Origin of the sequence: Pseudomonas sp. MF6747, from assembly GCF_963890955.1 — a bacterium.
GTDB lineage: Bacteria > Pseudomonadota > Gammaproteobacteria > Pseudomonadales > Pseudomonadaceae > Aquipseudomonas.
Window position 1 is genome coordinate 57,672 of sequence record NZ_CAWPSZ010000053.1, and the last position, 56,718, is coordinate 114,389.

At 61.4% G+C, this 56,718-nt stretch carries 51 protein-coding genes and 1 pseudogene (3 of these 52 only partly in view); 26 read left to right on the forward strand and 26 right to left on the reverse strand.

Going from position 1 to position 56,718, the window contains the following annotated elements:
* Positions 1-2 carry a 2-nt sliver of a LysR family transcriptional regulator gene (locus AACW30_RS30250; RefSeq protein ID WP_200624093.1) on the forward strand. The gene continues 973 nt to the left of window position 1, outside the view, so just 2 of its 975 coding nucleotides fall inside the window; its start codon lies beyond the left edge, outside the window; the stop codon is cut by the window's left edge — 2 of its three bases fall inside, at positions 1-2.
* Here the strand turns inward: AACW30_RS30250 and AACW30_RS30255 are convergent.
* From AACW30_RS30255 to AACW30_RS30265, 3 genes are all read right to left on the reverse strand, one after another.
* On the reverse strand, positions 1-126 hold the 5' portion of the coding sequence (locus AACW30_RS30255; protein WP_106575923.1) for a PA3496 family putative envelope integrity protein. The gene continues 69 nt to the left of window position 1, outside the view; only the first 126 of its 195 coding nucleotides appear in the window; it begins with the start codon at positions 124-126; its stop codon lies beyond the left edge, outside the window. The genes AACW30_RS30250 and AACW30_RS30255 overlap by 71 nt on opposite strands.
* A 221-nt stretch (positions 127-347) precedes the next feature.
* Entirely contained in the window at positions 348-1,214 is an 867-nt protein-coding gene (hexR, locus tag AACW30_RS30260) for a transcriptional regulator HexR (RefSeq protein ID WP_010168370.1), read from the reverse strand.
* A gap of 162 nt (positions 1,215-1,376) precedes the next feature.
* Positions 1,377-4,250, reverse strand: a complete 2,874-nt coding sequence (locus AACW30_RS30265; RefSeq protein WP_200624094.1) for a GGDEF domain-containing phosphodiesterase — start codon at positions 4,248-4,250, stop codon at positions 1,377-1,379.
* 279 nt (positions 4,251-4,529) lie between these two features.
* Between AACW30_RS30265 and uvrD the strand changes: the two genes are divergently transcribed.
* The 3 genes from uvrD to AACW30_RS30280 all read left to right on the forward strand — a co-directional run bounded on the left by uvrD (position 4,530) and on the right by AACW30_RS30280 (position 8,351).
* Positions 4,530-6,713 carry a DNA helicase II gene (gene uvrD, locus AACW30_RS30270; protein WP_106575925.1) on the forward strand — a complete coding sequence of 728 codons (2,184 nt, stop codon included), beginning with the start codon at positions 4,530-4,532 and terminating at the stop codon, positions 6,711-6,713.
* 225 nt (positions 6,714-6,938) lie between these two features.
* The gene (locus tag AACW30_RS30275; protein WP_106575926.1) at positions 6,939-7,808 is read left to right on the forward strand and encodes a Tim44 domain-containing protein; all 870 of its coding nucleotides are present in this window, start codon (positions 6,939-6,941) and stop codon (positions 7,806-7,808) included.
* A gap of 135 nt (positions 7,809-7,943) precedes the next feature.
* Positions 7,944-8,351: an SMI1/KNR4 family protein gene (locus tag AACW30_RS30280; protein WP_017135771.1), complete on the forward strand. Its 408-nt coding sequence runs from the start codon at positions 7,944-7,946 to the stop codon at positions 8,349-8,351.
* Positions 8,352-8,511: 160 nt separating this feature from the next.
* Here AACW30_RS30280 and AACW30_RS30285 read toward each other — a convergent pair whose 3' ends face one another.
* Positions 8,512-10,275, reverse strand: a complete 1,764-nt coding sequence (locus tag AACW30_RS30285; protein WP_200624095.1) for a cation:proton antiporter — start codon at positions 10,273-10,275, stop codon at positions 8,512-8,514.
* 292 nt (positions 10,276-10,567) lie between these two features.
* Between AACW30_RS30285 and AACW30_RS30290 the strand changes: the two genes are divergently transcribed.
* Positions 10,568-11,053 carry an acyl-CoA thioesterase gene (locus AACW30_RS30290; RefSeq protein ID WP_076013223.1) on the forward strand — a complete coding sequence of 162 codons (486 nt, stop codon included), beginning with the start codon at positions 10,568-10,570 and terminating at the stop codon, positions 11,051-11,053.
* Between the two features lie 130 nt (positions 11,054-11,183).
* On the opposite strand, the gene pdxY is transcribed toward AACW30_RS30290, so the two are convergent.
* Positions 11,184-12,056: a pyridoxal kinase PdxY gene (gene pdxY, locus AACW30_RS30295; RefSeq protein ID WP_106575928.1), complete on the reverse strand. Its 873-nt coding sequence runs from the start codon at positions 12,054-12,056 to the stop codon at positions 11,184-11,186.
* Between the two features lie 117 nt (positions 12,057-12,173).
* Here pdxY and AACW30_RS30300 point away from each other — a divergent pair, with 117 nt between their 5' ends.
* Positions 12,174-12,569 carry a DUF3301 domain-containing protein gene (locus AACW30_RS30300; RefSeq protein WP_145158305.1) on the forward strand — a complete coding sequence of 132 codons (396 nt, stop codon included), beginning with the start codon at positions 12,174-12,176 and terminating at the stop codon, positions 12,567-12,569.
* Here AACW30_RS30300 and AACW30_RS30305 read toward each other — a convergent pair.
* From AACW30_RS30305 to dksA, 4 genes are read right to left on the reverse strand one after another with little or no spacing between them, the layout of a single operon-like run.
* On the reverse strand, positions 12,563-13,525 hold the full coding sequence (locus AACW30_RS30305) for a CobW family GTP-binding protein (RefSeq protein WP_200624096.1): 963 nt from the start codon (positions 13,523-13,525) through the stop codon (positions 12,563-12,565). The genes AACW30_RS30300 and AACW30_RS30305 overlap by 7 nt on opposite strands.
* Positions 13,526-13,569: 44 nt before the next feature.
* Positions 13,570-14,214, reverse strand: a complete 645-nt coding sequence (locus AACW30_RS30310) for a DUF1826 domain-containing protein (protein WP_200624097.1) — start codon at positions 14,212-14,214, stop codon at positions 13,570-13,572.
* Positions 14,214-15,419 carry a zinc metallochaperone GTPase ZigA gene (gene zigA, locus AACW30_RS30315; RefSeq protein WP_169367880.1) on the reverse strand — a complete coding sequence of 402 codons (1,206 nt, stop codon included), beginning with the start codon at positions 15,417-15,419 and terminating at the stop codon, positions 14,214-14,216. The genes AACW30_RS30310 and zigA overlap by 1 nt, the downstream gene beginning before the upstream one ends.
* Before the next feature lie 27 nt (positions 15,420-15,446).
* A complete protein-coding gene (gene dksA, locus AACW30_RS30320) occupies positions 15,447-15,851 on the reverse strand; it encodes an RNA polymerase-binding protein DksA (RefSeq protein WP_119741174.1) in 405 nt (134 codons plus the stop codon).
* 127 nt (positions 15,852-15,978) lie between these two features.
* On the opposite strand from dksA, the gene AACW30_RS30325 reads away from it, so the two are divergent.
* Positions 15,979-16,347 (forward strand): glutamine synthetase, encoded by a 369-nt coding sequence (locus AACW30_RS30325; protein ID WP_200624098.1) that lies wholly within the window; start codon positions 15,979-15,981, stop codon positions 16,345-16,347.
* Here the strand turns inward: AACW30_RS30325 and AACW30_RS30330 are convergent.
* Positions 16,344-17,555, reverse strand: coding sequence for an N-acetylmuramoyl-L-alanine amidase (locus tag AACW30_RS30330; protein ID WP_200624099.1), 1,212 nt, complete (start codon positions 17,553-17,555; stop codon positions 16,344-16,346). The two genes, AACW30_RS30325 and AACW30_RS30330, sit on opposite strands and share 4 nt — an antisense overlap.
* A 128-nt stretch (positions 17,556-17,683) precedes the next feature.
* Here AACW30_RS30330 and folE2 point away from each other — a divergent pair, with 128 nt between their 5' ends.
* From folE2 to AACW30_RS30365, 7 genes are read left to right on the forward strand one after another with little or no spacing between them, the layout of a single operon-like run.
* Positions 17,684-18,580, forward strand: coding sequence for a GTP cyclohydrolase FolE2 (gene folE2, locus AACW30_RS30335; protein ID WP_200624100.1), 897 nt, complete (start codon positions 17,684-17,686; stop codon positions 18,578-18,580).
* On the forward strand, positions 18,577-19,245 hold the full coding sequence (locus tag AACW30_RS30340; RefSeq protein WP_106575937.1) for a metal ABC transporter ATP-binding protein: 669 nt from the start codon (positions 18,577-18,579) through the stop codon (positions 19,243-19,245). Before folE2 ends, AACW30_RS30340 begins: the two co-directional genes overlap by 4 nt.
* Positions 19,245-20,111, forward strand: coding sequence for a metal ABC transporter permease (locus tag AACW30_RS30345; RefSeq protein WP_200624101.1), 867 nt, complete (start codon positions 19,245-19,247; stop codon positions 20,109-20,111). The genes AACW30_RS30340 and AACW30_RS30345 overlap by 1 nt, the downstream gene beginning before the upstream one ends.
* 11 nt (positions 20,112-20,122) lie before the next feature.
* Positions 20,123-21,001, forward strand: a complete 879-nt coding sequence (locus AACW30_RS30350) for a metal ABC transporter substrate-binding protein (protein WP_200624102.1) — start codon at positions 20,123-20,125, stop codon at positions 20,999-21,001.
* A complete protein-coding gene (gene hisI / locus AACW30_RS30355) occupies positions 20,998-21,411 on the forward strand; it encodes a phosphoribosyl-AMP cyclohydrolase (protein ID WP_119741187.1) in 414 nt (137 codons plus the stop codon). The genes AACW30_RS30350 and hisI overlap by 4 nt, the downstream gene beginning before the upstream one ends.
* Positions 21,408-21,968: a gamma carbonic anhydrase family protein gene (locus AACW30_RS30360; RefSeq protein ID WP_017135756.1), complete on the forward strand. Its 561-nt coding sequence runs from the start codon at positions 21,408-21,410 to the stop codon at positions 21,966-21,968. The genes hisI and AACW30_RS30360 overlap by 4 nt, the downstream gene beginning before the upstream one ends.
* 3 nt (positions 21,969-21,971) lie before the next feature.
* Positions 21,972-23,309: a dihydroorotase gene (locus AACW30_RS30365; protein ID WP_106575941.1), complete on the forward strand. Its 1,338-nt coding sequence runs from the start codon at positions 21,972-21,974 to the stop codon at positions 23,307-23,309.
* Here the strand turns inward: AACW30_RS30365 and AACW30_RS30370 are convergent.
* Positions 23,306-23,827 (reverse strand): DUF3617 domain-containing protein, encoded by a 522-nt coding sequence (locus AACW30_RS30370; RefSeq protein ID WP_119741192.1) that lies wholly within the window; start codon positions 23,825-23,827, stop codon positions 23,306-23,308. The genes AACW30_RS30365 and AACW30_RS30370 overlap by 4 nt on opposite strands.
* 130 nt (positions 23,828-23,957) lie before the next feature.
* On the opposite strand from AACW30_RS30370, the gene cls reads away from it, so the two are divergent.
* Complete coding sequence (gene cls, locus AACW30_RS30375) at positions 23,958-25,397, forward strand: cardiolipin synthase (RefSeq protein WP_200624103.1); 1,440 nt, start codon at positions 23,958-23,960, stop codon at positions 25,395-25,397.
* A 138-nt stretch (positions 25,398-25,535) separates the two neighbouring features.
* On the opposite strand, the gene cfaB is transcribed toward cls, so the two are convergent.
* The 8 genes from cfaB to hflK (AACW30_RS30415) form a co-directional block, all read right to left on the reverse strand.
* Complete coding sequence (gene cfaB, locus AACW30_RS30380) at positions 25,536-26,720, reverse strand: C17 cyclopropane fatty acid synthase CfaB (RefSeq protein ID WP_106575943.1); 1,185 nt, start codon at positions 26,718-26,720, stop codon at positions 25,536-25,538.
* Between the two features lie 87 nt (positions 26,721-26,807).
* Positions 26,808-27,596 carry an HvfC/BufC N-terminal domain-containing protein gene (locus AACW30_RS30385; RefSeq protein ID WP_200624104.1) on the reverse strand — a complete coding sequence of 263 codons (789 nt, stop codon included), beginning with the start codon at positions 27,594-27,596 and terminating at the stop codon, positions 26,808-26,810.
* The gene (gene bufB / locus AACW30_RS30390; protein ID WP_106575945.1) at positions 27,587-28,432 is read right to left on the reverse strand and encodes an MNIO family bufferin maturase; all 846 of its coding nucleotides are present in this window, start codon (positions 28,430-28,432) and stop codon (positions 27,587-27,589) included. The genes AACW30_RS30385 and bufB overlap by 10 nt, the downstream gene beginning before the upstream one ends.
* Positions 28,433-28,498: 66 nt before the next feature.
* Positions 28,499-28,753, reverse strand: a complete 255-nt coding sequence (gene bufA2, locus AACW30_RS30395) for a BufA2 family periplasmic bufferin-type metallophore (protein ID WP_106575946.1) — start codon at positions 28,751-28,753, stop codon at positions 28,499-28,501.
* Positions 28,754-28,869: 116 nt separating this feature from the next.
* Positions 28,870-30,756, reverse strand: coding sequence for a cation-translocating P-type ATPase (locus AACW30_RS30400; protein ID WP_200624105.1), 1,887 nt, complete (start codon positions 30,754-30,756; stop codon positions 28,870-28,872).
* Positions 30,753-31,787, reverse strand: coding sequence for a protease modulator HflK (hflK, locus tag AACW30_RS30405; protein ID WP_200624106.1), 1,035 nt, complete (start codon positions 31,785-31,787; stop codon positions 30,753-30,755). Before hflK (AACW30_RS30405) ends, AACW30_RS30400 begins: the two co-directional genes overlap by 4 nt.
* Positions 31,784-32,773 (reverse strand): protease modulator HflC, encoded by a 990-nt coding sequence (gene hflC, locus AACW30_RS30410; RefSeq protein ID WP_106575949.1) that lies wholly within the window; start codon positions 32,771-32,773, stop codon positions 31,784-31,786. The genes hflK (AACW30_RS30405) and hflC overlap by 4 nt, the downstream gene beginning before the upstream one ends.
* Positions 32,774-32,785: 12 nt before the next feature.
* The gene (gene hflK, locus AACW30_RS30415; protein ID WP_200624107.1) at positions 32,786-34,711 is read right to left on the reverse strand and encodes a protease modulator HflK; all 1,926 of its coding nucleotides are present in this window, start codon (positions 34,709-34,711) and stop codon (positions 32,786-32,788) included.
* A gap of 302 nt (positions 34,712-35,013) precedes the next feature.
* On the opposite strand from hflK (AACW30_RS30415), the gene AACW30_RS30420 reads away from it, so the two are divergent.
* From AACW30_RS30420 to AACW30_RS30445, 6 genes are read left to right on the forward strand one after another with little or no spacing between them, the layout of a single operon-like run.
* Positions 35,014-35,631 (forward strand): CDP-alcohol phosphatidyltransferase family protein, encoded by a 618-nt coding sequence (locus tag AACW30_RS30420; RefSeq protein WP_145158369.1) that lies wholly within the window; start codon positions 35,014-35,016, stop codon positions 35,629-35,631.
* A 10-nt stretch (positions 35,632-35,641) separates the two neighbouring features.
* Positions 35,642-37,396, forward strand: a complete 1,755-nt coding sequence (locus tag AACW30_RS30425) for a bifunctional alpha/beta hydrolase/class I SAM-dependent methyltransferase (RefSeq protein WP_200624108.1) — start codon at positions 35,642-35,644, stop codon at positions 37,394-37,396.
* A 2-nt stretch (positions 37,397-37,398) separates the two neighbouring features.
* Positions 37,399-38,697, forward strand: coding sequence for a phosphatase PAP2/dual specificity phosphatase family protein (locus AACW30_RS30430; RefSeq protein WP_200624109.1), 1,299 nt, complete (start codon positions 37,399-37,401; stop codon positions 38,695-38,697).
* Positions 38,687-39,130 (forward strand): hypothetical protein, encoded by a 444-nt coding sequence (locus AACW30_RS30435; protein WP_169367890.1) that lies wholly within the window; start codon positions 38,687-38,689, stop codon positions 39,128-39,130. Before AACW30_RS30430 ends, AACW30_RS30435 begins: the two co-directional genes overlap by 11 nt.
* Before the next feature lie 9 nt (positions 39,131-39,139).
* Positions 39,140-39,760, forward strand: a complete 621-nt coding sequence (locus tag AACW30_RS30440) for a lysophospholipid acyltransferase family protein (RefSeq protein ID WP_119741220.1) — start codon at positions 39,140-39,142, stop codon at positions 39,758-39,760.
* Position 39,761: 1 nt separating this feature from the next.
* A complete protein-coding gene (locus tag AACW30_RS30445; RefSeq protein WP_106575956.1) occupies positions 39,762-40,694 on the forward strand; it encodes a phosphatidate cytidylyltransferase in 933 nt (310 codons plus the stop codon).
* A gap of 85 nt (positions 40,695-40,779) precedes the next feature.
* On the opposite strand, the gene AACW30_RS30450 is transcribed toward AACW30_RS30445, so the two are convergent.
* Positions 40,780-41,253, reverse strand: coding sequence for an Lrp/AsnC family transcriptional regulator (locus AACW30_RS30450; protein WP_025854407.1), 474 nt, complete (start codon positions 41,251-41,253; stop codon positions 40,780-40,782).
* Positions 41,254-41,389: 136 nt separating this feature from the next.
* On the opposite strand from AACW30_RS30450, the gene AACW30_RS30455 reads away from it, so the two are divergent.
* The 3 genes from AACW30_RS30455 (at position 41,390) to pbpC (ending at position 50,184) form a co-directional block, all read left to right on the forward strand.
* Complete coding sequence (locus AACW30_RS30455) at positions 41,390-42,019, forward strand: LysE family translocator (RefSeq protein WP_124418811.1); 630 nt, start codon at positions 41,390-41,392, stop codon at positions 42,017-42,019.
* A 79-nt stretch (positions 42,020-42,098) separates the two neighbouring features.
* Complete coding sequence (locus tag AACW30_RS30460; RefSeq protein ID WP_200624110.1) at positions 42,099-47,906, forward strand: MG2 domain-containing protein; 5,808 nt, start codon at positions 42,099-42,101, stop codon at positions 47,904-47,906.
* Positions 47,887-50,184 carry a penicillin-binding protein 1C gene (gene pbpC, locus AACW30_RS30465; protein WP_200624111.1) on the forward strand — a complete coding sequence of 766 codons (2,298 nt, stop codon included), beginning with the start codon at positions 47,887-47,889 and terminating at the stop codon, positions 50,182-50,184. The genes AACW30_RS30460 and pbpC overlap by 20 nt, the downstream gene beginning before the upstream one ends.
* A 153-nt stretch (positions 50,185-50,337) precedes the next feature.
* Here pbpC and AACW30_RS30470 read toward each other — a convergent pair whose 3' ends face one another.
* The 5 genes and pseudogenes from AACW30_RS30470 to AACW30_RS30490 form a co-directional block, all read right to left on the reverse strand.
* Positions 50,338-51,504 (reverse strand): hypothetical protein, encoded by a 1,167-nt coding sequence (locus AACW30_RS30470; protein WP_106575959.1) that lies wholly within the window; start codon positions 51,502-51,504, stop codon positions 50,338-50,340.
* Complete coding sequence (locus AACW30_RS30475) at positions 51,501-52,082, reverse strand: LemA family protein (RefSeq protein ID WP_106575960.1); 582 nt, start codon at positions 52,080-52,082, stop codon at positions 51,501-51,503. The genes AACW30_RS30470 and AACW30_RS30475 overlap by 4 nt, the downstream gene beginning before the upstream one ends.
* Before the next feature lie 99 nt (positions 52,083-52,181).
* Positions 52,182-52,634, reverse strand: a complete 453-nt coding sequence (locus tag AACW30_RS30480) for a class I adenylate-forming enzyme family protein (RefSeq protein WP_325167550.1) — start codon at positions 52,632-52,634, stop codon at positions 52,182-52,184.
* A gap of 27 nt (positions 52,635-52,661) precedes the next feature.
* Positions 52,662-53,806: pseudogene (locus AACW30_RS30485) on the reverse strand (class I adenylate-forming enzyme family protein); the annotation flags it as partial.
* 12 nt (positions 53,807-53,818) lie between these two features.
* The gene (locus AACW30_RS30490) at positions 53,819-54,196 is read right to left on the reverse strand and encodes a hypothetical protein (protein WP_200624112.1); all 378 of its coding nucleotides are present in this window, start codon (positions 54,194-54,196) and stop codon (positions 53,819-53,821) included.
* 602 nt (positions 54,197-54,798) lie between these two features.
* Here AACW30_RS30490 and AACW30_RS30495 point away from each other — a divergent pair.
* Entirely contained in the window at positions 54,799-55,158 is a 360-nt protein-coding gene (locus tag AACW30_RS30495; protein WP_200624113.1) for a hypothetical protein, read from the forward strand.
* A 481-nt stretch (positions 55,159-55,639) separates the two neighbouring features.
* On the opposite strand, the gene AACW30_RS30500 is transcribed toward AACW30_RS30495, so the two are convergent.
* A complete protein-coding gene (locus AACW30_RS30500) occupies positions 55,640-56,278 on the reverse strand; it encodes an antitoxin Xre/MbcA/ParS toxin-binding domain-containing protein (RefSeq protein WP_200624114.1) in 639 nt (212 codons plus the stop codon).
* Positions 56,279-56,505: 227 nt separating this feature from the next.
* Here AACW30_RS30500 and AACW30_RS30505 point away from each other — a divergent pair, with 227 nt between their 5' ends.
* A protein-coding gene (locus tag AACW30_RS30505; protein ID WP_200624115.1) for a 3'-5' exonuclease crosses the window boundary here: on the forward strand, positions 56,506-56,718 show its 5' end (the start). Its footprint extends 336 nt past the window's final position; 213 of the gene's 549 nt are visible here — the first part of the coding sequence; its start codon is at positions 56,506-56,508; the stop codon falls past the right edge of the window.

Below are 56,718 nucleotides of genomic sequence, written 5' to 3' on the forward strand. Positions count from 1 at the left end.
GATGCTCTGGAGCAATTGGCGCTCTTCGCAACGGTCTTCGATTGCGCGACGAAACGCCATGCGGCGCTGGTCTTCTTGCTGACGACGGGTTTTGACGGTGCTGCTGTCTTCGTATTGCCGGGCCATGTTGAGTCTCCCAATGCGAGTACGGGGAGTTCAGGATGGGCGCGGCGGATGACGGTTTGGCGGCGTGGGGGTTACAGGACGATGAATATTCCGAAATTGAAGGAGATTGCCTGTGGGAGCTGGCTTGCCTGCGATGCAGGCACCGCGGGTTTTCAGTTAAACCGAGGTGACGCTATCGCCGGCAAGCCAGCTCTCACATTTTGACGGGGTGCGACCTTGAATCAGTCGTCGAGGGCTTTGACCGATTTTGGCGAGAGACGCAGGCTGCGCAAGCTGCGCTTCACGCTCTTGAGGTGGTTGACCAGGCTCGGGCCGCGCGCCATGGCCACGCCCATCGCCAGCACGTCGATCACCACCAGGTGGGCGATGCGCGAGGTCAGCGGGGTGTAGATTTCGGTGTCTTCGTGCACGTCGATCGCCAGGTTTACCGTCGACAGCTCCGCCAATGGCGTCTGGCTTGGGCACAGCGTGATCAGCGTCGCGCCGCTTTCACGCACCAGGTTGGCGGTGATCAGCAGGTCTTTTGAGCGACCGGACTGGGAGATGCAGATCGCCACATCCGTGGGCTTCAGCGTGACCGCCGACATCGCCTGCATGTGCGGATCGCTGTAAGCCGCTGCAGTGAGCAGCAGGCGGAAGAATTTGTGCTGGGCGTCGGCAGCAACGGCGCCCGACGCACCGAAGCCGTAAAATTCGACGCGCTGGGCCTGGGACATTGCGGTCACGGCCTTCTGCAACTCCACTGGGTCGAGTTTTTCTCGCACTTCCATCAGGGTGTGCAAGGTGGTGTCGAAGATTTTCAGGCTGTAGTCGGCGACGGAGTCGTCTTCGTGAATCGCAAACTGCCCAAAGCTCGCACCCGCCGCCAGGCTCTGGGCCAGCTTGAGTTTCAAGTCCTGAAACCCGGAGCAACCAATGGCACGGCAAAAACGTACGATGGTCGGCTCACTGATGCCCACGCTGTGGGCCAGGTCGGCCATGGAACTGTGCATCACGGCCGCAGGGTCAAGCAGCACGTGATCGGCAACCTTGAGTTCCGATTTGCGTAACAGGTGGCGCGACTGGGCGATATGTTGCAACAGGTTCAAAGGGCAGGACTCTTGTTATTGGCAGGCGCCAGGGATGTAGCAAGCTTGTAGTTATACTACAAGAATTGCCGTTTTGCCCGTCCGATGCATCACTAAATCGCCCTGATGCCCTTTGAATCAGCGGGCAGCTGCCGTGTAGCCACATAGGCGGCCTGGCCGTCTTTAAGGAAAGTCTGCATTTTTCCGCAACAAATCTGCCAGCGCCTCGGCCTCCACCGGCCGACTGATCAGATAGCCCTGCACTTCGTCACAGCGCTCCCCTCGCAGGAAATCCAGCTGCTGCTGATCTTCCACACCTTCGGCCACCACCTTGAGCGCCAGCCCATGGGCCATGGCAATGATTGCACGCGTAATCGCGGCGTCCTCGCGGCCCTGGCCCAGGCCGCGGATGAACGTCTGATCGATTTTCACGTAATCCACGGGGATGCGCTTGAGGTAGCTGAGGGACGAGTAGCCGGTGCCAAAGTCGTCAATGGCCAGCTTCACGCCCAGGTCGCGCAGTTGCTGGAAGGTGGCAATGATGTGCTCGACGCTGTCGAGCAGTTGGCTCTCGGTCAGTTCCAATTCGAGGTATTGCGGGTCAAGGCCGGTTTCTTCGAGCACTTGGCGCACCAGGCTGACCAACTTGCCCTGGCGCAACTGGTGCACGGAAAGGTTCACCGACACCCGAATCGGCGCCAACCCCTGGCGCTGCCATTCGCACGCTTGCCAACAGGCCTGGCGCAAGACGAATTCGCCCAGCGGCACGATCAGGCCTGTTTCTTCGGCCAGGCCAATAAAGTCCCCCGGCGGCACCATGCCCCACTGCGGATGCTCCCAGCGAATCAGCGCCTCGGCGGCATTCAGCTTGCCGGTGGCCAGGCACAGTTTGGGCTGATAGAACACCGTGAGCTGGCGCTCGTCGATGGCCTTGCGCAAGTGGTTCTCCAGCTGCAAACGCTCAAGCGTGCTGGCTTGCAGGCTGTCGGTGTAGAACTGGAAGTTGTTGCCGCCCAAGTGCTTGGCATGTTGCATGGCCATGTTCGACTGACTGACCAACGCGGAAATTTCCCGCGCATTATCCGGCAACAGGCTGACACCCATTGAGGCACTGACCACCAACTCATGCCCGTCTACCGTCACCGGCACCCGCAGCTTCGCCAGGAGCCGCGTGGCCACTCGCGCCAGGCTCGACAGGTTGCCGTAGGCGTCGAACAGCACGGCGAACTCATCGCCGGACAGACGCGCAATGGTGTCAGCCTCGGGCAACGCGTTGATCAAACGACGGGCCATTTTCTGTAACAGCTGGTCGGCGACTTCATGGCCCAGGCTGTCGTTCAGCAGCTTGAAGCGGTCCAGGTTGATATGCAGCAACGCCAGGCTACGCCCGCCCTGACGCACACGCGCATGGGCTTCGCGCAGTCGCTCGCGGAACAGTGAACGGTTGGCCAGGCCCGTCAACTCGTCATAGTGCGTGAGGTAGCGCATGCGCTCTTCGGACTCACGCCGCGCCGACAGATCGGCGAAGAAGCCCACAATGTGGCTGACATTTCCGCGAACATCGCGCACCACGTTCAGCTGCAGCCATTGCGGGTACAGTTCGCCATTCTTGCGCGTTTCAACCAGTTCGCCCTGCCAGGTACCGTGGCTGAGCAGGGCCTGGCGAATCACCGGAAAGTGGCGACGCGCGTCACGGCTGCTGGGCAGTTCCACGACGTTGCGGCCGAGCATGTCGTCGATTTCAAAGCCGGTGACACGGCTGAAAGCCTGATTGACGGCGATCAGCGCATAGTTCGGGTCAAGAATCACGATGCCTTCGCTGGCCGCCTCGAACACGGTCGAGGCCAGCCGCTGCTGTTCTTCCAGGGCCTTGCCTGCGCTGATGTCGCGGCGGGTGCCGAGCATGCGCGTTACCCGCCCACTGGGGGAGCGCTCCACGGCGCGGCCGCGGTCTTCGATCCAGACCCAGTGACCGTCGCCGTGGCGCACGCGGTATTCAACCTGGTAATCCTCGGTGCGGCCTTTGAGATGCTCCACCAGTGCGCGCTTGAGCAGCGGCAAGTCGTCGGGGTGCAGGCGCGGCTTGAGGTGGCTGAGCATTGCTGTGACGTACTCGGGCTCCAGGCCGAACAACTCTTTGAGCTGAGTGTGATGGACTTCATCGGTCTGCAGGTTCCAGTCCCACAGCCCCAGTTCGCTGGCCTGCAGCGCCATGGCCAGGCGCGCTTCACTTTTGTTCAGGGCCAGGCTGGCGGCGTCCAGTTCCTGGTTGCGTTGCGCCACGCGGTCTTGCAGACCGATCTGGGCCTCGCGCAGGTCCTGTTCGACCTGGCGGCGCTGCTCGACTTCGCGCACCAATTCCTGATTCAACTGCTCGCTGCGCTGCTGCGCCTGCTGTAAATGCTCGATCAGCGCCTGGTTCTGAAAGCGTCGCAGCAGGCCACGCTGGGTCAGGCGGTTGACCTGCCACGCCACCAGGCTCAGAGAGCCCAGCAGGATCAGGCCAAGCACGCCCCAACCTTGCTGTTGCGCCGTGCCGTTCCAAAACAGATAAAGGATGGCCGGCACCAGACACGGCACGGCAAAGGACAGGAACGCAGGCAGGCTCACGGCATAGGCCACGCTGGCCGACAGCGTTGCCGCGCCGATCAGGCCGAACACCCAGGCCTGCTGCATGAAGCTGTCCGCCGGAACCAGCGCAATGGCGGCGGTGGCTAACGTCAGGCCACTGACCGCCGAGCCGAGCATGAACATGCGCCGCCAGATCGGCTGGGCCTGGCGGCTGGGCATGGCCGAATCGAACGCCGCCACTTGAATGACGCGCAAGGCCACCAGGGCGAGCAGCCAGACCAGCCACACGCTGTCCAACAGATATTGCTTGGGGTTCCACAGCAACCAGGCGCAGACCAGGCCGTTCACCAACATCAATAAAGTCGGCAGCAATGAACCTTGGTAGAGCAGGCGAGTGCGTTCGACCGCCATCTCGGTTGCGTAATATTTACGGATGACGTGCACAGGCGCCGCCGAGGGGCCGAACAGGTCGGGACTGAGAGTCATAGGCAGTGTTCTTATAATGGTGAGCCCGAAACGTGCACGGAGCATACACAAGCAAGCGCTTGGGCCAAACTGCTCCAAGTCATAAAAACCGCACGATAAACCGCCGCAAAACTCGGGGCCAGACAGCTTGAGCGAGATGCTACGCGGGCTGTGGCCTATGACCGACCGGTCATCAGCCCCGCCAGAATGTTTGTGCGGCTCGAAACACTCCTGAGGTTTTCGAGTGACCACCCGGCATTGGGATTTGCCCCACTCCCCCGGGCACCCTAGAATGCGCCGATGCGCGATGATCTCTCCCTTTTGCTGAACTCCCTCAACGATGCCCAACGCCAGGCCGTAGCAGCCCCCGTTGGCCGTCAGTTGGTCCTGGCCGGTGCTGGCTCCGGTAAAACCCGAGTGCTGGTGCACCGTATCGCCTGGTTGATCCAGGTTGAAAACGCGTCCCCGCATTCCATCCTGTCGGTGACCTTCACCAACAAGGCTGCTGCCGAGATGCGCCACCGCATCGAGCAGTTGATGGGCATCAGCCCGGCCGGCATGTGGGTAGGCACCTTCCACGGCCTGGCCCACCGCTTGTTGCGGGCGCATTGGCAGGAAGCGGGACTGAGCCAGACCTTTCAGATCCTCGACAGTGATGACCAGCAGCGCCTGGTCAAGCGCGTGATCCGTGAGCTGGGCCTGGACGAACAGCGCTGGCCCGCGCGCCAGGCGCAATGGTTTATCAACGGCCAGAAAGACGAAGGCCTGCGCCCGCAACATATTCAGGCCAGCGGCGATTTGTTCCTGGCCACCATGCGCAGCATTTATGAAGCCTACGAGGCCGCCTGCGTGCGTGCCGGCGTGATCGACTTCTCCGAGCTGCTGCTGCGCGCCCTCGACCTGTGGCGCGACAACCCAGGCTTGCTGGCGCATTACCAGAAACGCTTCCGGCATATCCTGGTGGACGAGTTTCAGGACACCAACGCCGTGCAGTACGCCTGGTTGCGCTTGCTGGCCAAAGGCGGCGACAGCCTGATGGTGGTGGGCGATGACGACCAGTCGATCTACGGCTGGCGTGGCGCGAAAATCGAGAACATCTACCAGTACTCCGACGACTTCCCGGACGCGATCACTATCCGTCTGGAGCAGAATTACCGCTCCACCGCCGGCATCCTCAAGGCTGCCAACGCACTGATCGCCAATAACACCGGGCGCATGGGCAAAGAGCTGTGGACCGACGGCGGCGAAGGCGAAGCAATCAACCTGTACGCCGCGTTCAATGAGCACGATGAAGCGCGTTACGTAGTGGAAACCATCGAAAGCGCGTTGAAAACCGGACTGGCGCGTAACGATATCGCCATCTTGTACCGCTCCAACGCCCAATCGCGGGTATTGGAAGAAGCCCTGCTGCGCGAACGTATTCCGTACCGCATCTATGGCGGCCAGCGCTTCTTCGAGCGTGCGGAAATCAAGAACGCCATGGCGTACCTGCGCTTGCTCGAGGGCCGTGGTAACGATGCGGCGCTGGAGCGGGTGATCAATGTTCCGGCGCGTGGCATCGGCGAGAAAACCGTCGAGGCCATCCGCGACCACGCGCGCCACGCCGATGTGTCGATGTGGGAAGCCATGCGCTTGCTGATCGCCAATAAGGGCCTGACCGGCCGCGCTGCCGGTGCCTTGGGAGTGTTCGTCGAGCTGATCGAGAACCTCGCCGCCAAATGCGCGGAAATGCCGCTGCATTTGATGACCCAGACCGTGATTGAGCAATCGGGCCTGATCGCCTATCACGAAGCGGAAAAAGGCGAGAAGGGCCAGGCGCGGGTAGAAAACCTTGAAGAACTGGTCAGCGCCGCCCGCGCGTTTGAAAACACTGATGAAGATGAAGAGCTGACGCCGCTTGCCGCCTTCCTCGGGCATGCGTCGCTGGAAGCCGGTGATACACAGGCCGATGAGCATGAAGACAGCATCCAGCTGATGACCTTGCACAGCGCCAAGGGCCTGGAATTCCCGTATGTGTTCCTGGTGGGCATGGAAGAAGGCCTGTTCCCGCACAAGATGAGCCTGGAAGAGCCTGGCCGCCTTGAGGAGGAACGCCGCCTGGCTTACGTGGGCATCACCCGTGCCATGCAGAACCTGGTGATGACCTACGCCGAAACTCGACGCCTGTACGGCAGCGAGACCTACAACAAGGTGTCGCGTTTCGTACGTGAAGTACCGAAGGGACTGATTCAGGAAGTGCGCCTGTCCAACAGTGTCAGCCGCCCGTTCGGCGGCGGCCAGCAGCAGAGCTCCAGCACCCTGTTTGCCGGTTCCGAGATTCCCGAAACCCAGTTCAGCCTTGGCCAGCAGGTCAGGCATTCGGTGTTCGGCGAAGGCGTGATCCTCAACTTCGAAGGCGCTGGCGCCCAGGCGCGGGTGCAGGTGAATTTCGCCGAAGGCAGCAAGTGGCTGATGATGGGCTACGCCAAGCTCGAAGCGATCTGAAACACTGCATGCTCCCTGTTAGGCGCCCGGCTGGCCGGGCGCCTGCAATGTGAAGAATCATGCCCCTCCCTTGTTTTTCGCCTGCTCGGGCCAATATCTGTAACTAGTCCTACAGACCCTTCGGAATTGGTCTTACGTAAAAGCCCGAAACATTATGCCGCTAGCCACTGTCACGACACCTGTGCAACATGGCGCGCGTGCAATCCACAAATGGGAATTCCCTTTATGAAACGGTTTCTTAGCATCGCCATGGCGTTGTGCATCGGCCTGACGATGAGCCTCGACGCCAACGCCAAGCGCTTCGGTGGCGGCAAAAGCATGGGCTCGGCACCGACTCACCAGACCAGCCAAATGGCTCCTTCCGCCGGTGCCGGCGGTGCTGCAGCAACCGCCGGTGCAGCCGGTGCTGCTGGCGCGGCTGCCAAGGCCGGCGGTGCTTCGCGCTGGTTAGGCCCTCTGGCCGGTATCGCCGCCGGTGGCCTGCTCGCATCCATGTTCATGGGCGGCGGCTTCCAGGGCATGCAGATCTTCGACATCCTGATCATGGCGGTTATCGCCTTCTTGATCTTCCGCTTCATCGCCGCCCGTCGCCGCAAGCAGCAGGAGCACATGGCTCCAGCCGGCGCGCCGATGCAGCGTGAAGTCTTCGAGCAAAAACCAACCACAGGTTCGATCTTTGGTGGTTCGCCAGCGCCTGCCACCGCTCGTCCGGTGATCAATGCACCGGCCTGGTTCAACGAAGAGCGTTTCGTCGAAGCGGCCCGCAGCCACTTCCAGTCCCTGCAACAGCACTGGGACGCCAACGAAATGGACAAGATCTCCGAGTTCGTGACCCCACAACTGCTGGAGTTCCTCAAGCGCGAACGTGCCGACCTGGGCGACGGTTTCCAGTCGACCTACATCGACGACCTGCGCGTACAACTGGAAGGTGTGGATGATCGCGCCGACAAGACCATCGCCACCCTGACCTTCAGCGGCGTGTCGAAGACCTCGCGTTTCGACCAGGGCGAAGTGTTCAGCGAAAGCTGGAACATGGAGCGCGCCCAGGGCGACAACCAGCCTTGGCTGGTCGCCGGTATCCGCCAGAACGGCTGATAACCGCACGCTTGAGCACTTGGTAATAAAAACCCCGGACATGTTCCGGGGTTTTCTATTTCGCGGTTGCACTTATAGCGAGCTACTGTATAAAACGCCCTATTAACCGCGCCAACTAGCAAGAGGATCCCGGCCGTGGAAGAAATCATCGAACAATTGCGTGAAGCCAACGAACCGGTCCCGGTTCCTCTGGAACTGCCTGACGAAGACCAAATTGTAGAAATCGAAGAGCAACTATTCATCGACATCCCGTTTGTCTTCCGCGAATTCCTGCTCACCGTCAGCGACGTGGTGTATGGCAGCCTGGAGCCGGTGACGGTTACCGACCCACAGTCCCACACCTACCTGCCGGACGTGGCCGCCAACGCGTGGGATGCCGGTGTTGACCGCAGCATGATCCCGATCTGCCAGGACGGCGACGACTACTACTGCGTCGAAGAAGACGGCACCGTGGTGCTGTGGTCCGGCGAAGAAGAACTGGTTACCGAAGAAACTTGGGAATCGGTGTGGCACTGGGCGCGGGACGTCTGGCTGGAAAGCTGATTCTGCAAAGCTTTTGTGGCGAGGGCGCTTGCTCCCGTTGGGCTGTGCAGTAGCCCCAACCAGGGTGATGCGTTTTCCAGATGGCGAGGTGACTGTTTTCAGGGCGGCTGCGCAGCCTAGCGCGAGCAGGCTCGCTCGCCACAAGAATGCGCCGCTCGGCTTAGTGCTCCGGCGTGTCCTTGTGGTTATCCAGGGTCTCCAGCAAGGCAACCTGCATCCGCGTATGCACGCGGATGAACCACCGCCACAGCACCGCCGCCACCGCTGCTGCCACCACGGCGATCAGCACCAGCAACTTGTTGGTTGGCAAGATACTGGCCGACAAGGCTGCCAGCAGCAGGAAAATCACCAGCAGCGACAGGATGGGGATCAATTCAGCGATCACTCGTCGTACACGCTGGGTATGCCTTCCGGCCATTTCCGGCTTGACGCTCATCTCTGCCAGCAACATCGACAGCGCCTTGAGCTTGCGATACGCCGCAATCAAAAACGGCAGCGACAACAACAACGCCCCGCCCCAGATCAACGCCTTTTGCCAGCTTGGATCACTGATACAGCCTTCCAGATACCCACCGATGCGCGCCGCAAAAAAGCCGCCGGCGAAGAAGATCGCCACCACCAATGCCAGGTTTACCCCCACTTGCAGGATGATCTTGCGAATCATCGACGCCAGCATTGCGCCCTCGCCCTGAGGCTGGATGCTGCGTAACCATTCGCCATACATACCGAACACCCGGCTCATGCGCTTGGGCATCACCGCCGCAATCTTCAACGATAACGGGTCGGCGCCGCGAATCAGGTATGGCGTGAGCAGCGTGGTAATCGCCGACACCGCCACGGCCACCGGGTAGAGGAAGTCGCTGGTTACCTGCAAGGTCATCCCCAATGCGGCGATAATGAAGGAAAACTCCCCAATCTGTGACAGCCCCATGCCCACCCGCAGTGAGGTGCGGCCGTCATTGCCGGCGATAAACGCCCCCAGGCCGCAGGACAACATTTTGCCCAGCACCACCGCCACGGTGATTACCGCGATGGGCCAAGCGTATTGCAGCAGGATTTGTGGGTCGATCATCAAGCCAATCGCGACAAAGAAGATCGCGCTGAACATGTCGCGGACCGGCTCGATCAGGCGTTCGATCTTAATCAACTGACGGGACTCGGCCATGATCGCGCCGATCAGGAACGCGCCCAGCACCATGCTGTATTCGAGCTTCACCACCAGCAGGCAGAAGCCGAAACACAGGCCGAGCACAGTGATCAGCAGCATCTCGTTACTGTCGAACCTGGCCACATAGGCCAGCAGGCGCGGCACCAGCAGTATGCCGATGACCAGCGCGACGATCATGAACAGCGAGAGTTTGCCGACGGTGGAAAACACCTCGCCGGAGCTGACCGTGCCGCTGACCGCGATGCTCGACAGCAAGGCAATGATGCCGATACCGAGGATGTCTTCCACGATCAGCACGCCGAAAATCAGCTGGGCAAAGCGCTGGTTTTTCATCTTCAGGTCGTTGAGTGCCTTGACGATGATGGTGGTCGAGGAGATCGCCAGGATGGCGCCGAGGAACAGCGAGTCCATGGTGTTCCAATCGAACCAGCGACCGATTTCGTAGCCAATCCAGATCATCAGGATGATTTCGAGGAATGCGGCGATAAACGCCGTGGCGCCGACCTTAAACAGCTTGCGCAGGCTGAACTCCAGGCCCAGGCAGAACATCAGGAAGATCACCCCCAGCTCGGCGAGGGTCTTGATGGTGTCTTCGTCGTGGATCAGGCCAAACGGTGGCGTGTGGGGGCCGATAATGAACCCGGCAACGATATACCCCAGCACCACCGGTTGCTTGAGGCGGTGAAACAGGATGGTGACAACCCCTGCCACCAGCATGATCACAGCCAGATCCTGGATAAAACTGATGGCGTGCATGGCGAGGGGCTCCTTGAGGGTACTGGCGCTTTTCCCACTTCCACCGGCACCTATGAACGGTCGCAATATGCGGAAGGAAAAGTCGGCCTTAATCGTAAGAAATGCCCTGAGACGGGCTTTTGAAGGTTAACACCGCGACTTCCGGCAGAAAGCCGGTGCAATATATGGAAACAGATCGGTGCAGGCGTGACGGCAAGCCGCCCACCGGCGTCCCGTTAGGGATGGCGCTGCAAAGATTTCAGCACCCGCAGAGGTGCCACCCCAACCGATGCCTACAACCCGTGAGTGTGCTATGGAACCCGGAAACGCCCAGCTGTCGATGACGGTACTGATGACCCCTGACATGGCCAACTTCTCAGGCAATGTTCACGGCGGCACCCTGCTCAAGTACCTCGACGAAGTGGCCTACGCCTGTGCGAGCCGTTATGCCGGTCGCTATGTAGTGACCTTGTCGGTGGACCAGGTGATTTTTCGCGAACCGATCCATGTCGGCGAGCTGGTGACCTTTCTCGCCTCGGTCAACTACACCGGCAACACGTCGATGGAAGTGGGCATCAAGGTGGTGACCGAGAACATCCGCGAGCGCTCGGTGCGCCATACCAACAGCTGCTTCTTCACCATGGTGGCCGTGGACGACCAGCGCAAACCCGCCGCCGTGCCGCCACTGCAGCCGCACAACAGCGAAGACAAGCGCAGGTTCGTGCAGGCGCAGCAGCGCCGGCAGATTCGCCAGGAGCTGGAAAAGCGCTATCAGGAAATCAAGGCAGACGGGCCGTAAGACCCCAGCTGTAAACCCGATCAACATGTGGGAACGGGCTTGCCCGCGATAGCGATCTGTCAGTAGTGCATGTACTGGCTGACCCACCGCTATCGCGGGCAAGCCCGCTGCCACATGGGGTTTTGTTGGGTTACAGACCGATCGGTGTGGCTTCGAAGCGCACGCGAGGATGGGCGATGCGGTCTTGGGCGCGGACCAGTTCCAGCTCGTAGCTGGCGCAGGCCTGGGTTTCCAGCAGCACTTCATGCACCGCAGCGGCCGTGAATTCGAAGGCTGCCAACAGGCTGTCACCGAGCAGCACCCGCGCCAGGAACAGCCCCGACGTCAGGTCGCCCACACCCACCGGCTGACGCGGGAACGCCAGCAGTGGCCGACGCAAGTGCCAGCTGCCATCGGCAGTCACCAACAGCATCTCAAAACCATCCGGCAGCTTGCCCGGATAATCCAGGTGCTTGACCAGCACGGCCTTGGGCCCGCGCGCCAGCAGCGCCTTGGCCATGCCCAGGCAATCGAACAGCGATTGCGGCTTGCGCCCGGCAAAGCTGTCCAGCTCCAGTTGGTTGGGGCAAAGGAAATCCGCCATCGCTGCCGCTTCGTCCAACAGGAAATCGCTGACTTCCTGGGGCACGATGCAACCCTTTTCCGGGTGGCCCATCACCGGGTCGCACAAGTACAAGGCCTTGGGGTTGATGGCCTTGATGCGCGCCACGCCCGTCAAAATCGCACGGCCCTGGGCCGCACTGCCGAGGTAGCCAGACAGCACGGCATCGCAGTTACCCAACTCGCCGATTGCGGCAATCCCTTCCACCAGCGCCGGAATTTGCTGCGGCGCCAACACTTCGCCCGCCCACTGTCCATACTGAGTGTGATTGGAGAACTGCACCGTGTTGAGCGGCCAGACATTCACCCCGACCCGCTGCATGGGGAACACGGCGGCGCTGTTTCCGGCGTGGCCAAAAACCACATGAGACTGGATCGCAAGCAGATGAGGTGTGCGTTTCATGCGGGAGATTTCCGTAAAGCCATTGAAATTCTGGCCGCGCAGTATGCGACTAAACACGGCCTGTACGACAGACCAGAGACACAGTTAAGCTGCTCTCACTTTGTTGGAGTTCATCGCATGCTGACCCTGGGAAACATCTTTGTGTTGATGCTGCTGGCGACCGGCGCCGCCTGGGTCTGGCACAACCACGGCCTGCGCGAGCGGGCGCTGGAGCGGGTCAAGCAGCATTGCGCCAAGCTCGATATCGAGCTGCTCGATGGCGCGGTGGCGTTGAAACGCATCGGTTTTGTGAGGGATGCCAAGGGCCGGCGGCGTCTGGCGCGCATCTATAACTTTGAGTTCACCGTAACCGGCGAAGCCCGCCATCCCGGGACGATCACTCAGTTTGGCGCTCACAGCGCGCAGATCGAACTGGCGCCCTACCCGTTCGAGATCAAAACGCCGCTGCCCAGCGCTGAAGTGATCGAGCTGAGCCAATGGCGCCAGGACCACGCCAGCAAGAACCGTCACTGACGGCAGGCGGCTAAAGCGTCCTGCAATGCAGCCACGTCCTGTGGCTGGCTGAAGATCAATTCAATACGTGAGTCACGGCGCCATTCGCTCGGTTGCCAGAGAAGTGCGCCGTTATCCACAGCGTTGGCGCTGAGCCATCCTTCAGGGCTGTGGATAACCAGTTTGGCGCGCCGCCACACCAGATTTGTCAGCCAGCCGTGCAGGCGCACGGTGTCGAAGCGCTGGCTAGGATGCCAGCGCCAGCCGATGCTCCAGCCGTCTTCTTGAGCCTGGCTGAGGCAGATTGGCAGCGTCGGATCGGTCCAGATCGCCGGTATCTGCGCCAAGCCTTGGGGCACTTCGACGTTATCCACAGCAGTGCGGCCTTTCGCATCCAAGCCGGGCAACAGGTCGAGCGGCACGTGCGCCTGGCGCGTCCAGTAAAGCGGGCAGTCGGGTAATTGCTGTTCAATGGCCTGGCGCTGCGCGGCATCCAGCGCCTCATCCTTGTTCAACACCAACAGCCCGGCACTGGCCAGCGTCTCGCGTTGCACATCAGGCAAGGGTTTACCCGCCGCCAGCGCCTGGGCATCCAGCACCAGCACGCACGGCTGAACGGCGAGCACCTGTTGCCACGGCGCCTGGCGCAGTTGTTTGAGTAGCTGCGCCGGATGGCCCAGCCCGGAGGGCTCGATAAACAGCCGATCAGGCTTGGCCTTACGCAGCAGGCGGCCCAGGCCTACCTGGAACGGTGCACCATTCACACAACACAGGCAGCCGCCTGCCACCTCGCCCAAAGCAATGCCGTCGTCATCCTGAGTGAGCAAGGCAGCGTCCAGACCGATCTGCCCGAACTCGTTGATCAACACGGCCCAGCGCTCGTTGGCCGGGCGTTGGGCGAGCAGGTGTTTGATCAGGCTGGTCTTGCCGGCGCCCAACGGCCCGGCAATCACGTGGGTGGGAATATTCTGCAGCATCAGTGGCATCATTCAGACCGTGTAGAGAGCTTGATCCTACCCGGTTATGCGAGCCAATCCAGCGTCAGGATCAACCGCCGCTCATCAGCCTTGAGTGCAGGCGAGCGATGAATCAAGCCGTGAGCTTCATTGCCATGCCATTGAGTGCCCTTGAGCATGGCGACTTCGCCACAGAGGATCTGCTCGATGCGCTCGGTGGGTTCCGCGTCCGACTGGGCCAGTTTGCGGCGGTCCATAACGCCTTCGCGCAACCATTGGCTACCAATGCCGGCGTAGGTGGTGATCAGTCGCACCGGCACATGGTCAACGTGAAAACGCGGGCACATGGCCTTGTCCAGCAGCCGCAAGCGCACGCCAATGCGCTTGGCGCCCAGCAAACAGGCAAACGCGCTGACCAACCAAGACACATCAGCAATAAAGCCCTCGTAGCCTTCAAGATCTCGGCAACTGGACGCCAAACCCTGCAAGTTCGGCACCGCTTCTTCAGCATTAAGCTCGATGACAAAGGAGTCGGCCAGCGGCTCGTTCAGCGCAACCAGCAAGGCTCCAAACTCAGCGATGTGCAGAGGCAACTGGCGTTGACAAACCGCCAGGTTCACCCCGTCTTCCAGGATGTCAGCCAGCGCCAGCGGCGTTTCACCGCACATTTGACGGGTCACGGGGCGCAATGGAATAACCGGGGCCAGCATCAGGCTACCTGCTCGAACCAAGGGCCAAAGGGATCAGCCAGCAGGCGCCAACCTTCGACGCCAGCGGCCATTTCTTCATCGGTGAGCAGGCAGGCGTCCAGTTCGGCGCGCATCTGGTTGAAGTCGATATTTTGCCCGATGAACACTAATTCCTGACGGCAATCACCGGTACTCAGCTGCCAGTTGGCCATGATCGCCGCTACGCTTTCTTCATCCTGCGGCCATTGGCTTTTCGGCACAAAACGCCACCAGCGCCCGGCAAAACCATGGCGCATCAGCCCGCCAGCCTGGGACCAACTGCCTGCATCCTGATGCTTGCTGGCCAGCCAGAAAAAGCCTTTGGAGCGCAGCAGTTTGCCGTTCACCCACGGGCGGTCGATAAAGTCGAAAAAACGCTGAGGATGAAACGGCCGGCGCGCGCGATAGGCCGTGGAGGCGATGCCGTACTCTTCGGTTTCCGGCACATGTTCACCGCGCAGTTCCTGTAACCAACCTGGCGCTTGGGCGGCGCGCTCGAAGTCGAAGCGACCGGTGTTGAGGATTTTGTTCAGCGGCACTTCGCCCATGACCATCGGGATAATTTCGGCCTGAGCGTTGAGGCGTTCGAGAATCGCCATCAGTTCCTCGCGCTCACGGCTGCTGATCAGGTCGATCTTGCTGATCAGGATTACGTCAGCGAATTCGATCTGCTCGATCAGCAGGTCGGTGATTGAGCGTTCGTCCTCCTCTCCCAGGGTTTCACCACGTGAGGCCAGGCTTTCGGCGGCCTGGTAGTCGAGCAGGAAATTCATGCCGTCGACCACGGTGACCATAGTGTCCAGACGCGCAATATCGGCCAGGCTTTGCTCGTTTTCGTCGCGGAAGGTGAAGGTTTCGGCCACGGGTAACGGTTCGGAAATGCCGGTGGATTCGATCAACAGGTAATCGAACCGACCTTCCTTGGCGAGTTTTCCGACTTCTTCCAGCAAGTCTTCACGCAAGGTGCAGCAGATGCAGCCGTTGCTCATCTCCACCAGTTTTTCTTCGGAGCGGTTGAGGGTGACGTCGCGCTGCACCTCGCTGCCGTCGATATTGATTTCGCTCATGTCGTTGACGATCACCGCCACCCGCAGGTTGTGGCGGTTGCGCAGGACGTAGTTGAGCAGCGTGCTTTTACCGGCGCCGAGAAAGCCGGACAACACGGTAACGGGGAGACGATTGGGCATCAGGTGTTCCTCATCAGGGTTGGCCGGTCAAATCGCCCGTTGATGGCGTTCGCGCAGCTCTTCACGTTCTTTGGCTTCGATACTCAGGGTCGCTGTGGGGCGCAGCAGCAGGCGTTTCAGGCCAATGGGGTCGCCGGTTTCACGGCACCAGCCGTATTCACCACGGGCCAGCAGTTCAAGAGCGTCGTCGATCTTGTCCAGCAGCTTTTTTTCGCGTTCCAGCAGGCGCAGTTGCCATTGGCGCTGTTCCTCGGCGCTGCCCACATCGGCGGGGTCGCTGTTGGTTTCCTGCTCACGCAGCACCAGGAACTCAGCGTCGATGCGTGCTTGCAGTTCAGAACGCTGGCCCAGCAGCAGCTCGCGGAAGAAACCTTGCTGGGCTTCATTCATGTAATCGTTGGGCGATAGGGCAAGAAGGTCTTGTTCAGTCATGGAGAACGGTTCACGGGTCAGGCTGTGTTTTCATGTTATAGTATAACAATGCAATTAAGCCAATCCCCCTTGCTCGTCACGACGAAGGGCGCAATGCTTGAGTCCGTTCCGGTCCCCGAGAAACTTTATGAAATACCTGGTGTGCGCCCTGTTGTTGGCAGTGGCAGGACCGGCCTGCGCACAAACGCCGAGCCTGTCGGCTACCTGCGTGCGCAGCGCCAACCTGCTGGCTTGCGTGGATCCGCTGGGGAATGCCTACAGCGTGGCGACTGCCGGCGGCACCACGTATTTGCGCGGTTTCGAGGTGATCGGCAAACGCTACTGGGCACAGACCAACAGCCGCTATGGGCAGTTGACGTTCTTTACCGGGTTGGCGTCCGACGGTGAGGCGTGGGTCGGCTACACGCGCCGCGTGGGCTGGACCACCATCAACCGGTTTTCCAGCTCAGGCGGCACCAGCGCGAAGTTCACGTGCAGCCGCATTACCGGCTGTTAGACCTGGCCGCTCTTCTGCTCCTGAACCCACGCCATGTAGCTGTTCATCGGTGGGTTCTTCTCGAAGTACTTTTTCAGGCCTTCGAAAAGCCCATCCGCCACCGCCTGTTGATGGCGCGCGGTGACCAGCCGCTGGGCGTCCTGGGTGTTGGAAATGAACCCGGTCTCGACCAGGATCGACGGCACATCCGGTGACTTGAGCACCGCAAACCCTGCCTGCTCCACGCGCTTCTGGTGCAGCGTGGTGATGTTTTGCAGGCTGCCCAACACCGAGCTGCCCAGCTGCAGGCTGGAGGCGATGGTGGCGTTCATCGACATGTCGAGAATCACCCCGGCCAGCATCGGGTCCTTGTCCTTGAGATTGAGCAAGGTGGTGGCGCCCAGCAGGTCTGCGCCATTTTCACGCTGCGCCATGAAGCGCGCCGTGGCGGAGGTGGCGCCGCCTTCAGACAACGCATACACCGACGCCCCGGAGGCCGTGAGCCGTGGCGCGGCGTCGGCGTGCACCGAGATAAACATATCCGCTTTGTGCTGACGGGCGATGTCCACGCGCTTGCGCAGCGGTACGAAGAAGTCGTCGTTGCGCACCAGTTTCACGTCAAAGCCCTTCTCACGCTTCAAGCGTTTGGCCAGCAATTGGGCGATGGACAGCACCACGTCCTTTTCGCGCTGGCCCTTGGAACCGATGGCGCCTGGGTCTTTGCCGCCGTGGCCGGGATCGACTACTACGATGATGTCGCGCTTGGGATGCGCCTTGTCCACCGGCGCCACCAGAGGCTGCGGCTGCGCGGCGATCTGGCGCGGCGCGTGGGTGGCGCCGGTCAGGTCGAGTACCAGGCGATGACCTTGGCCATCCTGCGGCGGCAACAAGAAGCTGTTGAGCTGCATCGGTGCGGCCAGGTCCAGCACGATGCGCGTATCGGCTTTACCAAAATGCCCGGAGCGGATCGAAGTGATTCCGCTGTTCTTCAAGGCCAACTGCGAGAAATCACCGCTGAGCCCGGCGCCGCTCAGGTCGATGATCACGCGTTCCGGTGAGGTCAGGGAAAAGGTCTTGTATTGCACCGGGCCGCTGAGGTCGAACACCAGCCGCAGTTTGTCGTCGGAGCGCCACAGGCGCGCATTACGAATCTGCGTGGCAAAAGCCCCCAATGGAAAGGTGAACAGCGGGCTGACCAGCAGCAGGTTGAGGAGCTGACGTCTGTGCATGACATATACCGCGAATAGAGGAGCGTCCCTGCTCGACATGACTGAAGAAAGGCTGGAGCAGAAAAATCATCGTCGACTCAATAGTTATAATATAACATGTCTTTTTATTTCCAACGATGGACCTGCTCATGAATGCGCTGACTCTGCCGGATATCGCCGCGCAGGCTTCACGCCAAGCCTTGCCGCTCGATTGGGTAGGCATGTGCGGCATCGCCTTGCCCATTCTTATAGACGGCCAACGCCTGACTGCCTCCGCCGATGCCGGCGTCAGCCTGGACGACGGCGAGTCCCGCGGCATTCATATGTCGCGCCTGTACATGGCCCTGGAAATGCTCGACCAGCAGCTTCTTACGCCTGCACTTCTGCGTAATGTACTGCAGCGCTTTCTACAGAGTCATGAAGGATTATCTAAGAACGCCTACCTACGAATTCACACGGATTTGCTGCTTAAACGCCCGGCGTTGGTCAGCCCATTGGCTGGCTGGAAAGGCTACCCGGTGTGCATTGAGGCACGTCTGGAAAATCAGATGTTCCACGTGGAACTAAAAATTGACGTTACTTATTCCTCGACCTGCCCCTGCTCCGCTGCGCTCGCCAGGCAATTGATTCAGCAGCAATTTCTTCAAGATTTCGCCGGCACGCCGCTGCAACACGAAGACGTACTCACCTGGCTCGGCAGCGTCAACGGCATCGTCGCCACGCCCCACAGCCAACGCAGCAGCGCCCAGCTCTCTATTGAGCTGGACGCCAATCAGTCCACCTTGCCGCTCACCGAACTGATCGATGACGTCGAAGCTGCGCTCGGCACCGCCGTGCAAACCGCGGTGAAACGTGCGGACGAACAAGCCTTCGCGCTGGCCAACGGGCAAAACCTGATGTTCTGTGAAGACGCCGCACGCCGCCTCAACCTCGCCTTGAAACGCTCGGATGCCGTCAAAGCCTTCCACCTGAAAGTGATCCACGCCGAAAGCCTGCACGCGCACGATGCCGTGGCTGAAAGCCGCTGGACGAGAGACTCTGCATGATCACCTGTAACGCTTTGCGCTGGGGTGCACCTGGGCAACCGCTCACCCCAGCGCTGGATTTGACCCTGGAAAAAGGCAGCCTCACCGGCATCATCGGCGCCAACGGCACCGGCAAAAGCAGCCTGCTCAAAGTGATCGCCGGCTTGCAAAAACCGCTGGCGGGCAAGGTCAGTGTGGAGGTTCCGCGCCGTGGTGGCCTGTCGTTCCTGCCGCAGCAGCAGCACTTGGATCGCCAGTTCCCCATCAGCTTGCAAGAGCTGGTCGCCGCCGGCTTCTGGGGCACCCAGCTCACGCCACCCCAACGCAACGAACGTCTGCAGGCAGTCCTGGAGGACTGGTGCCTCAGTGGGCTGGAACATCGCCCACTGATGGCCTTGTCCGGCGGCGAACTGCAACGCGCCCTGCTCGCCCGCATGAGCCTCGCCGAAGCGCCCGTGTTGTTGCTCGACGAACCCCATGCCGCCCTAGATGAAGACGGACAGGCGCTGTGCTGGAAACACATTCACGCCTGGCACGACCAAGGCCGCACGATCATCGTCGTCTGTCACGACCTGGCCTCCGTGCGCCACCACACCCAGCACGTGGTGCAGATCAAAAGCACCGGCTGCGTGTTCGGCCCCAGCAAAGAGCTGATCCGCCCGCAACCTCACATGCAGGTGGCCTGATGCATTTTGCCGCCCACCTGTGGATGCCTTTTTTCGACTTCGTGTTCATGCGCCGCGCACTCATCGGCGGGCTGGTGCTCGCCTGCAGCACGGCGCCGCTGGGTGTGTTTCTGATCCTGCGGCGCATGAGCCTGATCGGCGACGCCGTGGCTCACGGCATCCTGCCCGGCGCCGCGCTTGGCTTCTGGTTTGCCGGGCTGAGCCTGCCCGCGCTGACCATCGGCGGTCTTGGCGCCGGCCTGAGCATGGCCGGTTTATCCGCGTGGATCACCCGCCGCACGGGCCTGCGTGAAGACGCCAGCCTCGCCGCCATCTACCCGATCTCGCTCGCCGCCGGCGTGCTGATCCTCGGCATCGCAGGCAAACGCCTGGACCTGCTGCACCTGCTGTTCGGGTCCGCATTGGCCGTGGATGAAACCACCCTCACCGGGATGCTCTGGGTCTCCAGTTTCAGCCTGATCGCCATGGCGCTGATCTACAAACCGTTGCTACTCGACACCCTGGACCCACTGTTCCTGCAAACCGTCAGCCGCCTCGGCCCGCTCGCTCATGGGTTATTTCTGACCTTGGTGGTGCTGAACCTGGTGATCGGTTTCCAGGCCATCGGCGCGTTGATGGTGGTGGGGTTGATGATGTTGCCGGCGATTGCTTCACGGTTCTGGAGCCGGCGCCTGCCGGTGTTGATTGCAGTATCGGCGGTGCTGGGATGCCTGTCGGTGTGGTTCGGTTTGTTGCTGTCGTTCTACTACTCACTGCCCAGCGGCCCGGCCATCGTGCTGGTGGCAGGCGGCGGGTATTTGCTGTCCGTGGTCTTCGGTCCGGTGCACGGCTTGCTGCGCCGCCCGCCCTTGCTTACATCCCAATGAGGTGTTTCCCGATGCGCGCTTTACTCGTGATGTTCAGCCTTCTGCTGCCCTTGTCGATGGCTCAGGCCGCCGACAGACTTCAAGTGGTTACCAGCTTCAGTATTCTGGATGACATCACCCACCAGATCGGTGGCGATCACATCCAGATCAGCAACATGGTCGGCCCGGACGCCGACGCCCATACCTACGAACCCACGCCGGACGACGCCAAGGCGCTGCTCAAGGCCCGGGTCATCATCAAGAATGGCCTTGGTTTTGAACCCTGGCTGGACCGCCTGGTGACCAGCACCGAAACAAAAGCCACGGTCGTGACCGCCAGCAAAGGCGTGATCTCTCACACCATGGAAGAAGACGGTGAAACCATCCCCGACCCGCACGCCTGGCATAACCTGGCCAACGCCGAAATCTATGTGAACAACATCACCAAGGCGTTGATTGCCGCCGACCCGGCCAACAAAGCCGATTACCAGCGCAACAGCCAAACCTACCTGAAAGAAATCTACCGCTTGCTGGCCGAGGCCAAGACCAAGTTCGGCGCGCTGCCACCGGGCAACCGCCGCATCGTCACCTCGCATGACGCCTTCGGTTACCTGGGCCAGGCTTACGGCATTCAGTTCCTCGCGCCCCAGGGTCTGTCGACTGAACGCGAACCATCTGCCGCCGAGGTCGCTGCGCTGATCACCCAGATCCGCAAAGACAAGGTCAAAGCCGTGTTCATGGAAAACATCAAAGACTCACGCCTGCTCAAGCAGATTGCTGACGAAAGCGGCGCGCAGATCGGCGGCACGTTGTACTCCGACGCCCTCGCCGCCCAAGGCCCGGCCAGCACCTTCACCGGGCTGTTCGAATACAACCTCAACACCCTGTGCGCAGCCCTGAGCAAGCCATGACCCTGAGCATGCTCGACCTGGAAGAGGCTGCCATGGGCAGCCGCTTTCCACTCGACACCGTGCTCGACGCCGTGGCGTGGAACAGCGATGGCCTGATTGCCGCCGTCGCCCAGCAACACGGCAGCGGCGAGGTGTTGATGCTGGCCTGGATGAACCGCCAGGCCCTCACCGAAACCCTGGCCACCGGGCAAGTCTGCTATTGGTCGCGCTCGCGTGGGCAGCTGTGGCGCAAAGGTGAAAGCTCCGGCCACTGGCAACAACTGGTCGAGGCCCGGCTGGATTGCGACGGCGACGCAGTGCTGCTGATCGTCGACCAACAAGGCCCGGCCTGCCACACCGGCCGGCCCACCTGCTTCTACAACGCCATCGACGGCGCCTACGTTCATGTCATTACGGAGCCCTCCGCATGATCCGCAAGAACCCTTCCGGCGATCTGCCGGTGATTGCCGAATCGGCCTACGTGGATAAAACCGCGATCATCTGCGGCAAGGTCATCATCGGCGAGAACGTCTTCGTCGGCCCTTACGCCGTGATCCGCGCTGACGAAGTCGACGCCACCGGCGACATGGACCCGATCACCATCGGCGCCAATTCGAACATTCAGGATGGCGTGGTTATTCATTCCAAATCCGGCGCGGCGGTGACCATTGGAGAATTTACCTCCATCGCGCATCGCTCCATCGTCCATGGCCCCTGCACCGTCGGCGACCGCGTGTTTATCGGCTTCAACAGCGTGCTGTTCAACTGCGCCGTCGGCGATGGCTGCGTGGTGCGCCACAACTCGGTGGTCGACGGCCGCGACTTGCCCGCCGCGTTCTATGTGCCCTCCACCACCCGCATCGGCCCGAACACCGACCTGTCGCAATTCCCGCCGGTGAGTGTCAGCGCCTCGGAGTTTTCTGAAGACGTGGCGCGCACCAACGTCGACCTGGTGCGTGGTTACAAAGCCCTGCAAAACGAGTTCTGAACCATGAGCCGCCTGCTGATTCGCAATGCCCGTCTGGTGAATGAGGGCCGGGAGTTCGATGCCGACGTACTGGTCGCCAATGGCCGCATCGAGAAGATTGCCGCCAGCCTCGAAGGCTATAACGAGCCGGTGGAAATTGACGCCCAGGGTCAATGGCTGCTGCCAGGCATGATCGACGACCAGGTGCACTTTCGCGATCCGGGCGCGCCCGACAAAGGCAGTTTCTACAGCGAATCTCGCGCGGCGGTGGCCGGTGGAATCACCAGCTTCATGGACATGCCTAACACCCACCCAGCCACCCTGAACCTGGAAGCCCTGGCGGATAAGAAGCGCCGCGCCGCGTTGCACTCGGTGGCCAACTATGGCTTTCACTTTGGTGTGAGCAACGACAACCTGGACACCGTCGCCGCCCTCGATCCGCGTGAAGTGGCCGGGGTCAAAGTGTTCATGGGCGCCTCCACCGGCAATATGCTGGTGGACGACCCGCGGATTCTCGAGCGGCTGTTCGCCGAAGTACCGACCATCCTCCTCGCCCACTGCGAGCACACGCCGAGCATCCTCGCGAATGAACAGCGTCTGCGTGAACGCTTCGGCGAGCACATTCCCGCCGTCGCCCACCCCCTTATCCGGGATGCCGAAGCCTGTTTTCGCTCCTCGTCTTTTGCGGTGGAACTGGCCCGGCGACACGGCACGCGCCTGCACGTGCTGCACCTGACCAGCGCTCGCGAGTTGGCCCTGTTCGAAGACAAGCCGTTGGCCGAGAAGCGCATCACCGCCGAGGTCTGCCTGCACCATCTGCTGTTCGATGACCGCGACTATCACCGCCTCGGCCACCAGATCAAATGCAACCCGGCGATCAAGACCCGCGCCGACCGCGACGCGCTGCGCCTGGCCTTGCTGAGTCATCGTCTGGATGTGATCGGCAGTGATCATGCGCCGCATACCTGGGCGCAAAAACAGTTGGGCTATCGCCAAGCGCCGTCAGGCCTGCCACTGGTGCAGCACGCGCTGCCGGCGTTGTTGGAGCTGGTGATTGACGGGCATTTGCCACTGACCACACTGGTGGCAAAGACCAGTCACCGTGTGGCCGACCTGTTCGCTATCCCGGACCGAGGCTATCTACGCGAGGGCTATTGGGCCGATCTGGTGCTGATCAAACCTGAGCCCGAAGGCAAACCCGTCAGCAGCCAGCCGATTCTCGCGCGCTGCGGCTGGACGCCCTTCGCCGAGCGCAGCTTTCGCCACAGCGTCAGCACCACCCTGGTGTCCGGCCACCTGGCGTGGCACAACGGCCAGGTGGTCGACAGTTGCCAGGGGCTGCCCCTGCACTTCCTGCGTTAAGCGCGGGGTTTGACCGTGCCGCAATCGTTGCCCAGCCATTGGGCATGAGTGTCCAGGCTGCCCTTCTGCTGAACGCCGGTGGCATTGAATGTACCGTTGACGGTGGTGGTGAATTCCTGCTGGCTCTGGAAGGTTGCAACGCCAGTGCCCTGGGCTTTCGGGCAGCTGAAACGAAATTTCCACTGGTTGCCGGTTTTGTCGGTCACTTGCTGTTTGCAGCCCGATTGCGGGTCGGTCAGGGGAATGGAATCAGACGCGACCTGGGCAGGCGTCAGGCAAACCTGCACGCCCTTGCCGGCCATGGTGATGCCCTGTTTTTCGAGCATGGCGCGCTGTTCGGGCGTCATCTGTTGCTTGAGCTGACCGAGGATCAGCGACAGGTCGGGCAAGTCCTGGTTATCGACTTTCATATTGCTGGTGGTCAATTCCCACAAGCCCGGCGCCAGCATCTGCGCCTGAGCCGCCACGGGCAGCGTCAATCCAACAACCATGGCCAAACCAAGCAGACGAGCATTCATCGGGTAACTCCTGGGTAATGGTGGGCGTTAGACGCTGCAAAGGCGCCAGTGTTGCACGGCAAATAAAATAGCGACATTCGTCGTCGAACATGGTCTGTTAGGCACTTGATTGCCTGGAGTGATGTCGTTCATGGATTTTTTTGGCCCGCACCTGCTCGCCTACTTCATTGCCACGCTGCATTTTCTCGGGACGCTCGCCGCGATCCACGCGGTGCTGACTGTCAGGACCGCCCAAGGCTCGATCGCCTGGGCCTTGTCGCTGATGTTCATGCCTTACCTGACGCTGATTCCCTACCTCATCTTCGGCCGCAGCACCTTTGACGCGTACATCCAGGCGCGTCGCCAGGCCAACCAGGAAATGCACACCGCCATCACCGCGCTGAACTGGCGCCCGTGGGTCGAAGAAGCTTTGGCGGCGCGCAACTCCAGCGCCTATGCGTCTTTGCGCGCCATGCCCAAATTGGGCCGCATGCCGTGCCTGGCCAACAATGACGTGCGCTTGCTGATTAATGGCGATGCCACGTTCAGCGCGATTTTCGCGGCGATTCGCCAGGCTAAGACGGCGGTGCTGTTCCAGTTTTTTATCATTCATGACGACGATCTTGGCAGGCAGTTGCACGCCCTGCTGAAGGAAAAAGCTGCCGAAGGCGTGGATATTTACGTGCTCTACGACCGCATCGGTAGCCATGCCCTGCCCCACAGTTATGTGCAGTCGCTGCGCGACGCCGGGGTCAAAGTCAAAGCGTTCGCCACCCGCAGCGGCTGGCTCAATCGGTTCCAGGTCAACTTCCGCAACCACCGCAAAATCGTGGTGGTCGACGGCCTCACCGGGTTTGTCGGCGGGCATAACGTCGGCGACGAATACTTGGGCAAAAAGCCGCCACTGGCGCCGTGGCGCGACACCCATGTGCAGGTCACCGGCCCGGTGGTGGCGTGCCTGCAGGAGTCGTTTGCCGAAGACTGGTTCTGGGCCGCGCGCGAGCTGCCGCCGCTGATCCTGCCTGATACATACCCTGAAGACGGCGTGCTCTGCCAACTGCTCGCCAGCGGCCCGGCCGATCCGTATGAAACCTGCTCCCTGTTTTTCGTCGAAGCTATCCATGCGGCGACCGAGCGCGTGTGGATCACCAGCCCGTATTTCGTACCCGATGAAGCGGTGTTCGCCGCCCTGCGCCTGGCGGTTTTGCGCGGGGTCGATGTGCGCCTGCTGCTGCCGTCGCGGCCTGATCACCGTATCGTCTACGCCGCCTCCAGCCTCTACGCCATCGAAGCCGTACGCGCTGGCGTGCGCGTGTTCCGCTACAAGCCGGGCTTCCTGCACCAGAAGGTGGTGCTGGTGGACAGCGAAATCAGTGCAATCGGCAGTGCGAACATGGACAACCGTTCGTTCCGGCTGAATTTCGAAGTGATGTTGCTGACGGTCGATGAAGCGTTTGCCAGCCAAGTGGAGCAGATGCTGCTGGACGACTTCGCACAGGCGCATGAAGTCAGCCAGGAAGAAAGCCGCGAGACCCGTCGCCTGCAACAGCTGGGCATGCGGGTGGCGCGTTTGATCTCACCGATTCTCTAACAAACAACACTGAAACAAATGTGGGAGCGGGCTTGCTCGCGAATGCGGTGTATCAGGACCAAATAAATTGGCTGAACCACCGCATTCGCGAGCAAGCCCGCTCCCACATTTACATCTTCAGCGTTTCATAACCGTGTTTCAGCGGTAGATATCTTCCCGCGTCCACGGCAGTTCATGGCTGCCATCAGCGTGAGGCTTCACTGCCAATATCTGGTGCAAGTTGATCCAGCCCCGCGCAAACGCATACGCGCAACCGGCCAGGTACAGCCGCCAGATCCGCAACGCTTGCTCCGGCACCATCTTGGCTGCCGCCTCCAAGTTGTCTTCCAGGCGTTCACTCCAATGGTCCAGCGTGCGCGCGTAATGCAGGCGCAGGCTTTCGACGTCGACCACTTCCAGCCCGACTTCGCTGATTTCCGCCGTCATCATCGCCAGGTGCGGCAACTCGCCGTTGGGGAACACATAACGCTCGATAAAATCGCCAGCGCCGCGGCCCACGGGGCGACCGTCGGTGTGCTTGGCGGTGATGCCGTGGTTCATCACCAGGCCGCCTTCGCGCACGGCGCCAAACAGCACCTTGCAGTACTCCGCCAGGTTGGCGTGGCCAACGTGCTCAAACATGCCCACGCTCACCACTTTGTCGAAACGACCGTCCTGCGGCAGGTCGCGGTAGTCGAGCAGTTGCAGGTCTACCTGGTCTTCCAGCCCCTCGGCCTTGACCCGTTCACGGGCCAGCGCCAACTGCTCTTTGCTCAGCGTGATCCCAAACACTTTGACGCCGAACTCTCGCGCCGCAAAACGCGCCAACCCACCCCACCCACAGCCGACGTCGAGCAAATATTCGCCTGGCTGCAGCCGCAACTTGCGGCACAGGTGGCGAAATTTGTCTTGTTGGGCCTGATCGATGGATTCGCTGCCGGTTTCGAAATAACCGCAGGAGTACGCCATGTCCTGGTCCAGCCACAGCTGGTAGAACTCGTTGGACAGGTCGTAATGGTAGGAAATGGCCGCAGCATCAGTGGCCTTGTCGTGGATCGAGCGCACCGGACGACTCCCCTCGTCGTCATCAATCAGGGCGTGACTCAGCTCGTCACATACCCGGATCACCTCGCTGATGGAGCCTTCCAGCTCCAGTCTGCCCTCGACGAAGGCTTCGCCCAATGAGTCCAGCGTTGGATGAGTCAGGCTGGACACGACCGTGGGGTCCTTCACCACGATCGTCACACTGGGCTCGGGGCCCAAGTTAAATTCGTGGCCGTCCCAGAGTCGAAGACGCAGCGGTAGCTTGAGATTCTGTAAGGCCGGTGGAAGTTGCGCGAGCATGAGTAGTCCCCCCTTGTTTCAGACGTCTGGAGTGAGGGTAGACCATCCGAAGACAAAGTAGGAGGCTATCGGATTGATAGCACTAAACTATGAGGCTCGATGCTCGAGCAAACCGTCCTGGATCCACTGTTTCAGCCACGTCACCGCTTGCAGTGGCGCACCCTCTCCATAAGTGACTGCCAACCCTGTGCACAGTTCTGAAAAATTCCAGCCGGTTGTCACCATTCCCACCAGCGCGCAGGCTTCAGCCGGCTCAAGGCTGCGGTAATGGCACACATTCTGGTGACGCCACACCAGGCACATCTGCGCCCCTTCCAGCGCCTGGCTGTCAGGGAAATCCAACTCATCCCTGCTCGCGCGCCAAATCGCCACGCTATTGAAATGGCACAGCACCTGTTGCACCGAAGGCGCCAGGCTTACCTGCAAACCCGGCCAGTTTTCAGGGGCCAGCTGCGCCATGTCATTCAGGCCCAGCGGCTCACCCGGCGGCGCATCGAATGCCAAGGTAAACGCCCACTCCAACCGCGCCAACTCGGCCAGCGGCGCACTGTGCTCCTCTACCAGATGCTCGACGAGAAACGCCGGGAACCGCTCGCCCAGCCAACGCAGGCTGTAATGGGCCGACGGATAGCGGCGCACATAGGCGTCTGTCAGCACTGCAAACTCATCGTCCCCCAACCAATACCGGATGGCGCCGAAGTCATGCCGCAACACCTCCTGAAGCCGCGACACATAGGCGTTGTGGTAAATCGCCAGGCCCGTGTCCACATCCAGAGTCGGCCCACCCAGCAAGGTCGCGGCAAACCCACTGTTGGCCACCGAGCTTTCGGATAACAGATGCTGCTCAAACGCCAACTGCCAGTCGATCAGGCGCATAACGCCCTCCTGGCCAGCGCGCTGGCGCCCAGTTCACGGGCCTTGCTCAACTCGGCGAGCAACTCCTCGAACGGCGGGAAATGGTCATCGCGCTCCAGCAATGTCGACACCGGCCCCAACAGCTCCAGCGTCTGTTGATACAGCGCCCACACCGGATCGCACACCGGGTGATCATGGGTATCGACCACGTAGTCGCCGTAATCCATATGCCCGGCCAAGTGCAGTTGGCGGATGCTTTCAGGCGGCAGGCTGCGGATAAACGTCCAGGCGTCGAAGCCGTGATTACGCGAGCTGACATACACATTGTTCACGTCCAACAACAGCTGGCAGCCGGTAAGGTGGGCCAGGGCCTTGAGGAATTCCCACTCGGTGAACTCGTCGGCCTTGGAACGCACATAGCTGGAAACGTTTTCCAGCACCAGCGGACGCTGCAATGCGTCTTGCACTTGGCGCACGCGGCCGGCCACGTGGTAAAGGCTTTCTTCGGTGTAGGGCAGCGGCAGCAGGTCATGCAACTGATGCGCGTTGCCGCGACTCCAGCACAGGTGATCGGAAACCCACGCCGGCTGAATGCGCTCGGCGAGCTGTTTGATGTGTTTCAGGTAATCGGTATCGAGGGCATGCGGCCCGCCGATGGACAGGGACACACCGTGCATCACCAGGGGATAGCGCTCGGCTATCGCATCCAGGTAGTACAAGGCTTTACCGCCCTGGACCAGATAATTCTCGGAGATCACTTCAAACCAATCCACTGCCGGCGATTGTTCAAGGATCTGCTGGTAGTACTCACTGCGTAAACCCAGGCCGTAACCCAGACTTGGAAGGGACGCGGACATGATTCGCTCCAAGGCAAAGTGTCCGCAGCGGTGGGGGGCGTCCGCTGCGGGTGCACTCGGTGCCGGTTACTCGCCGACGGTGCCGCCAGCCTTCATGCAGGCATCAGCGGAGGGCTTGGCAAGGAACCCCTGGCCTTTGCAAGAACCCTGACCTTTGCAAGCATGGTCCTTGGTTTTGCAGTCGTTCTGGCCTTTGCAGGCGTTGATACCGTAGCAGTGCACAGCCGTGTCAGCGGCTTGAGCCTGGGTGACCACACCAGCAAACAGGGTAGCGGCGGCCATCGCAAGGGCGGCACCAGCAGCAGCGGATTTGAAGTTCATTTTTAGAGTCCTCATGATCGGTAGGGGCGCCGGTCTGAACGGAGTGTTCAGTCTCGACATACCACTAGAGTGAGGACCCTTATCGGCGTTACAGCTGTATGCAGATATTTCTGAAATTATTCTTCAAGCTTCAAAAGTGGCTCCTGAAACCGCAGCAAACGCCCGGCGTTGCCCAGTACCAGCAAGGTGCTGAGATTATGCAACACCGCCGCAATCATGGCGCCGGCCGCGCCCAGCCAGCCAAACGCGGCAAACACCACGATAGCCAGCGTCCAGCCCAACCCGATGATCACGTTAACCTGCAACGTGTGGCGGCACTGGCGACTCAAGCGCACGCACGTGCCCAGGCGCCGCAGGTCGCTGCCGATCAACACCACATCCGCCGACGCCAGCGCGATGTCCGCACCGCCCGCGCCCATTGCCACACCCACCACGCCCGCCTTGAGCGCCAGCGAGTCATTGATGCCATCACCGACGACCATTGGCCGGAAGCCACTGCCGATTTCCCCAAGCACGCGGTTGAGCTTGTCTTCCGGCAGTGCCTGGGCTTCGACGTCGCTGATACCGACATCCAGCGCCAGGCTGTCGGCCACGCTTTGACGGTCACCCGTCAGCAGCAGCTGGCGGCCCAGGCCCAAGTCGCGTAGCTCCTGCAGGGCCTGGCGCGCTTCCGGCTTGACGCTGTCGGCGAGCAACAGCCAGGCGAGGAACTGGCCGTTCAGCGCCAGACCGGCGATCGGGCCATCGTGGTTCGGCACCTGAGTGGTCACAATGCCCAGCTGTTCGAACAACTCCGGGCGCCCCAAGGCTGCTTCGCCCTGCTCGGTCTGCGCCACCACGCCCAGGCCCTGGCGTTCGCGAATATCCGTCAGCCCCAGCATTTGCTCCTGCGTTGCCAGCCCCGCCAACGCACGACTGACCGGGTGGCTGCTGGCCGAACCCAGGCTGGCGGCAAGATTCAACAACACCTGCCGATCCGGCGCCGTGGTGTCGATGGACTGCAAACGCAGAGTGCCAAACGTCAGCGTGCCGGTCTTATCCACCACCAGCGAGGTCAGGTCCGCCAACTCCTCAAGAAATGCCGAGCTGCGAATCAAAATTCCGTGCCGCGCCGCCACTGCAATCCCGGCAATCGCCGTGGCCGGTGCCGACAGCACCAAGGCGCACGGGCACGCCGCTACCAGCACGGCCAACATTGCCTGGGCGTCATTGGTCACAAACCAGGTCACCGCCGCCAGCAGCAACACCAGCACCATATAGCTGCCGGCGTAACGCTCCAGCAGCCGCGTGATCGGCGGCTTGGAGCGTTCGGCGTTCTGCATCAGCGCAATGACTTTGCCCAGGGTCGACTCGTTACCGGTGCGCGTCACTTCCAGGCGCAGCAAGCCGTCGAGGTTGATCGCGCCACCAAACACCTGCACGCCCACGCTGGCTTCCAGCGGCACCGACTCACCGGTGATCGGCGCCGTGTCCAGGCTCGCCTGGCCCGACAGCACCACACCGTCGGCCGGCACGCGATCACCGGCACGCACTTCGACGATATCGCCGGTGTTCAGCGTGCCGTTATCCACTTCCACAATGCTGCCGTCGGCCTGCACCAACCGCGCATGGCTGCGGGTCAGTTTGCCCAGGGCATGAATCGCTTCCTGGGAGCCAATCACACTGCGCTCTTCCAGCACGTGGCCGAAAATCATGATGATCGGCAGCAATGCAGCCGTCAGCAAGTCGCCCGTGGCCCACGCGCCCATCATCGCCAGGGCGATCAATTGGTCGGTGATGCCATGCAGGCTCGGGTAACGCAGGCTGAACCAGGCCGAACGCATCACCGGCACGGCCACCAGCAAAGAGGCGACGCCGAGCAACAGTTGGCTGACACCGTTCTGGTCCGGCGCCAGCCAGCGCCACACCAACCCCAATACCAGCAAGCCCAGGGCTAACATGGCCAGGGTCAATTGCCGCGCAGCACTGCGCTGCTCGGCGGACGTCAACATAGGCGCGCTCATTGTTCGGCTCCCTGAATGATCAAGCGGGAGTCGTCTTTGGGATCGACCGTGGTCACAGAACCGGCCTGGCCGAGAATCTTCGGCAAGCGCTCGCGGTACAGACGCAGCATGAGGCCTGGGTCTTTGACCTGGGCCAGGCTGGCGACGGTGGCCGTTTGCGCTTGGGCATTGGCCAGACGCTCGCTGGCTTGGGCGTGGGCCACTTGTACGACACGGTCGGCCTCCTGATTGGCGGCTTGGGTGAGTTTTTCCGCGTCGGTGCGCGCATTGGCCACGGCTTTATCGGCTTGTTGGCTGGCCGTCAGCACTGCGTTGAAGGCATTCACCGCCGGGCCCGGCAGGCTTGATTGCACGTCGACACGCGTCACTTCGATGCCCAACCCCAAACCGGTGGAGGCCAAGTTCGCCAAGCGTTTATTGATGCCTTGCACCAGATCGCCGCGCAGCCGCTCACGGCGTTCGGCGGCGCCGTTATCGCTGCCGATCAATTCCGGGCGCGCCACCAGAATGGTGTCCAGGTCGCGCGCCGCCGCCAGCGCCACGGCGCTGCGCGTCACCAGGCGATCCAGCGCCGGCAGCACATGCTCGCCCTGCAGCACAAATGCGTAGGGTTCGGTGACCTTATAGAACACCCGCACATCCAGCTGCACCACACCGGCGTCGCCGGTCAGCAAGTAACCGGAGCCCGCCAGCGCGTCGCTCAACGGCGCGGCAAACGTGGCCACGCGGTCGGCCTGGGTCGCCGCGTCGGAGCGCAGCAGGTTTTCCACCCGACGCTCAATCACACGGTCGGCTGCTGGCAACAGCACTACTTGCTCAAACGGTTGCGGCCATGCCAATAACAGACCGGCATTTTGAATACGGTCCAGCGCGCCGAAGTGCAACACCACGGCGCGGTTCTGCGGGTCGATCTGGCGCACATTGGAAAACGCCCAGGCCAACGCCGCCAACACCGTCACCGCGTACAGCGCCAGGAAGGTCAGGCGCCCGGCCTGAATCCATGGGCTGTCCGGGCTGTCACGCTCACTCATGGCTGAACATCCTTCGGCCCGTCCACCAGTGCGCGGAACGGCGCGGCGTCAGTGCGCAGGATGATTTTGGTGCCCGGTGTCACGACGGTGCCCAAGGTGTCCAGCGAGCGCAGCAGGTTGTACAGCTGCGGATTGCCGGCGTAGGCACGGCCATAGATCTGCGCCGCTTCGACCCGCGACTGCGCCTCGATATCGGCGGCTTTCACCGTGGCATCGGCCTGCACGATGCGCGCATCGCGTTCGGCGGCGGAGCGAATCTGCGCCGCTTCACGTTTGCCCACGGCGGTGCGTTCGGTGGCGATGGTCTCGCGCTCGGCGCGCATGCGGTCAACGGTGGCGGTGAGGGTGACCGACGGCAAGGTCAGACGCTCGACACCGACTTGCGCCACGCGCACGCCGTAAGTGGTGAGCAATTGTTGATCAATCTGCTGGCGCAACTGTGCCTCAAAATCGGCGATGCGCACTTGGCTGGCGTCGGTGTTGACCAGGCTGGACAGGTCAAAGCTGGCCGCAGTGGTCTCCAGCGCCGAGCCGACGAAGGTGCGAATCTGCCGCGCCGCTTCATCCGGCTGGTTCTGCACCGCGCGCATAAAGCGCTGCACATTGTCGGCATCGCCCTGCACCTGCCACGCCACATAGGCCTGCACGATAATCCGCAAGCCATCGCGGGTGCCCACGTCCTGCAAACCGCTGGAGGTGGTGCGCAAGCGCAGGTCTACCGGGATCGCCGCTTCGAACGGCGCCGGCCAGCGCCAGCCCAGGCCAGGCTCCAGCAGCACCCGCGACGGGTTGCCGAACCGCGTAATCACCGTGGCTTCGCCGGAACGCACCTGCACCAGGCTGGCGGCCGCCACTGCAAACAGCACCAACAACACCGCCCAGGCCATGCGCCGCCAAGGAAACGGGCCAGCGGCTTGCTCATCACCGTGATGGTGATGGTGGTGGCCGTGATGATGATGACCATGATCGTGAGAATGAGCGCTCAACAGACAGACTCCTTATTGAACGGCTTTACGCGGCGCCATAGGGTCGGCCGGCAAAGTAAAAGAACGCAGATCAATCGTCGGTGCGCCATCGGCGCCCAGGCGGTGATCCAGAATAAGCAGCTTGGCGTGGGCCAAGCCTTGGCTGAGTTGGCCCAGGTACTGTTCCAGCACGAATGCCTGGCCGGCGGTGGCGTAGGCCTTTTGTTCGGCGCTGAATCGCAGGTCGACCGCTTGCGCGCCAGCATTCACTTCGCGCGCGGTGGCCAAGGCCTGATCTCGCGCGGTGCTGGCTTGCAGCAAGGCCTGGTTGGTCTGTTCGCTGGCGGCGCCGCGTTCGCGGGAGATCAGCGCCTGGGCGCCGATCTGCGCAGCCTGCACGGCGTGGTAGGCGTTGGCAGCGCCGGCCGGTGGGTGAATCGCTTCGACCACCGTGGCCAGAATCTCCACGCCGCTGTTGAGCTTCTGCAAGTCCGCCTGCACCGAGCGGCCGATTTCGTCGGCCAATTGAGTGCGTTGCTCACCGAGCAATTCGTCGAGCGTGCGCGAGGCAAAGTCGTGCACCAGAATGCGGCTGGCGGTGCTGCGAATCAGGGTCGGCACATCGGCGCTGTTATAGGTGGCGGCCAGCGCCGCCTGATCGGTCAGGCCAATGCGGTAGACGAACCGCACGTCCATATTGACGATCTGGAAGCTCTGTTTGTCGCCGCTGCTGCTGGCGATCACTTGGGATTTGTCATTCACATGGCTGGCGTCCCACAACCGGTTGGCGATCGACGGCGCCGGGCCTTCGGCGGCGGCCAGCTCCGGTGTGGCAGCCTCGCTGACGCTGGTAGCGAGTTCATGCACCACGCCATTTTCGACAGTGATGACGCGGCCCAACGGCCACGGCAATCCGGCATGCAGGCCAGGGCCGAACACCGCCACCGGTTTGCCGAAGCGCTCATAAATCCCACGGCCTTGCAGGGGCACTTCGTGCACGCCGGTCAGCGCCCAGCCTACGGCCAATACCACCAGCAGCACCGGCAGGAATGCCCGGCGCATGTAGGTAAACGCCCAGATCTGGCGCAAATCGATACCGAAGCGGTTGTGCAACTCGTGCTGCAGCGCCTGCAAGGGTTGTGGCGGCCAACGCAGCAAACCGGCAATAAAGCTTTGCGCCATCAACCGCGGTTCGAGGCGCGGCTGGCGTGGGCTGAACAGCGACAGTACGGCCCTGAGCAAAAACTCCACGGCGACCAGCCCCGGCAACAGGCCGATCAACACGGCCAGGCGCAAGGGCCATACAGATTGCGCGCCGGCAAACAGCAGGCAGATCGCGCTGACCACCAGGCACGCAATCGCCACCCGGCTTAACTGCGCCAGCTGTGAGGCTTCCGGCCATTGCGCAGCCGTTTCCTGCGCCAGACGACGCTCGAACACCAGCAAACCAAAGGCCAACGCCAGCCCCAGCGCGGCGCCAATGCTTGCCGATTGCCCCACGGCTGCAGCGGGCAGTGCCAGGTTCCAGAATTCGACAATGCTCAGCAATACCAGCAACGACCAGCCACTCAACCACAGCACCGGCGCGCCCATCTGCGCCAGCAGGCTGCTGCCGAAACGTCCGACAAACCGCGCGTAGCCGCCCGTGCCTTCAAGCTGCGGCTCGATCAATTCCACCGTTGGCGCTTCCAACGCCTGCGCCCGCCAATCGGCGACCCACCACGCCGATTGCAGCCCGGCCACCAACACCAACAAGGCCGACGCGCAGTTGATCAGCACCACCGGCCAGATCGACAGCGGCGCAAACAGGGCGACAAACAATGCCAGCACCCAAGCGCAAACGGCCAGGGCCGTCAGGCTGATGCCGGCCTGGCGCAATCGACGGGCATGAAACAGCCCCTGCTGAAAACGCGGCAAGCCTTCAACCAAAGCGCCGTCAGCTTCTAGATCCACTTGCATCCACTCACGCCCGTTTGTACACAATTCGTTACGATATAACACGCAGCGTGAAATTTTTGTTCGAAAACAACACAAAACCCCTGTGGGAGCGGGCTTGCTCGCGAATGCGGTGGTTCAGCCAGCTCATTTGTCACTGACCCACCGCATTCACGAGCAAGCTCGCTCCCACATTGACCCTCCAGCGCCTGCAAGAGCGTGACTAACCCCCATAAACACGAGCCATCACTGGTGCAGCCGCCGATTAATCGGCACACTCCAAAACAGTTTTTCGCGGGTAAACGGACAAGGAAGCGTCACCTCCCATGATTTCGATCTATCAGCTCAAGCCGCGTTTTCAAAACTTACTGCGCCCACTCGTGCAGCGCCTCTACGACAACGGCACCACAGCCAACCAGATCACCGTGCTGGCCGGCGTGGTGTCCTTGCTGGTGGGCCTGCTCATTGCAGGCTTTGCCCAACACCTCTGGCTGTTTGCCCTGATCCCGTTGTGGATGATCCTGCGCATGGCCCTCAATGCCATCGACGGCATGCTCGCCCGGGAATTCGGCCAGCAGTCACGCCTGGGCGCCTACCTCAATGAATTGTGCGACGTGATCGCCGACAGCGCGCTGATCCTGCCCTTTGCGCTGATCCCCGGCGTGAGCCTGGCGCCAGTGCTGCTGGTCACGTTGCTGGCGGTGTTCAGCGAATACGCCGGTGTGCTCGGGCCCATGGTCGGTGCGTCGCGGCGCTACGACGGCCCAATGGGCAAGAGTGATCGCGCGTTTGTACTGGGTGTGCTGGCCACCGGCGTGGCGCTCGGTTGGCTGGGCGCGGGTTGGGTCAACGCGGTGATGTGGCTGGTGGCGGCGCTGCTCGCCTACACTTTGGTCAACCGCGTGCGCCAGGGTCTCAAAGAAACGACGTCCCCTTCTGCATAAGGAATTTGCGATGCGCGAACAGCAAGAGCACAGCTTCAGTACCCACGATGGCGTCGAGCTTTTCTACCGGCACTGGCCGGCCACCGCGCCGCTTGGCGATGAGCCGCGCAAGGCGATCCTGCTGTTCCATCGCGGCCACGAGCATTCGGGGCGCATTGCCCACCTGGTCGATGAACTGGACCTGCCGCACTTCGACTTCTTTGCCTGGGACGCCCGTGGCCACGGCCAGTCGCCCGGCGCGCGCGGCGACAGCCCAAGCTTCGCCACCAGTGCCCGCGACGTGCAAACCTTTCGTGACCACATCGGTACCACTTACGGCATCGCAGAAGACAATTGCGCGGTGATCGCTCAAAGCGTCGGCGCGGTGATCGCAGCCACCTGGGTGCACGATTACGCGCCGAAAATCCGCGCACTGGTGCTCGCCTCCCCGGCGTTCAAGGTCAAGCTCTACGTGCCGTTCGCGCGGCCAGGCCTGGCGCTGATGCGCACATTTCGCGGCAACTTTTTCGTTAACAGCTACGTCAAGGCCAAGTTCCTCAGCCATGACCCGGAGCGTGTCGCGTCCTACGACAGCGACCCGCTGATCACCAGGGCGATCTCGGTGAATGTGCTGCTCGGCCTGTACGAAGCTGCCGACCGCGTGGTGGCCGATGCCCAGGCGATCCAGGTGCCGACTCAGCTGCTGATCTCCGGCTCCGACTTTGTGGTGCACCGCAAACCTCAGCAGCAATTTTTCGACCGCCTGGGCAGCCTGAAAAAAGAACTGCACATCCTGCCCGGCTTCTTCCACGACACCCTCGGTGAACGCGACCGTGCCGTGGCCGTGAGCAGCGCCAGGCGCTTTATCCTGCAAAACTTTGCGCACCCGCTGGACCGCGCCTCGTTGCTCGACGCCGACAAGCTGGGCGCCACCTGCGCCGAGTCCGAATCCCTGGCCGCGCCGCTGCCGCGCAACTCTTTGCGCGACCTGTACTGGCGCATGACTCGCGCCAGCATGGGCCTGGGCAAGAACCTCTCGGACGGGGTGAAACTGGGCTTTGATACCGGCTTCGATTCCGGCAGCACACTGGATTACGTGTACCGCAACAAGCCCACCGGCAAAGGCGGGCTGGGGCGGATGATCGACACCAACTACCTCAACTCCATCGGCTGGCGTGGCATCCGCCAGCGCAAGCTGAATGTCGAAGAGCTGCTGCGCCTGGCCATGGCCAACTTGCGCAGCGATGATCGCCAAGTGCGCATTGTCGACATCGCTGCGGGCCACGGCCGCTACATTCTCGAAGCCTTGCAGGACGTATCGCCGCTGCCGGAGTCGATCCTGCTGCGCGACTACAGCGACATCAACGTGCGCGACGGTGGCGCGCTGATTCGCGAAAAAGGCTTGGGGGATATCGCGCAGTTCGTCAAAGGCGATGCGTTTGATCGCGCGGACCTGGCGGCGCTCGACCCCAAGCCGACCTTGGCGGTGGTGTCCGGGCTGTATGAATTGTTTGCCGATAACGCCATGGTCGGTGGTTCGCTGGCCGGCCTTGCTGAAGCCGTGGAGCCCGGCGGTTATCTGGTATACACCGGCCAGCCATGGCACCCGCAGCTGGAACTGATTGCCCGCGCGCTGACCAGCCATCGCCAGGGCCAGGCCTGGGTGATGCGCCGTCGCAGCCAGGCGGAAATGGACCAACTCGTCGAGGCCGCAGGCTTTCGCAAGATCACTCAGCGTGTGGACGAATGGGGCATTTTCACTGTGTCTCTGGCACAGAAGATCTGAGCATGCGCGAACCCGGTTTATTAAAACCTGCGGTCCTGTGGTTGCTGCTGTTGGCGCCGCTGTTTTTCAGCACCTACGGCTTCGCCACCTGGGTCACCAGCCAGCGCAGCGATGTCGGCACGCTGGTGTTCGGCTGGGAAACCCATATGCCGTTCTGGGCCTGGACCATCGTGCCCTACTGGTCCATCGACCTGCTCTACGGCTTTTCGCTGCTGCTGCCCACTAGCCGCCATGAACTGAAACAACACGCGCTGCGCCTGCTCACCGCCCAGGTGATTGCCGTGAGCTGCTTCCTGATCTGGCCACTGCGGTTCACCTTTGAACGGCCGGCGCTGGATGGCGTATTTGGCTGGCTGTTTGCCGTGCTGGCAGGCTTCGACAAGCCGTTCAATCAGGCACCGTCGCTGCACATCGCGCTGCTGGTGATTCTGTGGATCATGTACCAACGCCACAGCCAGGGCTTTTGGCGCTGGGTGGTGCACGGGTGGTTCGCGTTGATCGGTATTTCGGTGCTGACCACTTATCAACATCACTTTATCGACTTACCCACAGGCGCCCTCGCCGGCTGGTTATGCGTGTGGCTGTGGCCGCTGGAGCACCCGAGCCCGCTGTTGAATGCGCGCCTTACGCGGGATCGAAAACGCTGGCGGCTAGGGGCGCGTTATGGCCTGGGCGCCCTGGCATTGGTGATTCTTGCGTTAACGCTCGGCGGCTGGTGGCTGTGGCTGCTATGGCCGGCGGTTTCCCTGGGGTTGATCAAGGCCAATTACTTCGTACTCGGCGCGCCGGGCTTTCAAAAACGGCTCGACGGCACGCTGACGCCTGCCGCGCGCTGGCTGTATGCGCCCTACCTGGCCGCCGCGTGGCTCAACTCACGCCTGTGGACACGCAAGCATCCACAGCCTGACCTGATTGTGGATAACGTTTGGCTCGGTCGAATACCCGCCACACGCGAGCAAGCTTCATTCAAGGCAATCGTCGATCTGTGCGCCGAATTGCCGATTAATCCACAGGGCCGCGCTTATGCATGCGTCCCCGTGCTGGACCTGATTGCGCCGACACCCGCCGAATGCCTGCAAGCCGCTCAAGCCATTGAGCGCCTGCGCGCAAGCGGGCCATTACTGGTGTGTTGCGCCCTCGGTTACTCACGCAGCGCCACCGCGGTTGCAGCCTGGCTGCTGCACAGTGGGCGCGCCACAACAGTGGACGAGGCCCTGGCTATTATTCGTACAGCGCGGGCCCAAGTGGTCCTGCACCCCGCTCACCGCGAAGCTTTGGAGGGTTTAACCCATGCCCGCTGATATGGAACTCCAGGTGGTCGCCAGCCTGCTGCGTCGTGGTCGCTCGCTGGATCAGTTATCCACAGGCCTGACGCTGCTTGGCGTGCTTTTCGGCCTGGCCCAACTGCTGATGGCGAGTGTCGCGCCAATCTGCCTGTTGCTCAGCCTGTGGATGATTGTCCTCGGGCTGCTGCAAAAGTACTGGGCGCTGCGCGTAGCCTTCGATGCCGACCTGTTCGCCCTGCTCGCTCGCGACACCGAGCGCACCCCCGACCTCGACCAGGCCCTGCAAACCCTTGGCCTGCAATCGGCCAAGCGGGTCGGCCGGCCCTGGCCCGAACGCCGTCGCGGCGCCCTCAAACTGCTGCGCAAGCAGGCCTGGCTGCTGGGCGCACAAATGCTGCTGACCCTGGCCGTGATCCTCGCCAGCCCGTGGCTACCTTTCGCCGGATAAGGAATCCCCATGTTCGAACCTGTGGTTGCCACCCTGATTACCTCAATGGCCCGCACCGTAACCGGCGCCCGCAGCCTGTGGCTGGGTTGCGCGCCGGTGCCGGTGCAGCGCATTTATTTCGCCAACCACAGCAGCCACGGCGACTTCGTGCTGGTGTGGGCGTCCTTGCCGCAAAACCTGCGCAAGTTCACGCGTCCGGTGGCCGGCAGCGACTACTGGAATAAAAGCGCCCTGCGCCGTTACATCATCAACCGCGTGTTCAATGGCGTGCTGATCGATCGTGAGCGCAAAGACCCTGTGGATAACCCTCTGCAACCCATGCTCGCCGCTTTGGAAGGTGGCGACTCGCTGATCATCTTCCCCGAAGGCACACGCAATCTCGAAGACGGCTTGCTGCCCTTCAAGAGCGGCCTGTACCACCTGGCAAAAAGTTACCCACAGGCCGAATTGATCCCGGTGTGGATCGCCAACCTCAACCGGGTCATGCCCAAGGGGCGCGTGCTGCCGCTGCCATTGCTGTGCACCACCAGCTTCGGTGCGCCACTGCAACTGGAAGATAACGAAGACAAAACCGCCTTCCTCGCCCGCACCCGCGACGCCCTGCTTGCCCTTGCCCCGGAGCATGTCTGACATGGATAGCCAAACCCTGATGTTGTTCGGCGGGATCGGCGCCATTCTGGTGCTCGCCTCGCTGATCGGCCTGATCCTCAAGTTGCGTACCCGCGGTACGCCAAATGCGGTCGTCGACAACCTCAACGCCCGTATCAACGCCTGGTGGGTGATGGTCGTAGTGATCGGCATCGCCTTCTGGCTGGGCACCGGTGCGGTGATCCTGCTGTTCTACGCAGTGTCGTTCTACGCCCTGCGCGAATTCCTCACCCTTACCCCGACCCGCCGCAGTGACTACCCGGCGCTGGTGGCCGCGTTCTACCTGGCCTTGCCGCTGCAATACCTGCTGATCTATTCCGATTGGTACGGGCTGTTCTCGATCTTCATCCCGGTGTACGTGTTCCTGCTGCTGCCGATCCTCGCTTCACTGGGTGGCGACAGCACGCACTTCCTGGAGCGCGCGTCAAAGGTGCAATGGGGCCTGATGATTGCCGTGTTCTGCGTGTCCTTCGTCCCGGCCTTGCTGACCCTCGACATTCCTGGCTACGAAGGTCGCAACCTGTTGCTGATCGCCTACCTGGTGATCGTGGTGCAGCTGTCGGACGTGCTGCAATACGTGTGTGGCAAGCTGTTCGGCAAACACAAGATCGCGCCCAACCTGTCGCCGTCCAAAACCGTCGAAGGTTTCGTCGGCGGGATTCTGCTGTCATCCCTGATCGGCGCTGCGCTGTGGTGGACCACGCCCTTTAATCCATGGCAGTCGTTTTTGATCGCACTGCTGATCAACCTGCTCGGCTTTGCCGGCGGCATTGTGATGTCGGCAATCAAGCGCGACCGAGGCGTGAAAGATTGGGGCCATATGATCGAAGGGCACGGCGGGATGCTGGACCGGCTGGATTCAGTGTGTTTTGCGGCGCCGATTTTCTTTCACCTTGTTCGCTACTGGTGGACCTGAGAAATACCACCTCAAGCTCAACGCGGATCAACTGTGGGAGCTGGCTTGCCTGCTCCCACAGCGGTTTTTCGGTGTTTTCAAGTGTTCAGCCTGGCAGGTGCCCCAATGGCAAGGCGCCTGGGGTTTTCACGGTCTGGATCGCAAAGTTGCTGCGGATGTCCCGCACTCCCGGCAGCTTCAACAGGCTGCCGGTGACGAACCGCTCGTACCCACGCAAATCCGGCACCACCACCTGCAACAGAAAATCCGACTCACCCGATACCAGAAATGCCGAGATCACCTCGGGCAGTGCGGTCACCGCCTCGCGAAAGGCATTGGCCTCGGTGTCGTTGTGCCGCTCCACCTTCACGCCGACGAACACCATCATGCCCAGGCCCACTTCATCGCGGTCCAGGGTGGCTTGATAGCCGCGAATCACCCCGGCTTCTTCCAGCAGCCTTACACGGCGCAAACAGGGTGAGGCAGACAGGCCGATCTCATCCGCCAGCTGCACGTTACTCAGGCGCCCATCACGTTGCAGGGCTTCAAGAATCTTGCGGTCAAAGGCATCAAGTTTCAGATTTGGCATAAATGAATGGCCGTTAGCTTAATCAATGGCAGACAGTGCCAAGAATAGACGCTTTATAAGCTGACTACGCAAGCACCTGCCCTGCCCTTCACTCCTAGAATTAGCCGACACATCGAGGGGGTGGAACATGACAGAGCTGTGGTTATTTCTGATGGCACTTTCGGTGGCGTTTCTGCTGCCGGGGCCGGACATGATCCTGTTGCTGCAAACCGGCGCGCGCCAGGGCAAAGCGCTGGCGCTGACCACGGCAATCGGCCTGGGCCTCGCCCGGGCATGCCATGTGGTGTTGGCGGGCATGGGGCTGGCAACCTTGTTCAAAGTGGCGCCCTGGACCTTCGACGTGGTGCGCCTGGGCGGTGCGGCCTACCTGTTGTGGCTGGGCGTGCAATGCCTGCGTGCGAACGGGCTGCCATCGCTCGACGCCTCTCACGGCGCACCACCCGCCCATGCCTGGCGCGTGGCCTTTCAACGCGGACTGCTGACGAACCTGCTCAACCCAAAGGCCCTGCTGTTCTGCTCGGTGCTGCTGCCGCAATTCGTCAACCCGCAAGCCGGCCCGGTGGCGGCGCAGTTTGCATGGCTGGGGGTGATGCTGGTGACCGTGGGCTTCGCGTTTGACTGTTGCTACGCCCTGGCCGGCGCGCGCATCGGCCGCTGGCTGGCCAGCAATCGCTCGGCGCAGCGCCTGCAGCAGTGGTTATTCGGAAGCCTTTTGATCGGTTTTGCGGTGCGTCTCACTTTTGTGCAACACGCCTGAGCGTTTGCGGCATATTCACGTCATCTTTTGTATCAAAGACGCGTGTAAGATACGCCGCAATTAGCCAGGGATGCTCACCATGTTCGATTCGTTGAAAGCGATCAGTCGCCGTTTTCTCGGCCTGTTAACCACGGTGGTGAGTGCCCTGTTCGGCCAATGGCAGCCGCCTTTCTGGCTGCGCGCCATAGGTCGAGGCTTTGCGAACCTGGGCCGCAACGCTCGCGCCTATCCGCGCCAGGCCGGCGCCGGCGTGTTGGGCCTGGTGTTACTGGCTGGCGCAGGATTCTACGGCTGGCACTGGTATTCAAACCTGCCGCAGCCGCACACCGTTGGTTATTCGTTGCACAAGCCGAACCTGACGGATTACACCCAGCAACCGCCGGTGGTGGATAACGTGCAGGTGCGTTTCGCCGAATCCGTGGCCCCCCTGGCGGCGATTGGCAAACCGGTGACTGAGGGCATCACCCTCAAACCCAACGTGGCAGGCGCCTGGCGCTGGTCCGATGACCGCACTTTACTGTTCGTGCCAGAAAAAGACTGGCCTGTAGACGCCCACTACACGCTGGACCTGGCGAAGAAAAACCTCCTGGCCGACGGCGTGTTGCTCAGCCAGTACAGCAGCCAGTTTTCCACCCAGCCGTTCCGCGCCACCCTGGCGCAAAACGAGCTGTATCAAGACCCGTCCAACCCGACGCTGAAACAGCTGGTCGCGACCTTCCACTTTTCCCACCCGGTGGATGAAGACAACCTGCGCAAGCGCGTGTCTGTGACCCTCGGCAAAGGCCTGGCCTACCGCGACGCGCAGTTGCCCAACCGCCCGGAAATCACCTTCGACGACAACAAGCTCAACGCCTACGTACGCTCTGCCGCCCTCGCCACGCCACTGGAAAGCACGCCGGTCAGCGCCAGGCTCGACGAAGGCATCAAAGCCCGTGACGGTGGCAACGCCAGCACCGCGCCGCTGGTGTCGGAAGTCACCGTGCCCGGCCGTTATCGCCTGACCTTCACCGCCGCCGACGTCAGTTTTGTCGACAATGAACGCGGCGAACCTGAACCGGTGCTGATGTTCAGCAGCTCCAGCGCTGTGGCCGATGACACCATTGCCGGTAAGGTCCAGGCGTGGCTGCTGCCGGAAAAAGCCCAGGACGATACTCGTCCCTATACCAGCAACGACATTGATGACGCCCTGCTGGCCCGCAGCACCAAGGTCGCCCTGACCCATGTGCCCAGCGTCGAGCCGCTGAACACCTTGCACGCGTTCAAATTCAAGGCCCCGGCCGGTCGCGCGCTGTATGTGCGTGTGCCCGCCAACCTGGAAGCCATCGGCGGCTATCTGGCGAAAAACCCTACGGCCTCGTTGATCAGCATGCCGGCGTATCCGCGCACGCTGCAGTTCCTCTCCAACGGCGCGCTGCTGAGCCTCAACGGTGAAAAACGCCTGGGCTTCATGGCCCGTGGCGTGCCCGGCGCCCATGTGGAAATCGCCCGGCTGCTGCCCAACCAGTTGCAGCACCTGGTGGACCAGAGCAGCGGCAGTTTTGCCCGGCCCAATTTCGGCAACGAATACTTTGATCGGATGGTCGAGCGCCAGTCGCTGGATATTGCGCTGTCGTCCAATGACCCGGCGAAAACCGTCTACGACAACGTCGATCTGAGCCACTACCTCACCGCCAACGGCGGGCGTCGTGGCATTTTCGTGCTCAAGCTCAGCCCTCAGGATGACCCCGCAGAACGCACGTTCGAGTACGACCGCAGCAGTACCAGCGACCTGCGCTTTATCGTGGTGACTGACCTGGGCATCATCGCCAAGCGCTCCAGCGATGGCAGCCATGATGTGTACGTGCAGTCGATCGGCAACGGTTCGCCGGTGGCCGACGCACAGGTCGACATCATTGGTCGCAACGGCCTGCCGGTCAGCAGTGGTCGCACCGACACCGAAGGCCATGCGCATTTCGCCAAGCTGGATGAATTGCGCCGTGAGAAAACGCCGCTGATGTATGTAGTCACTCGCGGCAATGATCAGTCCTTCCTGCCGATTGCCCGTCAGTCGCAGCAGCTGGATTTGTCGCGTTTTGATGTAGGCGGTTTGGAAGAAGACGGCGCGATTGATCGGCTCAGCGCCTACCTGTTTACCGACCGCGGCCTGTATCGCCCTGGCGAGACCGCGCACTTGGGCATGATCGTGCGCAGCGGCAACTGGAAAGGCGCCCTGCAAGGCCTGCCGGTGGAGCTGCAAATCACCGACCCGCGTGGCCTGGAGGTGATTCGCCAACCCCTGAAGCTGTCCACCAGCGGTTTTGAAACCTTTGATTTCCCCAGCAGCGACGTCGCCCCCGCAGGCGATTACACCGCGACCTTGCAGTTGATTGGCGAGAAAAACACCCGCACCGACCTGGGCAGTGTCAGTTTCAAAGTCCGCGATTTCGAGCCGGACCGCATGAAGGTCAGCCTGAGCCTGCACGACACGCCCGTATTGGGCTGGATTCCACCGGACCAGGTGGTGGCCAAAGTCACTGCAATGCACTTGTTCGGCGCTCCGGCCGCCGGCCGCCGGGTGACGGCGAAGATGTCCTTGAGCCCGACGCTTGCGGCCTTCGACCGTTATCCCGATTACCGCTTCCGCCTCAACAACTCACTGGAAGACGCCAGCACCGAAGACCTCGCTGAAACCACCGTCGACGACAACGGCCAGGCCGTGCTCGACCTTAACCTGCAACGCTTCGCCAACAGCACCTATCGCCTGCAGGTCATGACCCAGGTGTTCGAGGCTGAAGGTGGGCGTAACGTGGCGGCGCAAAGTGCACTGCTGGTGTCGTCCGCGCCTTATCTGGTTGGTGTGAAAAGTCAGGATTCGCTGTCGTACGTCGCCAAGGACGCCCCGCGTCAGGTGCAGTGGCTGGCCGTCGCGCCAGACCTCACGCCATTGGCGGTGGACGGCCTGACCAGTGAAGTGGTCGAGCACCGTTATGTGTCGGTGTTGGTGAAACAGTCCAACGGCACCTACAAATACGAGTCGCGCATCAAGAACATCAGCCAGCCCGCCTCGCCATTGACGATGACCAAGGACGGCGCCAAGCAGACCCTGAACACCGGTACGCCGGGCGATTTCACCCTGCAACTCAAGGATGCCAACGGCAACCTGCTCAACCAGATCGACTACAGCGTGGCCGGACGTGGCAACACGTCGCGCTCCCTGGAGCGTAACGCCGAGTTGCAGCTGCGCCTGGATAAACGCAGCTACGCCACCGGCGATGAGATTGCGATCAGCATCCGCGCGCCGTACACCGGCGCGGGCTTGATCACAATCGAGCGTGACAAGGTCTACACCCAGCAATGGTTCAAGGCCGACAGCACCAACAGCGTGCAACATATCCGCGTGCCTGCGGGCCTTGAGGGCAATGCCTACGTCAACGTGCAGTTCGTGCGCGACATCGGCTCGTCCGAGGTTTATATGAGCCCGCTGTCCTACGGCGTGGTGCCGTTCAGCATCAACCTGGATGCGCGCCGCATGGCGCTGAAGGTCGAAGGCCCGGCGAAGATCGAGCCGAGGCAAACCCTGGACATCAAGGTCACCGCCGACCGGCCAGGCCGCGCGGTGGTCTACGCAGTGGACGAAGGCATCCTGCAAGTGGCGCGCTACCAGACGCCGGACCCGTTGGGTTTCTTCTTCCAGAAGCGCGCACTGGAGGTCGGCACCAGTCAGATTCTTGACCTGATCCTGCCGGAATTCAGCCGCTTGCTCAGTGGGGCAGCGCCCGGCGGCGATACGGAAGGCGCTCTGGCCAACCACCTCAACCCGTTCAAACGTAAACATCAGCCGCCTGTGGCGTGGTGGTCCGGGTTGGTGGATTTGCCGGCCGGTGAAACCGTGCTGCATTACCAGGTGCCGGACAGCTTCAACGGCAAGCTGCACCTGTTTACGGTGGCGGTGGACGCCGACAGCGTGGGCGTCAGCGAGGCCAGCACCGAGGTGCGTGGGCCGATCGTGATCACACCCAACGTGCCGGCCTTTGTCGCGCCGGGGGATGTGTTCAATGTGAGCGCCGGAGTATTCAGCAACCTCGATGCCGCGGCGGACGTGAAGTTTGAGCTGCAAACCAGCGACGGCCTCAACGTGCAGGGCGACAAAGGCAGCACCTTGTCATTGCAACCGCGTAAAGAAGGCACCGCCGAATTCAAGATCAAGGTCGGCGAAACCCTCGGTTCGGCGGACCTGCGTTTTATCGCCGTGCTGCCGGACGGCAAGCGCATTCAGGTGGCGGAAACCACCTCGATCCGCCCATTAAGTGAGCACCGTGTGGCCTTGAGCCTGGGCCGTTTCGACAGTGCCAGCAAAGAGCTCAAGCCAACGCGCGAGCTGTTCAGCCAACTGCGCGACGTGCAACTGGGCGTGGCGGCCTCGCCGCTGGTGTGGGCCAACGGCCTCAAGCATTACCTGGATGACTACGGTTATGCCTGCACCGAGCAATTGGTGTCCAAGGCCATGCCGGCGTTGATCTGGGGCGGCACCGCACCCGAAGCCGAGCAAGCCTTCAGCAGCGCGGTGCGCATGTTGCGCCAACGCCAGAACCAGGCCGGCGGCTTCGGTTTGTGGGCCGCCAACCCGGACGTGGCGCCGTACGCCAGCTTGTATGCCACCGACTTCCTGATCGAAGCCAAGGAACGCGGGCTGCCGGTGCCGGAAGATTTGCTGGTGCGCTCCAACGCCTACCTGACAGAACTGGCCAACGGCCCGAGCGAAGGGCTGTCGGAATTGCGCAACCGTGCGTACGCCAGTTACCTGCTGAGCCGTCAGGGCATTCTCGTGAGCGGCGCCTTGAGCGATATCCGCGAGCGCTACGAAAGTTACTTCAAAGACACCTGGCAGAACGACCTGGGCGCCGCTTACCTGGCCGCCAGCTACAAGTTGCTCAAGCAGGACCGCCAGGCCGATACGCTGTTCCGCAAAATCCCATGGCGCTCCCTTGTGGATAAGTGGGACAGCGACGGCCTGTATTACGACCCGCTGGTGCACGACGCCGAACACTTGCACCTGCTGGCGCGTCACTTCCCTGAATTGCTGGACGATGTGCCGACCGCCTTGCTGGATAAGCTCGGCAAGCGTCTTAACGAGCAACGCTACAACTCGCTGTCGGCCGCCCTGCTGCTGCGTGCCCTGGACAACTATGGCCAGCGCGCGCAAAGCGACATGACGCTCAAAGCCACCGCCTGGCTGGGCGACAAGCAGCAGCAATTGCTGGAAATGGCCGGGCAGCCGCCACGCGCCGCTGTGCCGGGCGCTACGCAAAAGCTGGTGATGGAAAAAACCGACGGCCCGGCCGCGTTCTACATGCTCAGCGAGGCCGGTTTCGACAAGGGCGCCAAGCTCAAGCCGATCAACAATGGCCTGGAAATCATCCACGAATACCTCGACCTCAAAGGCGAGCCGGTGAGCAAAGTGGCGGTGGGCGATGAGTTCCTGGTGCGTCTGCGCCTGCGCGCGACCGACCGCGACCAAGTGCAGCAAGTGGCCGTGGTCGACCTGCTGCCCGGCGGCGTCGAGCCTGTGTATAACTTGCCGCCGGAGCCGGAAACCGCCAGCGCCGATGAAAGCGAAGGCGATGATTCGGAGTACGTGGAAACCGCCGACAGTGAAGAAGCGGATGCCTGGCAGGCGCCTATCGGCGAAACCGAGCTGAGCAACTGGCAGCCGGACTACGTGGACGTGCGTGATGATCGGGTGGTGTTGTACGGCACCGCGCTGCGCGATGTGGGCACTTTCGTCTACCGCGTGCGCGCCACCAACGCCGGCACCTTCAACACGCCTCCGGCCTACGCCGAAGGGATGTACGAAACCACCCTGCAAGGGCGCGGCAAAGTAGGCCAGCTTGAAATTACCAAGCCTTAAACGCCTGACGCCGCTGCTGGCAGCGGCGGTGGTGCTGGTGGGGTTGCGGTTGTGGCCACACGCCCCGCTGGAACAGGCCGTCACCTCGTCGCGGGTGGTGTTGGCCGACGACGGCGCGCTGCTGCGCATGACGTTGGCGGATGACGGCCAATACCGGTTGTGGCTGCCGCTCGCGCGCATGTCGCCGTCACTGGTCGAGGCGTTGCTGCTCAAGGAAGACCGCAATTTCTATTGGCACCCGGGGATCAATCCCCCGGCGTTGCTGCGCGCGGCCATAGCCACTTACAGCGGCGGCCAGCGCCAGGGCGGTTCGACCTTGAGCATGCAACTGGCGCGGCGCCTGTGGGATTTGAACACCCGCCAAGTGCCGGGCAAGTTGCAGCAGATGGCCTTGGCGTTGTGGCTGGAGGCGCGTTACAGCAAGCACGACATCCTTGAGGCCTACCTGAACCTGGCGCCCATGGGCGGCAATATCGAAGGCGCCGAGGCGGCCAGCCGCATTTACTTTGGCAAGTCGGCGGCGCAGTTGTCGTTGTCCGAGGCGCTGGCGCTGGCGGTGATTCCCCAGCAGCCGGGGCGGCGCGCGCGTTTCGGGCCCTCGCTGCAAAACGCGCGGCTGCGCTTGATGGCCGACTGGCGCGAGACTTATCCACAAGACCCGCGAAACGACAGTTTGCTCGACTTGCCGCTGGAGGCGCGCAACCGCCAGCAGATCCCCTTCCTGGCGCCGCACCTGAGTGAACAACTGCTGGCGTCCCAGCCCGGCAACGAGCTGAACAGCACGCTTAATCTGCCCTTGCAGCAATTGCTCGAACGCCTGATCAGCGGCTTTATCGCCGAGCGACGCAGCACGGGTGTGGAAAACGCCACGGCGATTCTGATCGACAGCCGTGACCAGAGCGTAAAAGCGCTGGTGGGCTCGGCGGATTACTTATCCACAAGCATTCACGGACAGGTCAACGGCGTGTTGGCGCGGCGCTCGCCGGGGTCGACCCTCAAGCCGTTTCTGTATGGGCTGGCGCTGGATCAGGGTGTGATCCACCCAATGAGCATCCTCAAGGATTTGCCGAGTAACTTCGGCTACTTTCAGCCGGAAAATTTCGACGGCAGTTTTATCGGGCCGCTGACAGCGCGGGATGCTTTGATCCGTAGTCGCAATATCCCCGCGGTGTGGCTGGCCAGCCAAGTCAAATCGCCGTCGTTGTACGGTTTGCTGCAACGCGCCGGCATCCAGGGCCTGCGCGGCGAGAGCCATTACGGCTTGGCCTTGGCCCTCGGCGGTGGCGAGATGACCCCCGAAGAACTGGCGCGGCTGTATGTGATGCTGGCCGGTGACGGGCATCTGCGGCCGTTACGGTATTTGCAGGAACAGCCGCAATCCACTGGAGCGCAACTGCTCACGCCGCAGGCCGCGTTTATGGTGCGCGATATGTTGCGCCGCAACCCACGGCCGGATGGCTTGCCCGGCCGCCATTGGCGCACCGCGTGGAAAACCGGCACCTCGTGGGGTTTTCACGATGCGTGGAGCGCCGGCCTGGTCGGGCCGTACGTGCTGGTGGTGTGGGTGGGTAACTTCGATGGTCGACCGAACCCTGCGTTTATCGGCGCCAAGACCGCTGCACCGTTGTTCTTTCGCATCGCTGACGCCCTGCCCCTGGCGCTGCCCAATGTGGTGATCAAGCCCGACAAGCCACCCGCCGGGCTGGTGCGCATTGAGGTCTGCGCCGCTTCCGGTGAGTTGCCCAACCGCTGGTGCCCGCAAACCCGCAAGACCTGGTACATCCCCGGCGTGTCGCCGATTCGCGTGTCGAACCTGCACCGCCCGGTGCTGATCGACACCCGCACTGGCAGGGCTGCGTGCCCGCCATTTGATGCGCAATACACCCGTGAAGAAGTCTTCGAGTTCTGGCCCAGTGACGTGCAACGCCTGTATCGCGCCGCCGGCCTGCCTCGGCGCACGCCGCCCAGCGTGATGAAAAACTGCCAGCCCAACCGCATCAGCGACCAAAGCGAAGCTCCGCAAATTCGCTCGCCGCTGACCCAAGTGAGCTACCAGTTGCGGCTGTCTCAGCCACAGGAAAGCATCCCGCTGAATGCCAACGCGGCCAGCGACGCGGTGACTTTGTATTGGTTTGCCGACCAAACCTTGATCGGCCAAGGCCCGCCGCAAACCACGTTGAACTGGCGGCCGGGCAAGTCGGGCGAATACCGGCTGCGGGTCAGTGATGATCAAGGCCGCAGTGCGAGCCGGGGGTTGAAGGTGGAATTTGTGCCCTGATCACAGGGGTACTTGGCTGGACAGGCGCAGATCGCCCCTGTGGGAGCGGGCTTGCCCGCGAAAACGTTGGCCCAGCAAACAGTGATGTTGACTGACCCATCGCTTTCGCGGGCAAGCCCGCTCCCACATTTGATCTGCTGCGCGACGCCCTGATCAGGCGTCTTCGTCGCCGAGACCGGCTTTGCCGGCATCCTTGGAAAAATGCTTGAACGCCGCACCCAGCTTGCGTTGCTCGAAGATCGAAAACACCAACGTGCCGAGCAGGATCAGCATCCACACCAGAAACAGCTTCAAGGTATCCACCTGAGCCACGAACAGCAGCAGCGTCACCACGCCGCCGATGACCATGCCCAAGCCCATCCACGCGCCCAGCACCCGACCCACCGCCAGGCGCATGCCTTTGGGCAGGACCAGCCGGGTCGCCATCATCACCACGATGATAGTCAGGAAAAAACCAAACGCCGCCATGAACGGAATCGGGAAACCGCCTTCGCGGTACAGCCAGGCCAGCAGCCGATACACGGGGCCCAGTGGCTCCATTTGCTGATACGTGTCGGGACCGGGTAAATGCAGTTGGGCGAAATGCGCGGGCGTCATGGCCATGATGCCCACGCCGATCATCCCGACCACGGCCGCATAGAAACCACCGGCACGCCACAGCGGCGCCAGCACGCGAGTGTTTTCCACATCCTGGGTCAGCGCCAGGCCGAACACCGCATTACGCTGTTTGCCCTGGGCAATCGCAGGTTTACCGTCGCGCTCACAGGCATCGCCAATCAGCATCACGTCCAGGTCCTGGACCAGCAGGATTTCGCCTTGGCGCCGGGAACTGCCGACGAGTTCGTAATCGTCAGGCGCCTTGTTGCCGAACAGATCAATGCCTTCGGCGATCACGCGGACCTCACCCGTTGCATCCTGCAGGCGGAAGTCATTGCAGCGCGCCTCGCTGGATACCCGGCTCCAGCTCCAGTGCCCGTCGTCGTCTTTCTTGCCGTCCTCGACAACCCAGACATAGCCCACGCACGGCTTGCCATTCACCGGCGACAGCTGGGTCTTGTCGGCAATCACTTTGCCGCGTACTTCCACCAGGCCCATCGCCAGCGAACGAATCTGGCTGGTGGCCAGGCGCTGTTCGGTTTTAGAGAAGCTGGGCCCGAAGCTGAGCAGCAGGCCGACCAGAATGCCTACGGGGAAAAACAGTGCGATAAAAATGTGCGGTGCATAAGCAATCAAGCTGATGAAGCCCGCGAGCAACACCAGTGCCAACGCGGTTTTCCACTTGGGTTTCTTCACCACGACGCCTGCCTGGGTGGTTTTCATGCCCCCGGCACCTCAAGTTTCACGCCTTCGTAGCGGGTTTCTTCGGCGCTGATGGCCAGCAACGGAATACGCTGATAGCTGAGCATCCGCGCAAAGAACAGGTCGGGGAACACCGCGATGGCTATGTTGTAGAGGTTGACCGACTCATTGAAGAACTCACGCCGGTCGGCAATGCGCTCTTCCACGGCCGAAATGGCTTGCTGCAACTCGACCATGTTCGGCCCGGAGATCAACGCCGGATAACTCTCCGCCACCGCAATCACCGACTTGAGTGCGGCATTGAGCTGATTGGACGCATCGACCTTGTCGTTGAGGCTGCTGGCATTCAAGTATTGGTTACGCGCATCGCTCAGCCGCGTAAACAGCGCGTTCTCGTGGTTCATGGCGGTCTGCACCACGCGCATCAGGTCGGGGATCTGGTCGGCCCGTTGCTTGAGCAGCACGTCGATGTTGGCAAACGCCTTATCCACATCGTTACGCCGCATGACCAGGCCGTTGTAGACCCCGACCATCCAGCCGATCAGGCCCACGACAATGATCAGCACGACGATGCCGGCGATTAGCAGTTCGATATTCATGGTGAAGGCGTCCCTGTCTGAGTTATCCACAGGAAGGCATTCTAGGGGTAAAGCCTGACGGCGCGCCCGGCAGTAGCCCACAGATTCGACAGGAGGTCGTTAATTCGTCGAGTCGATTCGCACGACCTCATTGCGGTTTACTTTGCCTAAAGCGTTGCGCGGGATGGCTTCGGTCAACACGATCTGGCGTGGCAAATTGAACGACGCCAGGCGCACACGCAACCAGGCAAGGAGCTCCTGCGCCGAGGTGCCAGGTGCATCGGCTGTCAGCTTGACCAACGCCACCACCCGCTGCCCCGCTTCGTAATCCGGTGCGCCCGCGACGGCCGCATCGGCGACGGCCGGGTGCAGGATCAGTTGGTTTTCCACTTCCACGGGGGAAATCTTGTCGGTGAATCTGACAATCTGATCCTTGCAACGCCCGACAAAGCGGTACTCGCCATTGGGCAACTGCACCATCAGATCGCCCGAGGCAAACCAAACTCCACGGCTATGGCTGATGATGTCGCCGGGACCGGTCCAGTAGCCGAGGCTCAGGTTGGCGCCGCACATCTGCAGTTCGCCTACGTCGCCTTGGGCAACTTCGACGCCGTCGGCATCCACCAGGCGCGCGCGCCCTGGGATGGCGGTGAGGGTATCCCATACCGAACCAAAGGCCATGCTGCCCAGGCATTCCGTCAGGCCGTAAGTATTGTTCAGACGCCACCCAAAGGTGTTTTGGAAGGTTTCGGCAACCACCGGGCGGCACGCGTCTCCACCTATCCCGCAAACCCGCATCGAGCTGAGGTCGCGCGGGCGCTTACGCTGGGCGTCCACCAGCGGCTGGCAGATAAACGGCGCGACGAACAGCATCGTGCCCCTCTCTTGCTCGATGGCATCGAGGAGTTTGTCGGCATCGAACGGCTGAACATGACTTCCTGACAGCCACGAATGATCGTCGCCATCAGCACAAAGGAACCGGAGACGTGGGCGACCGGCGTGCTGCCGAGCGTGCAGGAGTGCGAATCAAGTTCCCACGCACTCAGTGCACCGGCAACGTGGGAAATCACCCGCTGGTTGTAGGCCACCAGCTTGGGCATGCCCGTGGTGCCGGACGTTGCCAGCAGCAGGCAGGTCGAATCGATATCCACCGGCACCTGAGCTGTGTGGCGGCTGCCCTCGCCCAACAGCGCGTGCCAGCCCGCGCTGGTAACCGTGCGCGTACGTTCAAGCACGTCAGCAGCCATTTGCGCCACCACGGGCTGCAGATCTGCCTCATGAACAAACAACGTTGGGCGTAGCCACCCCAAAAACTCATCCAGCTCACGGGCCGTGAATTCAGTCTTCAGCGGCACCAGGATTACCCCGCTCATCATCGCGGCGAACAGGAACACCGCGTACAGCGGCGACGTGCGCACCAGCATGACAATCCGATCACCTGGCTCGATCCCCGCTCGCTTGAGCCCGTTGCTCAGGCGCACCACTTCACTGGCCAGGCGGTGATAGGACCAGACGTCGCCGTCGGCAATCAGGGCAATGGCGTTGGGCCGCTCGCTGGCGTGCTGGAACAGCGCCCGCAGCGGGGTTTGCGAGGGGCAAGGGGCATCAATGGATTGAAAACTGCTCGGCATGATCATCTTCCAGGGGGCTAGGACTGCTCGCGCGGTGGTGCGCGCTCCCCAAGGGAACACCTGGAAGTGCCGGTTTATTTCGTGAAGCTTCGATGACGTAAAAACAGCGCGCATAAAAAACCCCGATTACCGGGGTGCTGGTGCCGCCATCTCGATGTAACTGGATGTCCCGCCACCCGTCGCGCCCGACAGCCACCCCCACTCGAACGCCAGCGTGGTAAGCCCGGCGTGATTCACCCCGACCGTGCCGCGTGACCAGCCGGCAAGCAGCTCGCCGTCCATCGTCAGGCACTGAAACAGAAGCTCGAGGGTGTTGGAGCCCGTCACGCGCCCGACCTGCTGGCCCGTGCGGATGCGGCCACCCTGGTAAGTGCCCGTAATGGCGTTACCCTCGACCCGGTAATGAAACACCGTGCCCGAGCCGGAAAGCCCTTGGGTGTTGGCCGCTACCGCAAAGCGGCGATCGTTCAAACGTTCGCGCAGTTGGGAAAAGTCAGATCGCATCCAGGTCGCGTCCTTGCGTGGAAGTTGGAGACCCGGTGCGTGGGTACCAACAACATAATTTGACACAACCCCTCGCGTAAATCGGGGCCTGTAGGATGATTCGGGGTAAAGACAACAGCAACATAGATTGACACAGATGGGCTGTGCTTCAAATACAGGGCCCGGCTGCTCACAACATAGTTTGACAACAGCTAGAGTAAGCAGTCATGAAGGGTGGCTTTTGAGAATTAAAACTGTCGCGTGTGAATTATAACCGTCGCAGGTGCCGCTTGATCTCGGGTGGCACCTCACGTGACCCAGCTGGAATCAGGCTTAGCTCGTTCAACGAGTTTCCCTGGCGGTATTAGAAGAGATGCAACACACCAACGCGGGCTCAGGTGCTGCTTGGCCGAAACAGCGAGGACAACGTCTGCTCGCGGATCCCCGAATCAGGTTGCCGGACGAGCCTGGCAGCGCGGATTGGCTGAACTATATCGCTGAATGTCTCAGAGTGAGCCATGGCTACGTAAAGGCCGATGTTGGTGAGTTGGCCGTGAGCTGTACCGCTTTACTTTTGGTATCAAGCGACTGGTGGTATTGCTGTTGAAGCTGGCGTATGTGGAGTGTCGCAACTGGCGCTGAGCAGTCGCAAAAAACATAAGCACAAGGACTTGCAATGCCCGTTCGATCTACGTGCTGCAATGAAGACAAATGTCGTGAATTTCACTCGTGCTGATCGTCACAAACGTGTCATTGCTACGGTCTTTCACTCCTCGTTGCCCGCAAAAGAGCGAGCAGCGGTCAAAGATATCGAGGCTCTCGGCATGGACGCACCTCAGGCAGTCAAGCCGTGTCGTCGGGCTCCAGTCACGAATCTGACCGATGAGGAAAAAGAGAATGTTTTCCTTGAGTATATGGATAACGTGCACCTCCCAAGCCCAAAAAGCCGAAGTGACAACGCAGAGCATGTAGCGGAGAAGTAAAAGATCTACCGCCTACCTAAGAGTTAGTCGAAGAATCGCTTAATTTTTCTTTGACTCTGTCTTGTAGGTTTTACGCATCTCAGATCGGATTTCTTTTATGGCTCCGATCAGCGGAGCGAAATAAAGTCGTGGAGCGTTCTTGGCGATTTGGCGAAGCTCTGCGGCTAATGTGGATTTCATGTTCGGAGCCTCAAAGGTTAGCATTTTTATATCTAGTCCCTTTTAGGTGGACTTTCAAGGGGGCGCGGCAGGGACGGTGCCGGCAGCTGGCTACGACAGATGTAATTCTCTAGCATAATCGCCGGAAGCTGTATTTCTGCCCTTTGCGACAGTTTTGCGTTTCCTCCAAAGGGAGCGAAAGCTCTAGGAAAACGTGGCCTCCCTGCGACAGTTTTAACTCTCTAAATTCAAGGGGGAGCGCATAAGCTGCGGTCCGTGATCGCGTACTCGCTTGTGCTGGGTCTACTCGACTGCGGCTGGATTAAAATGAAATGCCTTCAGACACCTGAATCAGCATTTCTTCGACTAGATGTGTGCCGTGAGATGTAGTGACCATTGCCGATGGGCTTTTTCCCAAAAAACGGGCTTTGGGTTTGGAAAGCCATTGTTTGGCTTTCCCTTCGTCCCCGAACATGATCTCGGCCATGGCGGTGATGTGTGCGAACCGGAACAGGCGATCGCTCTCATCCAACGTTAAAAGCTGATTGCCTGCCAATTTTGTTTTGAGCGTTTTGGGGTGAATGATTCTGTCGCGTTCTTGCGGACTTATGGTTCCATTAGCACACAGCAACGTAATCAGGCCGGCCGAAAAGCCAGCTACTATCATGTCGTGAATGTCTTGATCCGAAGCGTTGGAAGAGATATGGAGATACGCCTCCAAACGCTTGCGGTAAGCATGATAGGCATCATCACGCAGGACTCCAGCAAACATGGGCCGCACTGATGTTGCGTTGTGCACGGTCGTCAGCACTACTGTGCCATTCGCTACCGTTAGCTCCAGGTCGTCCCCAACACCTAACCCCATTTGGTCAAGCAACTCTTGAGGCAGATCAATGATGATGTCGCCAGAACCATCCTCAGTTTTCAGGCATTTGACTATCCAACGCTCAGTTTCACTCATGATCGTCCGGCCCTCATCCGCCCTCAGAGAATGACACACATCATTATGCTTGGGCGCAGAGCTGACCAAAGGAACGCGCAATCTGCTGTAGACAGGCACTGCCGCTGCTCGAACGCTGGATAGCGAGTGAAACAGCAAAAAATGGGGCAATGGCTTTACCTGCCTTTCCACCTTCACATGGTTAAGAGCCTGAGCGTGATCAGGTAACTACACGAAAAGGATATGACATGCACCCTGATGAGCTTTATGTTTCGGTCGACGTCGAGACTTCTGGACCTATACCAGGCGAATACAGTCTGCTTTCCATTGGAGCTTGCCTTGTAGCCCAACCTGCCACGTCCATCTATCTTGAACTACGACCTGACAGTCCAAAACACGACCCAGAAGCACTGGCAGTATCGGGGCTGAGTCTGGAGAGGCTGGAGCGCGAGGGACTTACT

Excerpts from the sequence above, each read along its gene's own strand:
- bufB (WP_106575945.1), bottom strand. The coding sequence starts at position 28,432 with ATGTCCGCGTCCCTTCCAAGTCTGGGTTACGGCCTGGGTTTACGCAGT.
- AACW30_RS30275 (WP_106575926.1), top strand. The coding sequence starts at position 6,939 with ATGAAACGGTTTCTTAGCATCGCCATGGCGTTGTGCATCGGCCTGACG.
- AACW30_RS30265 (WP_200624094.1), bottom strand. The coding sequence starts at position 4,250 with ATGACTCTCAGTCCCGACCTGTTCGGCCCCTCGGCGGCGCCTGTGCAC.
- cfaB (WP_106575943.1), bottom strand. The coding sequence starts at position 26,720 with ATGCTCGCGCAACTTCCACCGGCCTTACAGAATCTCAAGCTACCGCTG.
- AACW30_RS30290 (WP_076013223.1), top strand. The coding sequence starts at position 10,568 with ATGGAACCCGGAAACGCCCAGCTGTCGATGACGGTACTGATGACCCCT.
- AACW30_RS30310 (WP_200624097.1), bottom strand. The coding sequence starts at position 14,214 with ATGCTGGCCCCGGTTATTCCATTGCGCCCCGTGACCCGTCAAATGTGC.
- AACW30_RS30330 (WP_200624099.1), bottom strand. The coding sequence starts at position 17,555 with ATGCACAGACGTCAGCTCCTCAACCTGCTGCTGGTCAGCCCGCTGTTC.
- hflK (WP_200624106.1), bottom strand. The coding sequence starts at position 31,787 with ATGAGTGAGCGTGACAGCCCGGACAGCCCATGGATTCAGGCCGGGCGC.
- bufA2 (WP_106575946.1), bottom strand. The coding sequence starts at position 28,753 with ATGAACTTCAAATCCGCTGCTGCTGGTGCCGCCCTTGCGATGGCCGCC.
- folE2 (WP_200624100.1), top strand. The coding sequence starts at position 17,684 with ATGAATGCGCTGACTCTGCCGGATATCGCCGCGCAGGCTTCACGCCAA.
- AACW30_RS30360 (WP_017135756.1), top strand. The coding sequence starts at position 21,408 with ATGATCCGCAAGAACCCTTCCGGCGATCTGCCGGTGATTGCCGAATCG.
- dksA (WP_119741174.1), bottom strand. The coding sequence starts at position 15,851 with ATGACTGAACAAGACCTTCTTGCCCTATCGCCCAACGATTACATGAAT.
- AACW30_RS30400 (WP_200624105.1), bottom strand. The coding sequence starts at position 30,756 with ATGAGCGCGCCTATGTTGACGTCCGCCGAGCAGCGCAGTGCTGCGCGG.
- AACW30_RS30500 (WP_200624114.1), bottom strand. The coding sequence starts at position 56,278 with ATGAGTGAAACTGAGCGTTGGATAGTCAAATGCCTGAAAACTGAGGAT.
- AACW30_RS30370 (WP_119741192.1), bottom strand. The coding sequence starts at position 23,827 with ATGAATGCTCGTCTGCTTGGTTTGGCCATGGTTGTTGGATTGACGCTG.
- AACW30_RS30430 (WP_200624109.1), top strand. The coding sequence starts at position 37,399 with ATGCGCGAACCCGGTTTATTAAAACCTGCGGTCCTGTGGTTGCTGCTG.
- AACW30_RS30470 (WP_106575959.1), bottom strand. The coding sequence starts at position 51,504 with ATGAAAACCACCCAGGCAGGCGTCGTGGTGAAGAAACCCAAGTGGAAA.
- AACW30_RS30455 (WP_124418811.1), top strand. The coding sequence starts at position 41,390 with ATGACAGAGCTGTGGTTATTTCTGATGGCACTTTCGGTGGCGTTTCTG.
- AACW30_RS30425 (WP_200624108.1), top strand. The coding sequence starts at position 35,642 with ATGCGCGAACAGCAAGAGCACAGCTTCAGTACCCACGATGGCGTCGAG.
- AACW30_RS30460 (WP_200624110.1), top strand. The coding sequence starts at position 42,099 with ATGTTCGATTCGTTGAAAGCGATCAGTCGCCGTTTTCTCGGCCTGTTA.
- AACW30_RS30350 (WP_200624102.1), top strand. The coding sequence starts at position 20,123 with ATGCGCGCTTTACTCGTGATGTTCAGCCTTCTGCTGCCCTTGTCGATG.
- AACW30_RS30365 (WP_106575941.1), top strand. The coding sequence starts at position 21,972 with ATGAGCCGCCTGCTGATTCGCAATGCCCGTCTGGTGAATGAGGGCCGG.
- AACW30_RS30340 (WP_106575937.1), top strand. The coding sequence starts at position 18,577 with ATGATCACCTGTAACGCTTTGCGCTGGGGTGCACCTGGGCAACCGCTC.
- uvrD (WP_106575925.1), top strand. The coding sequence starts at position 4,530 with ATGCGCGATGATCTCTCCCTTTTGCTGAACTCCCTCAACGATGCCCAA.
- hisI (WP_119741187.1), top strand. The coding sequence starts at position 20,998 with ATGACCCTGAGCATGCTCGACCTGGAAGAGGCTGCCATGGGCAGCCGC.
- pdxY (WP_106575928.1), bottom strand. The coding sequence starts at position 12,056 with ATGAAACGCACACCTCATCTGCTTGCGATCCAGTCTCATGTGGTTTTT.
- AACW30_RS30385 (WP_200624104.1), bottom strand. The coding sequence starts at position 27,596 with ATGCGCCTGATCGACTGGCAGTTGGCGTTTGAGCAGCATCTGTTATCC.
- AACW30_RS30300 (WP_145158305.1), top strand. The coding sequence starts at position 12,174 with ATGCTGACCCTGGGAAACATCTTTGTGTTGATGCTGCTGGCGACCGGC.
- AACW30_RS30420 (WP_145158369.1), top strand. The coding sequence starts at position 35,014 with ATGATTTCGATCTATCAGCTCAAGCCGCGTTTTCAAAACTTACTGCGC.
- zigA (WP_169367880.1), bottom strand. The coding sequence starts at position 15,419 with ATGCCCAATCGTCTCCCCGTTACCGTGTTGTCCGGCTTTCTCGGCGCC.
- AACW30_RS30345 (WP_200624101.1), top strand. The coding sequence starts at position 19,245 with ATGCATTTTGCCGCCCACCTGTGGATGCCTTTTTTCGACTTCGTGTTC.
- AACW30_RS30480 (WP_325167550.1), bottom strand. The coding sequence starts at position 52,634 with ATGTGCGGCGCCAACCTGAGCCTCGGCTACTGGACCGGTCCCGGCGAC.
- AACW30_RS30285 (WP_200624095.1), bottom strand. The coding sequence starts at position 10,275 with ATGCACGCCATCAGTTTTATCCAGGATCTGGCTGTGATCATGCTGGTG.
- AACW30_RS30305 (WP_200624096.1), bottom strand. The coding sequence starts at position 13,525 with ATGCTGCAGAATATTCCCACCCACGTGATTGCCGGGCCGTTGGGCGCC.
- hflK (WP_200624107.1), bottom strand. The coding sequence starts at position 34,711 with ATGCAAGTGGATCTAGAAGCTGACGGCGCTTTGGTTGAAGGCTTGCCG.
- AACW30_RS30490 (WP_200624112.1), bottom strand. The coding sequence starts at position 54,196 with ATGCGATCTGACTTTTCCCAACTGCGCGAACGTTTGAACGATCGCCGC.
- AACW30_RS30325 (WP_200624098.1), top strand. The coding sequence starts at position 15,979 with ATGAAATACCTGGTGTGCGCCCTGTTGTTGGCAGTGGCAGGACCGGCC.
- AACW30_RS30435 (WP_169367890.1), top strand. The coding sequence starts at position 38,687 with ATGCCCGCTGATATGGAACTCCAGGTGGTCGCCAGCCTGCTGCGTCGT.
- cls (WP_200624103.1), top strand. The coding sequence starts at position 23,958 with ATGGATTTTTTTGGCCCGCACCTGCTCGCCTACTTCATTGCCACGCTG.
- AACW30_RS30440 (WP_119741220.1), top strand. The coding sequence starts at position 39,140 with ATGTTCGAACCTGTGGTTGCCACCCTGATTACCTCAATGGCCCGCACC.
- AACW30_RS30445 (WP_106575956.1), top strand. The coding sequence starts at position 39,762 with ATGGATAGCCAAACCCTGATGTTGTTCGGCGGGATCGGCGCCATTCTG.
- AACW30_RS30475 (WP_106575960.1), bottom strand. The coding sequence starts at position 52,082 with ATGAATATCGAACTGCTAATCGCCGGCATCGTCGTGCTGATCATTGTC.